The organism is Actinomycetes bacterium, from assembly GCA_035506535.1.
GTDB lineage: Bacteria > Actinomycetota > Actinomycetes > DATJPE01 > DATJPE01 > DATJPE01.
The window spans coordinates 1-57671 of record DATJPE010000073.1 but is presented as its reverse complement, the minus strand read 5'-3'; the positions used below and the strand labels follow the sequence as shown (position 1 = coordinate 57671).

Sequence of the window (57671 nt, the reverse complement as noted above, 5' to 3'; positions counted from 1 at the left end):
ATCTGTGGAGGCACGGCTGTGGGCGAAGCCGCTGGGTCCGCCGGGAGCATCACCGGCCTCCTGACCGACACCGCGAGGCGCCGACATGCCCGCGCCCGAGTTGGGCAGTTCGTCCGGGGTGCGTGGTTTGCACGCCGGATCCAGCGAAGCGACGGCCGGCTCAAAGTGGGACGACGGGTACGGGTGAACCGGCCCTTCCCTGACGGCAGAGTGGAGCTCGGGGCCGGCGTTCGCCTCCACGACGACGTGCGGCTGTTCCTCGACGCCCCGGGAGCGTCGATCACCATCGGGGCCGACACCTACCTCAACCGACGTACCGAGATCATGGCCAAGCGCAGCGTCCAGATCGGCCGCGGGTGCGCGATCTCGTGGGACGTTCGCATCCTCGACACCGACTACCACAGCCTCGACGGCCAGTCGACGACCAGCCCGGTCCGAATCGGAGACCACGTCTGGATCGGGAGCGGAGCCACTGTGCTCAAGGGCGTGACGATCGGCGACGGCGCGGTGATCGCGGCCGGGGCCCTGGTCATCGACGACGTCCCGCCCGCCGCCCTCGCGGCGGGCGTCCCGGCCCGCGTGGTCCGTAGAGACGTCACCTGGGAGTGAGGCTGCGGGGGCCCCGGGCAGGCGTGGGAGATCCGCCGGACGCGCAGACGCAGCTCGAGGGGCCGTCGACGCCTTGCCGACGGCCCCTCGACGTGCGAAGCGCTAGTTGAGCGAAGCCGGTTCAGGGACCTCGGGGCGACCCACGGCGTGGCGGTCGAAGACCAGGTCGTCCGCCCAGTCCGAGCGTCGGACCCCGTGCGGGAGGCCCAGCATGCGGTTCGGGTGAGCCGCGCGCGAGGAGTACAGGACGTGGAAGAGCAGACGGCCCTTCTCCTGCACCCACCCGCCCTTGTGATAGCCGACGGTGTCGGCGAAGACGACCGAGCCGGCCTTGCCGGTGCAGACCCGCATCCGGTCCAGGACCCCCGCCTGCGCCAGCGCGTCGTCGGTGCTGCGCATGGTCTGGCCGTCGTCCTGCGCCGGGAGCTGCAGGCGGCGGTCGCCCTTGCCGTGCGTCCCGACCAGGTAGGTGAAGGGACCGTTCCCCTCGTAGCAGTCCTCGAGGTAGACGAACAGCTTGAGGATGAAGTAGTCCTCGGGCAGGTCACGGTGCCACAGCTGCGAGGACCGCGGGGGAAGTGGCGTCGGGAGGTTGCGCCAGAAGTTGATGTCCGACACGCGGGTGCGCATGCCGAAGTAGGCGTCCGCGACACCCCGCAGCTGGTCGTTGAGGGCGGTCTGGGCGAGCAGGCCCTTCGGGTCGATGACCGGACGACGTGAGTCGAGGAGCTCGATGACGAACTCCTTGTCCTTGGGCCCCCCGACGTCCGCGGTGGCGATGCGCTGCCGGCGCCGCTCCAGGTCGACGGCCCTCGCCTCCTCGAGGCGGGCCGCCTCCGCCTGCAGGCGACCCAGCAGGTCAGGGTCGCCCGTCAGGTCCGCCAGGGTGCTCAGCGCCAGCCCGTCGCGATCCAGGTCGGCGAGCACTCGGCGCGCCTCGTCCCCCAGCGCCGGTGGGTGTCGGCGGAAGTCGCGCGTCGGGCCGGCGTTGAACCCATAGCGCCACACCGGTTCCGACGTGCGCTTGACCAGGCGCTCCCCCGTGCGCAGCGTCTTCTTGAACGACGACACGGTCGTCGTGACGTCCATCTGCCCCATCCCCTCGTTCGTCTGGTTCTCGCCGCGACGGTCGAACCCGCCCGGCCGACGCCCCCGAGCTGTCTCTTCCTCAGCCCCGGATGGGCTCGGCCGTGCGCTCGCCATCCGTCGGTACGTCGTAGCCGACCGGCGGCACCTGGGTGGGCGCACCCGTGCGTGAACCACGCTGCTGACGCGGACCCTTCGGCGTGTCCCCGGCGAGCAGGGCCGCCGCGGACGCGAGGACGACCGCGAGCACGAGACCCGCGCCGAGGAGCAGCTTCTTGTTCGGTGAGACCGGCGCGGTCGGCGTCCGTGCCACGTCGTACTGCACGACGCTCACACCGGGGGGAGCCGTGGTCGTGTTGGTGAACTGCCGCACGTAGGCGTTGGCGACGGAGGCGACGACCGAGGAGTCCTGGCTGGACACCTGGACGCGCAGAACCAGCGTGCCCGGGTCGTTGACGCCGGTCGCCGTCCAGGCGACGGTCTTCTCCGGTCCGGTGATCAGGGCCCGGATCTTGGTCTCGGTCGTCTTGCTGTCGATCTGCGCCAGGTAGTTGCCCACCAGCGACTGCGCCAGCGACGCCTGCGGTGCGACGGTCGGGCTGCTCGTCGGCTGCTGCGGCACCAGTCCGAAGGTGGCCGTCGCCTGATATGTCGGCTTCGGCAGGAAGGCAGCCGCGACGGCCGCGCCGAGGACGAGCACGAAGACGACGATCCACAGCAGCCAGTGCCGGGAGATCGACGCCCACAACCGGCCCGACTCCACCCTGTCACTTCCCCTCGGTGGTCGAAGGCGACGACCATCAGATCGCGGCCACGACAGGGGCGAATGCGGCCTCCCCCGCCGTGGCTTCACTCTACGACGTGCCTCCAGGGGCTTCGCGAGAGCGACTCGGTCCGAACGCCCGGATGGACCACCAGGTTCGTCCGTTGGGAGGAGGTCGGCTGGTCCCATCGGGTCGAGGTGGTGCGGCCGGGGGCGCGGAGCGGGTCGCGCGACGCTACGGTGTGACCGCGGTGCGCGGAGAGCCCCGCACGGGGAGGGAACCACGCGATGTCCGCTGCAGTCCGGGACTGGTCCGACGACGAGAGGTCCGCCGAGGACGGCGCACCCGAGCCGATCCGCCGGGTCTGGGCCTTGCGGCCGGCCTGGCCGGCGACGGGCGAGGTGAGCGACGCGGAGGAGCTGGTCAGCGTCGTCGTCCCGGCGCGCAACGAGGAGAACGCCATCGGCGCCTGCCTCGACTCGATCCTCGCCCAGGACTGGACCGCGATCGAGGTGCTGGTCGTGGACGGCGACTCGACCGACCGCACCCCCGACATCGTTGCGGAGTACGCCGACCGCGACCCTCGGGTACGGCTGCTCCACAACCCTCGTCGCATCATCCCGGTCTCGCTCAACGTGGCCCTGGCGGAGGCCCGGTCGCGCTGGCTGGTGCGCGTCGACGCGCACGCGGAGGTGCCGCCCGAGTACGTCCGCCTGGCCGTCGCCCACCTGCGCACCGGCCGCTACGGCGGTGTCGGGGGCCGCAAGGACGGCGTCGGGCACACGCCGGCCGGGCGGGCGGTCGCCGCCGCGATGGCCTCTCGCTTCGGAGTCGGTGGCTCGACCTACCACTGGGGCGAGGAGGTCGCGGACGTCGAGCACGTCCCCTTCGGCGCCTATCCGGTGGACCTCCTGCGGTCGATGGGCGGCTGGGACGAGGAGCTGGTGGTCAACCAGGACTTCGAGCTCGACTACCGGCTCCGTGCTGCGGGGCACCGGATCCTCTTCGACCCCGCGATGCGCATCGACTGGGAGTGCCGGCAGTCGATCGGCGCCCTGTACAAGCAGTACCGGCGCTACGGCGGCGGCAAGGTCATGGTCGCGCTCAAGCACCCCGCGTCGCTGCGACCGCGGCACCTGGCCGCGCCCGCCCTCGTCCTGATGCTGGGTGCCGCGGCGGCGGTGTCCCTTCGCCGGCCGGCCGCCGGAGCGGCGCTGGCGGCCCCGTACGTCCTCGGGCTCGGTGTCGCCACCGCCCAGACGGCCAAGCAGGTCGACCCGAAGGCTCGTCGATACGTGGCTCCCGCCTTCGTCGCAATGCATGTCGGATGGGGCGTCGGCTTCTGGCAGCGGGTGGCCCAGGTCGCCCGCCAGCGGCTGCGCGGCCGCTGACGCCGCCTCAGCCGCGGGTGATCTCCGCCTGAGGCAGCGGCTCGGTTGCGAGCGCTCCCTCGGCGCGAGGCCGTCGCGCGTGCCGGCCGCCGCGGGTCGCGCGGATCCTCGCCTCGTCCTCGGCGGAGTCGGCGGCCGATCGGTCGGCGGGCCGGATCGGTGCCTGGCCGGTGCCGTGGCCCGTGATGCGGCGGCCGACACGCAGGAACGGCAGCTCGATCGCCCGGTGCATCGCGTAGGCCATCAGCACCCCGAGGGAGAGCCCGACGAACGTAGTGACGAGGGACCGGGAGAAGCCGCCGAAAGGCGTGTGGGGGAAGTGCGCCTCGGAGAAGTTCAGGCCGAAGTTGTGGGTCAGGTAGAGGGCGTAGGAGATCCGGCCGAGGAACAGCATCGGGCCCAGCGTGAGGGCCGCCGCCACCCTGGTGTTGGTGACGACGCAGCCGACGAAGGCCGGGAGGATCAGCAGCCCGAAAACGCTGTAGAGGTACCCGCCGTTCTCGACGGCGTTCGTGGAGAACTGCGCGACGACCACGACGACGATGGCCAGCGCCAGCGGCAGGGGCTCGCCGAGGCGTCTCAGGGCGTCGTAGGTCCGTCGGTTGTGGAGGAGCAGCGCGACGATGCAGCCCAGCGCGATGTGCACGTAGGACTCGAGCGCGAGGCCCCACTGCCCGTGGATGGTCCAGGGCACGACGAAGAAGAGCGCCGCCACGATCGAGAGGAAGAGCAGACGTCCGCGGAAGCGGTGCGCCAGCAGGACGAAGCCGAGCAGCGGCCAGAAGAAGTAGAACTTCTCCTCGATCCCCAGCGACCAGGAGCCGTCGAAGGGCGCGGTGTGACCGTGGTAGGGGAAGAAGACCGCGTGCTCGGGCAGGAAGAGCAGGTACTCGGGGATGTTCGACACGAAGGCTGCTCGGCGGTCGGGCTGCTGGTGCAGCCCGAGGATGAGGATCGCGTACAGCGCCAGGATCGCCAGGTAGAGCGGGTAGATGCGAAACACCCGTCGGACGTAGAACCCGGCGAGGTCCAGACGGCCGGAGGTCTGCTCCTCACGCAGGGCGAGAGTGGTGATCAGGTAGCCGCTGAGGACGAAGAAGATCGTCACCCCGGTCTTGCCGTGGAAGGCCGGCCACACGTGCCGGTAGGCGGGGTGCGCCGTCATCACCAGGACGATCGAGATGGCGCGCAGGCCGTCGAGGACGTCGATGCGCCGGCGGGCGCGGTACTCGTCGTAGGTCAGCGTCGTCACGATGCTCCACCGGGCCTCAGCGGGCCACGGGCTCGACGTCCGGCTCGGCGCGCTCCTCCTCACGGTCCGGCCAGGTGGCCGGGCCGAGCGAGCTGCGCGCAGAGAGGATGAGGCCGATGAGGACGCCCATGCCGACGGCGAGGCGGTACTTCTCGAAGACCGACTCGACGAGCCCACGGGCGATGAGGCCAACCAGAGCGGCGGTGGCGCCGAGGGCCAGCGCGGCGACGTACGGCCGCAGGTGGCGGCGCCAGACGAGCACGCCGGCGTTGATGACGGATGCGACCGCGCCGACGAACATGACCAGGCCGACGATCCCGCCCCGGTAGAGCATGTCGAGGAAGATGTCGTGCGTGATGTCCATCGTGACGTCCTGGCGCAGACCCTCCTCGTAGTGCACGAACGTGTCCCCGAGGCCGTACCCGATGATCGGCCGCTGCTCGATCAACGGGATGACGACGTCCCACTGGTTGTACCGGGACTGGACAGACCCGACCCGGTGGCTCGGGTTCAGCGCGGTGAGCGTCTGTTGGGCCAGCGGCACCTTGACGACCGCGGCCTGCCCCGCCGTGGCGCCTTGCACTCCCGCGAGGAACATCGGCACCGCGAGGACGAGGGTCGCCGCACCCACCAGGGTGGCGCCCACCGCGAACCGGCTCAGCCGAAGGTTGCGGCGCGCTGGGTACAGGCAGAGCAGGAGGACCACCAGGATCGTCACGTAGAGGTCCAGCCGTTCTGCGCGCTGCGTGGACGCGAGATGGGTCAGGATCAGCACCACGCAGGCGGCCAGGAACCACGGACGCCGGCGACGCGGGCGGGACAGCTCGACGAGGAAGCCGATCACCCCGATGGCGGGGAACAGCGAAGCCGCGTCCGGCCCGAGCTGGCCGAACTGGAACAGGGGCAGGCCCGGGATCGCGTTCGTCGTGTGACTGACCCCCGCCTCGGTCAGCACGAGCATCGTGCCGCCGATGGCCGCCGCCCAGCCCACGAAACGGGTGAAGCGCTTCTCATCGAGATACTGCTCGACCGGCACGGCCGCCGTCAGGGCGAGCATCATGATCACGTAGATGAGGATCGACGCCTGCCGGAAGATCAGGGCTCCGGCGTGATGCTGCACGATGCCGCTGAACAGGCAGTAGACCGTCCATACGGCGAACGCCCACCACCATGGCGCCGAGACCGCCCATCGGCGCGGCCAGCCGGCCCAGGCGACGTGCGCGGCGAACGCGACGGGGATGAGCAGCTGCACCAGTCGGACGTTCTGCCCGAGCACGGCCGGATGGAAGAACCCGTTGAGGAAGCTCGCGTCGGTGTCGGCGTAGAAGACGGTGTCGAGCAGCGCCACCCACCACAGGGTGAGGACGACGTGCACGCCTCGGCCGGCCCGCTCGCGGTAGTACGCCCAGACGCCGAAGATGACCAGCTCGAAGAGGAACACCAGGCTCCCGCCGCGCATCGCCGGATCACCCGATCCGCTCGAGCCAGGGGGCGAGCACGCGGTCCCAGGAGTAGCGCTCCGCGACCAGTCGGTGCCCCACGTCGCCGGCCTTGGCCGCGCGGTCGGGGTCCGACAGCATCTCGACGACACGCTCGGCGAAGGCGTCCGGCTCGTCGGCCACGAGAGCAGCGTCCCCGACGAGGTCCTCCAGGCCCTCGATGCCGATGGTGGTCGACACGATCGGCCGGCCGGCGTCCAGCGCCTCGAGCACCTTCAGCCGGGTCCCGCCGCCGGAGAGGAGCGGCGCCACGGCGACCCTGGCCCGGGCGAGGTACGGCCGGACGTCGGGAACGGTCCCGGTGACCTCCACGTCCGGCGCGGCCAGGGCACGCACCTCGGCGGCGGGCTCACGTCCGACGAGGGCCAGCCGTGCCTCCGGCATGCGCTCACGCACCCGGGGCCAGACCTCACGGCCGAGCCAGAGTGCGGCGTCGATGTTCGGCTTCCACCCCATGAGCGCGACGAAGATCGCGAGGGGCTCGTCCGACGCGGGCAGCGGCTCGGTCGGCTCCCACCCGTTGGGGCAGATGATCAGTTCTCGGGGACGGCCGGGCATGCGCTCGGCGTCGATCCGGCTCACGACCGACACGAGGTCGGCCTGCTCGGCTCCGATCCGCTCCCTGCGGCGCAGCATCGGCGCCTCGGCGTAGGCGAGGCGGCCCTTCAGGGTCTTGCTGCTTCGCGCGAAGCTCAGGGCGAGCGAGGACTCGATGTTGTGGAAGTCCAGCACCTTGCGCCGCGCCGCGCCGACCGGCAGATAGGACGCGAGCTGGGAGTACTCGACCTGCAGGAGGTCCGTGGGCTTCTCCCGCGTCGCGTCGTGCACCAGCGCCGCGAGGTCCTTGTCCCAGAACCGTCCCGCGGAGCCGGTGTGGGTCCGCGCGATACCCCGCACGACGTGCGGGAGGTCGGGTCGCCAGGGAACCGTCCGCACGTCGATGCCGAGCTCGCGCAGCGCCACCGGGTCGCCCGTCGCGTCGGAGAAGCAGCACAGGACCAGCTCGTCGCTGATCGCGGCCAGGCGACGCGCGATCGCGAGCGAGCGGAGCTTGCCCCCCGAGTTCGCCGGCGACGGGACGAACTTGGTCACCATGACGCTTCTCAGGAGTGGCTCCTCCCCCTCACGACCGCGGCGCAGCCGGCCCCCCGACGTACGGTCACCGACGGTCACTATAGGTCGGCACAGGGTCCGATCGCTTCGCCCGGGACCCAACCCGGACCCAACGGCTGAGCCCCGGACACCCGTTCGGACCACGGCATCGGGCTCAGCGCACGACGCGGAACCGCACGAGGTGGGTGGTGACGGTGCCGTCCTTCCAGTGGATGACGCACATCAGTGAGTGCCAGCCGGTCCGCATCAGGCCGGTGTCGAGGCCCAGCGCCTTGCCGCCGGAGGAGCCGACCAGGTCGAAGGGGCGCCGCGAGTCGCGACGCACCGCCGGCGAGCGGCGGTGGGGGTCGTCGAGGTAGAAGCTCACCGAGGCGACCGACGAGGGGCGCCGCGCCGACAGGTAGACGTACTCCTCACCGCTCACCACCGTGCCGGCGAGCCGGTGCGCGTGGGTGCGCGTGTCGAAGCGCGTCACGGCGAGCACGGTCCGGTACGCCGGGGCGACCCGGCCGATGACGTGGAAGCGGGCCGTGCGGACCACCGTCGACCCGTCGCGCAGCCACACCACCGCAGTCAGCGTGTGGGTCCCAGTGGTCAGTCGCCAGGTGCGCCACGGCCGGCCCAGGCCTTCGCTGGTCCCCTGGAGGTCGAACGGCGCGCTGCTCACCAGCCGCATCGGTCGGTGGCGCCGATGGACGTCGTCGAGGTAGAAGGCCACCTCACGGGCCGAGGGCGCCGTGGCGAACACGTAGCTGTTGCCGTGGAGGGTCCGGCCCCACAGCGGTCGGGCGCCGGCCCGGTCGGCCTTGCCGCTGACCCGCAGGAGGACCCGGTGGCTCACAGGGGCGGATGCGGTCGTCGCGCCGACGCTCGACGGGGCAGGGCTCGGGGCTCCCGCTGACGTCGAGTCGGCAGGCGTCGAGCCAGCGGGCGTGGGGTCGGTCGATGAGCCGCTCGCGGCTGGGTCGCTCGCGGGGTCACTGGAGGCCGGGTCACTGGAGACCGGGTCACTGGAGACCGGGTCACTCGACGCGGCCGAGCCGGACGCTGCGGCCGAGGAAGATGACCCAGCCGACGATGAGACAGCCGACGATGACGAACTGGGCAGGCTCACCGTCGACGAGCTGGAGAACAGCTGGCGGTACACGGTGGCCGACTGCGGGAACTTGCCGCCGTTGAGCACGTGGTCGCCGTCGGTGGCCGTCCGGTCGAAGTAGATCTCGAAGGCCGTGGGGTGGGTGACGAACCAGGTGTGCATCTGCTGGATGAAGTACGGATCGTCCTTGCCCTCACCCCCGTTGGCCATCGACGCGCCTGCCGCGACGAGCGCCCACTCGGCGAAGGAGATCGGCTTGCCGTGGGCCGCCGCGAAGTTGGCCCAGAACTGCAGGCCCTCGTGGAACTTCCCGCCGTTCAGCAGGGCGTTCCACCTCGTCTGGGGGCTCGCTGATGAGTCGCCCCACTTCACGTCGTAGACGTCCTGACCGACCGTGTCGACGTAGGCGTCGCCGGGCCAGGCCGCCGTGGCGTCCCAGGAGTCGCCTCCGACCGCGACGTTCCAGTCGAAGGAGAAGTTCGCACCGGGCACGCTGCGCATGGTGGTGACGATCTGCCGGAAGTAGCCGGCGTAGGCCGCGGGGTCCTTCTGGGCGGCCCATCGGTACCAGCTGCCGTTGAGCTCGTGGCCGGGCCGGATCGTCACGCCCGCCATGTCGTTGGCGACCAGCCGCTGCGCCACCACCTTCCAGTAGGCGTCGTAGTCCCCGGCAGCTCCCTCCTCCAGGGTGGGCGTCGGGTCGGCGCTGGTGCCCTTGGCCGGGAGCATGGGGATGGTGACGACGGCGACGCTGCGATAGGGGTTGCTGAGCCAACCCTGGTACCACCAGTCCGGGCCCTCGATGTCAGACCACGTGGAGTCCGGGAAGAAGGTCAGCGTCGAGCGGACCGGCTGGCCGCGCCAGGTCGCGAAGGTGTCCGTGCAGGCCGCTTTGAGGCCGTCGCAGTAGACACCGGAGCGCAGGGTCACCGATGCCTGAGCGCGCCCCTGGCCGCCGAGCGTCAGCGGGGTCAGCAAGCCCAGCAGGACGAGCGCGGCGAGGGTGAGGGAGATCCCCCACTGCAGGGGAGTGACCCGGCGGGCGTGGCCGGTGGCCGCCCGCAGCCGCGCGAGCGAGAGGGTGCTGAGGGGAGATGGGGGCGCGAGGTGCCCAGAGCTCATGGCGCAGAGGTCCCGTTCTCCAGGACCAGGTCCCCGCGCCGAGGGCGCCCGCTCCCCAACGGGACCACCGTCGATGCTTTCTCGCCCGCGGACCACCGGTCTGGCCCGCACCCTGGCCGATTGCGTTGTGGCTAACGGATCGGCCCCAGGTCAGGACCTTTTCTCGCCCGATCGGGTGAGGCGGCGTGGTCCGGCGTACGACATCACCCGGATGCCGTAAGGCGGTCAGCCCCAGAAGCACTCAGCGTGCCCAGGAGCACTCAACGTGCACAGGAGCACTCACTGTGCACAGGAGCACTCACTGTGCACAGGAATACTCAGCGTGCACAGGAGCACTCAGCGTGCGCAGCAGTCGCGCACCGGGACGTCAGAACAGGGCGGACGCCAGCGCCGTACGTGCCCGCGCGACCCGGGCGTCATCGGGCGGGAGCATCTCGAAGAACTCGACCAGCCGCCCGCGGTAGGCCTCGCGCTCCTCCCCCGAGCTTCGCCGGACACCGGCCACGAGCCGGTCGAAGGCGGCGTCGAGGTTGCCGGTCGCGAACTCGATGTCCGCCGCGGCCAGCTGCGGCCCCACCGCCTGGTCTCGCCCCGCCTCCGCGAGGACCACCTCGGGCGCTCGTCCAGCCACCCGGCGCAGCAGTCCCACCGTGGCCAGCCCCGCACGGGCATCGGCGTCGCCGGGCCGCTCGGCGAGCAGGGCCTGGTACGCCGCCTCGGCGGCGTCGAGGTCCCCCGCGTCGAGGGCGTCGGCCGCGGCGTCGAGGTGCGGGTCGACGCCCTGGACGGGCTCCCCCGCACCGGCCGACGCGAGCTGCTTGACCTGGTCCAGGAAGGCCCGCACGTCGGGCTCGGGGAGCGCCCCGGTGAAGCCGGGCACGAGCTGGCCCTGCCAGACCACGTGCACGGTCGGGATCGACTGCACCTGGGCGGCGGCGGCCAGTCGCTGGTTGGCGTCGACGTCGATCCGAGCGAGGACCCAGGCGCCGTCGTCGGCCTCGGCCGCACGCTCGAGGATCGGGGAGAGCGTCCGGCACGGCTGGCACCAGGTGGCCCAGAAGTCCAGGACGACCGGAACGGTCATCGACCGGTCGACGACCTCCGCCTGGAAACTGCCCTCGGTGACGTCCACCACGACGGGCGCCGGGGAACCGCCCTCGGCCTGCTGGTGGGCACGGGCCTGGGCGCGCTCCTCGGCGGCTCGCTGGGCGGCGAGCGCCGCCAGGTCGACGGCACCGTAGGCGGCGAAGCTCGGCTGGGTCATGGCGGCATTCTCACCCAGCGGCGGCCGACCCGTCGCGCCCGGTGTCCGCGCGGGCGTCGAGACGAAGCGGACCCGGTGCGGCTGGTGGCCGGTGCCGCGCTCAGTCGGCTCGGGCCGCGAGGAGCAGGTCCGCGGCGGTCCACGGGTCCAGCTCCCCGGCAACGACGCGGCGGGCCAGCTCGGTGAGCGGCTGCTGCCCGTCGAGCTCGGGTACCGCGGAGCGGGTCAGGTGGGCGAGGGCTAGCGCGGCGATCTCCCTGGCCGCGCGGGCTTCGCGCCGGCGGGCCAGCTCGCCGCTGCGACCGGCCCAGGCGGCGTGGGCGTCGAGGGCGGCCAGGAGGTCGGGGATCCCCTCGTCCGTCGTGGCGACGGTGCGCACGACTGGGCGCGCCCAGTCGGCGGCCGCGCGTGGTACCACGCCGAGCACCTGGCGCAGCTCCTTGACCACCGCCTCCGCCCCGTCACGGTCGGCCTTGTTCACCGCGTACACGTCCCCGACCTCGAGGAGCCCGGCCTTGGCCACCTGGACCGCGTCGCCGGAGCCAGGCGCCAGCAGGACGAGGACGGTGTCGGCGGTGCCGGCCACCTCCACTTCGGACTGCCCCACGCCGACGGTCTCGATGAGAACGGTGTCGAACCCTGCGGCGTCGAGCAGGCGGAGCACCGCCGGTGTGGCCACGGCGAGGCCGCCGAGATGGCCTCGAGCCGCCATCGAGCGGACGTAGACGGCCGGGTCGGTCGCGTGCTCCTGCATGCGGATCCGGTCGCCCAGCAGCGCGCCCCCGCTAAACGGCGAGGACGGGTCGACGGCGATGACACCCACCCGCTCACCGCGTCTGCGCAGGTGGCGCACCAGGGCCGAGGTCGTCGTGGACTTGCCGACGCCGGGTGCGCCCGTGACACCGATGACACGCGCGCGCTCGCCGTAGGGTGCCAGCGCGACGGCGATCTCCCGGTGGGGGCCGTCGGGGCGCTCGAGCAGGCTCACCAGGCGGGCGAGGGCCCGTGCCTGCCCCGCACGCGCCTGCTGCAGGAGTGCGGCGACCTCGGGCGCCGCGGGCTCGTTCAGGACGAGGGCACCCGCAGCAGCAGGGCGTCGCCCTGGCCCCCGCCGCCGCACAGGGCCGCAGCGCCGAGCCCGCCGCCACGACGACGCAGCTCGAGGGCGAGGTGCAGGGCGATGCGGGCCCCCGACATGCCGATCGGGTGACCGATGGCGATGGCACCCCCATTGACGTTGACCTGCTCGTCGCCCAGGCCGAGCCTGCGCTGCGACACCAGGCCGACCGCCGCGAAGGCCTCGTTGATCTCGACCAGGTCGAGGTCGGCGGGCGTCAAGCCCTCTCGGGCGAGCGCCTTCTCGATCGCGTTCGCGGGTTGCTCGTGCAGGCTGGCGTCCGGTCCGGCCACGACTCCGTGGGCACCGATCTCCGCGATCCAGCCCAGTCCCAGCTCCTCGGCCTTGGCCCGACTCGTGACGACGACGGCGCACGCTCCGTCGGAGATCTGGGACGCCGATCCGGCGGTGATCGTCCCGTCCTTGGCGAAGGCCGGGCGCAGCCGGCCGAGCGACTCGACGGTGGTGTCGGCGCGCACCCCTTCGTCCTCGGCGAATGCGAGCGGCTCCCCGCCGCGCTGGGGGATCTGCACCGGGACGATCTCCTCGTCGAAGAGGCCGTTCTTCGCGGCCTGCGCGGCCCGTTGGTGCGAGCGCGCGCTGAACGCGTCCTGCTCCTCGCGCGTCAGCGCGTACCTGGCGTTGTAGCGCTCCGTGGACAGCCCCATCGGCACCTGGTCGAAGGCGCAGAACAACCCGTCGTAGGCCATCGAGTCGACGACGGTCGAGTCGCCGTACTTCACACCCTCGCGCATGCCGGTGAGCAGGTGGGGCGCGCGCGTCATCGACTCCATGCCGCCGGCGACGACGATCTCGAACTCACCCGCGCGGATGAGCTGGTCGGCCAGCGCGATCGAGTCCAGCCCGGACAGGCAGACCTTGTTCACCAGCATCGAGGGCACGTCCATGGGAATGCCCCCCTTGACCGCCGCCTGGCGGGCGGGCAGCTGGCCGACGCCCGCCTGCAGGACCTCGCCGAGGATCACGTAGTCGACCTGGTCGCCGCGGACGCCGGCACGGTCGAGAGCCGCCGTGATGGCGATGCCCCCCAGCTCGGGAGCCGAGAAGCCCTTGAGCGAGCCGAGCAGCCGGCCGACGGGCGTACGGGCGCCGGCGAGGATGACCGAGGGGTTCGAGCTGGCGGAGCTGGTGACAGACATAGGGACAGAAGCCTCCTGACCGCACGGGGTCCTCCTGCCACGATACCGAGCCAAGGGCCGCCGGCCGCCGGAGGAGGAGCTCGTGATCACACGAATCGACCACGTGGGGGTGGCGGTGGCCGACCTCGAGGCCGCCAAGGCGTTCTACGCCGAGACCTTCGGTCTGGTCACCGTCCACGAGGAGGACAACGAGCAGCAGGGCGTCCGCGAGGCCATGCTCGCCGCGGCGCCCGACGTCGACGGGCCCGGTGCCCGCCTGCAGCTGCTGGCGCCGATGACCGCCGAGTCGGTGATCGCCCGCTTCCTCGACAGGAGCGGCCCGGGGCTGCACCACCAGGCCTGGACCGTGGACGACATCGACGCCACCAGCGCTGACCTCCGCGCCCGCGGCCTGCGCCTGCTCTACGACGAGCCGAGGCGCGGGACATCGGGGTCTCGGATCAACTTCGTGCACCCCAAGGACGCCGGGGGTGTCCTCGTCGAGCTCGTCGAGCCGGCTCGCTAGACCCCTCGCGGGCCGGGCGTCGAGGGTGCCCTGGACGGGTCGCTACGTGGGGCCGCGCAGGTCGTCGTGGCGCTGCATGGGGCCGTGCCAGGTGTGCGGCAGCGGTACGGCCTGCGGGCCCACCACGACCGCGACCACCTCGTCGAGGACCCGGCGGACGTACGGCTCGCCGACCCACAGGTGCTTGGCCCCCTCGACCCCCACGACCTGGGCCTGGGGGACGCGCGCGAAGTGCTCGCGTGCCGCATCCGGTCGCAGGTAGTCGTCCAGCTCCGGGACCAGGGCGACGAGCGGCCGGCCGTCTGCCGCCCACCGGTCGAGGTCGGCGTCGCTCGCCCTGCGCAACGGCGGGGAGAGCAGGATGGCCCCGACGACGCGCGGGTCGAGGCCGTGACACAGGGCCACCTCGGTGCCGAAGGACCAGCCCAGCAGCCAGGCACGGGGAAGCCCGCGGGCGGCCACGGTGTCAAGAGCGGCGAGCAGGTCGAGCCCCTCGGCGTTCCCGCCGTCGAAGTGCCCCTCGCTCGTGCCCGCCGCGCTCGTCGTGCCTCGCGTGTTGAACCGCAGCACCGCGAGCCCGGCCAGGGCGGGCAGGCGCCACGCGGCCTTGCGCAGGACGTGGCTGTCCATCATCCCGCCGTGCGTCGGGAGGGGATGCAGGCAGACGAGGGTGGCCACCGGCGGCCGGTCCTCGGGGGTGGCCAGCTCGCCGACCAGGCGCAAGCCGTCGGAGGTGAGCAGGGTGAGCGGCTCCCGCTGCGCAGGCAGCACGGTGGTGGCCCGGATCTCGTCCATGGTCGGGCGAGGTTACCGACGTGGCGCCCGGCGTCCTCGGGCCGACCAGCAGGGCGTGTGCCAGTGCCGACGCTCCGAGGATCTGTCGGACCCCTCGTCCAGCGGCCAGGCCACCACGTGCGGGGTGGCCGGCCGGATCTCCTGGTCGCAGCCGGGACAGCGGTAGGTCTTCGTCGACGACGAGCCGGTGATGCGCCGTACCACCCACTCCCCGTCGGGATGGGTCTCCACCGCCTGCGCTGCGCCCCCGGGCTGCGGGCCGGCGGGCTCGCGGCGCCGTGAGTGGCGTCGAGGCATGGGTCCAGTCTGCGCGCCGGGTCACCGGCGCGCGCACGGACGTGCCAGGGTGTCGAGGCGTGGCAGCTGCCGACCCCTCCTCACGGCGCGGCTTCGCGTCGGACAACGCCGCCGGCGTCCACCCGCGGGTGCTCGAGGCACTCGCCTCGGCCAACGTCGGGCACGCCGTGGCCTACGGCGACGACGACTGGACCGAGCGGGCGGTCGCGCAGATCCGCGAGGTGCTCGCCGCCCCCGACGCCGAGGTCCTGCTGACGGTCAACGGCACGGGGGCCAACGTCGTCGGACTCGCCTCCCTGCTGCGCCCGTACGAGTCGGTGCTGTGCACTCACCTGGCCCACATCGCGGTCGACGAATGCGGGGCCCCGACACGGTTCAGCGGTTCGACGCTGGTGCCCCTCGCCTCCGACGACGGCCTGCTGGACCCGGTCCTGGTCGAAGCCGCGATGCACGGGGTGGGTGACCAGCACCACACGCAGCCGCGTGTGGTGAGCGTGAGCCAGTCGACCGAGGTCGGCACGCTCTGGCGACCGGATCGGCTGCGGGAGCTGGCGGACGTCGTCCACGAGCACGGCCTGCTGCTGCACATGGACGGCGCCCGGCTGGCCAACGCCGTCGCCGGACTCGGTGGCGACGTCGCCGGAGCCGTGAGTGGCGTCGACGTGCTGAGCTTCGGGTTCACGAAGAACGGCGCGATGATGGGTGAGGCGGTGGTCTGGCTCGATCCCAGGCTCGCCGAGCACGCGAGGTACGTCCGCAAGCAGGCGACGCAGCTCGCGAGCAAGCACCGCTTCGTCGCGGCCCAGGTGACGGCGCTGCTGAGCGACGGCCTGTGGCTCGACCTGGCCGGGCACGCCAACGCCATGGCCCGACTCCTCGCCGACGGGGTGCGTGACGTGGTCGAGCTCAGCCGAGAGCCGGAGGCCAACGCCGTCTTCGCCCGCCTGCCCGACGACGCCATCGAGGCGCTGCGGGCACGCTGGCCGTTCTACGTGTGGGACCCCTCTGTCGGCGAGGTCCGGTGGGTCGCCGCCTGGGACGTCACCGAGGCCGACGTGGACGCCTTCGCGGCCGACGTACGCGCATCCGTCGGGGCCTGACGGGGTGTCGATGAGCGAGGACGGCGGCTGCCTGCTCGCCCGCGTGCACTGCCCTCGAGCGGGCAACCGTGGTGCAGATCCGGGACCCTCGTCGCCGGGCTCGCCACCGACGCCGAGATCGACCGGCACCTCGCCGACATCGCCTCGGGCACCATGGACCTCGCGACCGCTCCGCTGGTCAGCGCCTGGGGCCGGCGCCCCGGCTAGGCGGGTCGCACCGTGCGGCGGCCGGCGGCGACGTAGTCCGCCAGCATGGTGACGGGCTCCACGCCCAGCTGTCGAAGGCCCGCCACGACAGCGGGAAGCCCCCGGTCGTCGGCCTCCTCGACCGGTCCGCGCGGGAAACCGCAGCCCTCGCGCATGGCCGTGTCGACGTCATCGGCGCTCGCGTAGCCGTCCTGCACCATGCGCAGCGCCTCGTTGAGGTACGGCAGCACGAGCGCGTCGGCCACCCCGGGCACCGGCGCCGCCTCGCCACCCGAGTCGACGACGGTCCCGCTGCCGGGACGCTCGTAGGTCCAGTACCCGCGTCCGCTCTTGCGCCCCAGCCGGCCCTCGGCCACCAAGGCCGCGAGCCCCGGCGGAACGACGTAGCGCGGCGACGCCGCGGCCAGGACCCCGAAGATGGCGAGGGCGACGTCCAGACCGATCAGGTCGAGCAGGGCGAGTGGTCCCATCGGCATCCCGGCCGCTACCAGCGAGGCGTCGAGCTCGTCGCGAGCCACCTGGCCGGCGTCGAGCAGCGCGACGGCGTCGCCGAGGTAGCCGAGCAGGAGCGCGTTGGCGACGAAGCCGGGACGGTCGCCCACGACGATCGGGCTCTTGCCCACCGCGACTGCGAGGTCACGCACGCACGCCACCGCCTCAGGGTCGCTGTGCACCGTCGTCACCACCTCGACGAGACGGAGCACGGGTGCCGGGTTGAAGAAGTGCATCCCCACCACTCGATCGGGCCGCCCGGTCGACTCCGCCAGGTCGGTCACCGGCAGGGAGGAGGTGTTCGTCGCGATGACGGCACCGGGCGCGAGGACCCGGTCCAGGGCGGCCAGCACCTCTCGCTTGAGGTCCAGGACCTCGGGCACGGCCTCGACGGCGAGGTCGACCGAGGCCAGGTCTCCGACATCACTGCTCCAGGTCACCCGGGCGAGCAACGCGGCCCGGTCCTCCTCCGAGAGCCGGCCCCGGGCGAGCGCCCGGCCCGTGGACGCCTCGAGGATCCCGCGTCCCCGCTCGAGGAACTCTGGCGTCGCCTCGACCCCGACCACGGGCAGGCCCGCGCGGGCGAAGACCTCCACGATGCCGGCGCCCATGGTCCCGAGCCCGACGACCCCGACCCGATCGACCCGCATGCCACCCTCCCGTGACGACGTCGCTGGAGTGTCGCAGACTGTCCTTCCGAGGTGAGGAGCGCCATGACGAGCGTGCTGACGACCTACGACCCCGCGACCGAGCAGGCCATCGAGGTCTTCCCTGTCCACGACGCGGCCTCCGTGGCGGAGGTCGTCGACCGGGCAAGGGTCGCGGCCCGGTGGTGGGAGGACATCGGCGCCGAGGAGCGCCGGGCGCGCCTGCTCGCCTGGAAGGGCGTCGTGGTGCGCCGACTGGACGAGCTGGCCCAGCTGGTGCACCGGGAGAACGGCAAGCCGCTGGCGGACGCGCAGCTGGAGATCCTCGCCTGCGTCGACCACATGGACTGGGCCGCCCGCAACGCGGCCCGGGTGCTTCGCCGACGCCACGTGCGCCGTTCGCTGCTCATGATCAACCAAGCCGCGACGCTGGAGTACCTCCCGCTCGGCGTCATCGGCGTGATCGGGCCGTGGAACTTCCCGGTGTTCACGCCGATGGGGTCGATCGTCTACGCCCTCGCAGCCGGGAACGCGGTGGTGTTCAAGCCCTCGGAGCTCACCCCCGCCGTCGGGTCGTGGCTGGTTCGGACCTTCGGCGAGGTCGTGCCCGAGCAGCCCGTGCTGCAGCTGGTCACCGGTGACGGGTCTACCGGCACCGCACTGTGCCGCTCAGGGGTCGACAAGATCGCTTTCACCGGGTCGACGGCGACCGCGAAGACGGTCATGGCCACCTGCGCCGAGACGCTCACCCCCGTCCTGCTGGAGTGCGGCGGCAAGGACGCGCTCATCGTCGACGCCGACGCCGACCTCGACGCTGCGGCCGACCAGGCGGCATGGGGTGCCTTCGCCAACGCCGGCCAGGCCTGCATCGGCATCGAGCGCGCCTACGTCCACCAGTCGGTGTACGACGCCTTCGTCGAGCGTCTGCTGGCCAGGGTCACCGCCCTGCGACCGGGGTCGGACCCGCAGGCGGCGTACGGGCCACTGACCTTGGCCCGGCAGGCGTCGGTCGTCCGCGAGCACGTCGCGGACGCGCTCGGGCGGGGCGGCCGGCTCCGGATCGGCTCCCTCGAGGGGGTGCGCGACCGCCTCGCCGGGCCGATCGTGATCGAGGACGCGCCCGAGGACTGCCTCGCGGTGACCGACGAGACCTTCGGCCCGACCCTGACCATCACCCGGGTCCGCGACGCCGAGGAGGCGGTCGACCGCGCCAACGCCTCGCGCTACGGCCTGGGCGGCGCCGTCTTCTCGCGCACCCGTGGCGTCGAGCTCGCCCGACGGATGCGCTCGGGGATGACCGCGGTCAACTCGGTGTGGAGCTTCGCCTTCGTGCCTGGCCTGCCCTTCGGCGGCGTCGGTGACTCCGGGTTCGGCCGCGTGCACGGCGAGGACGGGCTGCGCGAGTTCACCCGCCCCAAGGCGATCACCCGTCAGCTGTTCTCGGTCCCGGTCCCGTTGACCACCTTCGACCGCAAGCCTGAGCACCTCGCCCTGGTGCTCAAGGCGACGACGCTGCTGCACGGGCGGCGGCCACGTCGGCGAGGGTGATCACGGTCGCCGTGCGGCCCGGCTCGCTCGCGAGCGGCTCGCGGCCCCTGATGAGATCGGCCGCCCGCTCGGCCACGGCGATCGTCGGCGCGTTCGTGTTCCCGCGCGGCACGGTCGGCATCACCGACGCGTCGACCACCCGAAGGCCGTCGAGCCCGCGGACCCGGCACGACGGGTCGACCACGGCGTCTCGCCCGGCGCCCATCGCGCACGTCCCCACCGGGTGGTAGAGGGTCTGCGCGAACTGGCGGACCGCCGCCGCGACGGCCCCCTCGTCCTCGGCCTCCCCGCCCGGCAGCACCTCCTCGGCGAGCATCTCCCGCAGCGGCGACTTCGCCGCGATGCGCTGCGCGAGCTGCACACCGGCGAGCAGGGTGTCGAGGTCGGCCCGCTCGCTCAGGTACGCCGGGTCGATCAGCGGCGCCCACCGCGGGTCGGGACCGGCCAGGCGCAGGGAGCCCCGCGCCGCCACGCTCACGAGCGTGGCCCCGATGGTGAAGCCGCGGTAGCGCGGTTCCCCGCGCGCGTTGTCGACGAAGCCGACCGGCGCGACGTGCAGCTGCAGGTCCGGAGCCGGGAGCCCTGCCCTCGTGCGCACGAAGGCCGCACCCTCGGCCACCGGCGAGGTCAGCGGGCCACGGCCGAAGAGCTGCCACTGCGCGAGACGCAGCGCGTTCTCGTGGTCGTAGAGGTCGCTCGTCCCGGTGGTCCGCCAGATCGCGCCCGCCGCCAGGTGGTCCTGCAGGTTGGCGCCGACTCCCGGCAGGTCGGCGACCACGCCGATGCCGTGCTCCCGCAGGTGCTCGGCCGGCCCCACGCCGGAGAGCATGAGCAGCTGAGGGCTGTTGACCGCCCCTCCGGCCAGCACGATCTCGTCGGCGTAGACGTGGTGCGACTGCCCCTCGCGGACGTACTCGACGCCCACCGCCTGCACGTGGTTGAACAGCACCCGGGTCACCAGCGCGCCGGTCACGAGGTCGAGGCCGGGGGGCGTGGGGCGCAGGTACGCGCTCGCCGCGGACCAGCGCCGCCCGCGCCGCTGCGTCACCTGGTAGAGGCCGACCCCGTCCTGCTCGGGGCCGTTGACGTCGTCGTTGAGCGGCAGCCCCTCGGCGATGGCGGCGCGCAGGAACGCGCGGGTGAGCGGGTGCGGAGAGCGTTGGTCCTCGACCCGCAGCGGACCCCCGACCCCGTGGTAGTCCGAGGGGCCACGGGCGTTGTCCTCGGCCTTGCGGAAGTACGGCAGGAGATCGGCGTAGCCCCACCCGGTGCAGCCGTGGACGTCACGCCAGGTGTCGTAGTCCAGCGGGTTGCCACGCACGTACAGCATGGCGTTGATCGACGACGACCCGCCGACGACCCGACCACGCGGCCATTCGAGCCGACGCCCGTCCAGGTGCGCCTGCGGGGTCGTCGAGTACGACCAGTCGTAGGTGGTCCGGAACAGCTGGGAGAACGCGGCCGGGATGGTGATGCGCTGGTCGTCGTCCGGCCCGCCCGCCTCGAGCAGGAGCACCTTCGCGCCGGCGTCCTCGGTGAGGCGCCCGGCGAGGACGCAGCCGGCGCTGCCCGCCCCCACCACGATGACGTCGTACATGGCCGCAACCTAGCGCGCGTGGCCCCGGCATGGCTGCGCCCACCCGATCCCTTCCGAATGAACGCGGCATTCCTCCAATAGGTCCGCAACAACGCCGCGTTCATCCGGAAGGGGGTGGGTCGGTTAGCGTGCCGGAGTGCGTCTGGTCGTGGCCCGCTGCAGCGTGGAGTACGCCGGACGCCTGCAGGCGCACCTGCCGAGCGCCGTACGGCTGCTCATGGTGAAGGCCGACGGCTCGGTCCTCGTGCACGCCGACGGCGGTTCGTACAAGCCGCTGAACTGGATGAGCCCGCCCTGCACGCTGCGTCAGGAGGTCGACGCTGCCGGGACAGGCACCTGGACGGTCACCAACCGCGCGGACGAGCGGCTGGTCGTCACGGTGGAGGAAGTCCTGCACGACGCCACCCACGACCTCGGGACGGACCCGGGCCTGACCAAGGACGGTGTGGAGGCACACCTGCAGGAGCTGCTGGCCGAGCACGTGGAGACCTTCGGCACCGGCTGGCGCCTGGTCCGTCGCGAGTACCCCACGCCGATCGGGCCGGTCGACCTCCTCTGCCGAGACGCCGCGGGAGGAGCGGTCGCCGTCGAGGTCAAGCGTCGGGGCGAGATCGACGGTGTGGAGCAGCTGACCCGCTACCTCGAGCTGCTCAACCGCGACCCGTTGCTCGCCCCCGTCCGCGGCGTCCTCGCGGCCCAGGAGATCAAGCCGCAGGCCCGGGTCCTCGCGACCGATCGTGGCATCGGCTGCGTCAGCATCGACTACGACGCGCTCCGCGGGCTCGACGACCCGAGCGCGCGGTTGTTCTGACGCCTCCGGGGCGGATCGAACCGTCGACGAGGTGTGAGAGGGTCGAGAGCCGTGGACGATGAGCTCGCGATCAGCGTCCGCGGCCTGGTCCGTAGCTACGGCGACTTCCGCGCCGTCGACGGGGTGGACCTCGACGTGCGCCGCGGTGAGATCTTCGCCCTCCTGGGGCCGAACGGCGCGGGCAAGACCACGACGGTGGAGATCCTCGAGGGCTACCGCCACCGGGACGAGGGCACCGTCTCGGTACTGGGCCACGACCCCGCGGCGCCGACGCGGGCCTGGCGGGCGCGGCTGGGCATCGTGCTGCAAGGCAACGGCGACCTCCAGCAGCTCACGGTCACCGAGATCGTGCACCACTTCGCGAGCTTCTACGCCAACCCGCGCAACCCCGAGGAGGTGATCGACGCCGTGGGGCTCGCCGACAAGCGGGCCAGCCGTACCGCGAACCTCTCCGGGGGTCAGCGGCGCAGGGTCGACGTCGCCCTGGGCATCCTGGGCCGTCCCGAGCTCATCTTCATGGACGAGCCGACGACCGGCTTCGACCCCCAGGCACGACGGCAGTTCTGGGACCTCATCGACAGCCTGCGCGCCGAGGGCACCACGATCCTGCTGACCACGCACTACCTCGACGAGGCGGAGCACCTGGCCGACCGGGTGGCGGTCATCGCGGCCGGCCGCATCCTCGAGGTCGCGACTCCGGAGACCCTCGGCGGGCGGGCCGAGGCCGAGGCCAGGGTGAGCTGGCTGGAGGACGGCGCGCCGCGGACGGTGGACACCGAGGAGCCGACCAAGCTGGTCGCGGAGCTGGCCGCACGCTACGGCGGGGAGATCCCCGGGCTGACCGTGTCCCGCCCGAGCCTCGAGGACACCTACCTCACGATGATCCGGCCCTTCCACGGGGAGGAGGCGTCGTGAGCGCACCCACCGCGGCATCGATGCCGACCGCCGCCGGCATCGCCATGGGTCGCTGGGTGATCGAGACCAAGCGGTTCCTCCGGCAGCGCGAGTCGGTCGTCTTCACCATCGGGCTCCCCGTCCTGCTGCTGGTCATCTTCGGCTCGGTGTTCAACAAGGACATCGCGCCCGGGGTGACGTACAGCCAGTACTTCGCCGCCGGGATGATCGCCTCGGGCCTGGTCAACAGCGGGTTCCAGGCCCTGGCCATCGGGGTGGGCATCGAGCGCGACAACGGCGGCCTCAAACGCCTGTCCGGCTCGCCGATGCCCAAGCCGTCGTACTTCGCGGGGAAGTTCCTCCTGGTTGCCACGATCTCGGCGCTCCAGATCGCGCTGCTCATGATCATCGGCATCGCGGCCTTCGGGCTCGACGTCCCCTCCGCCAAGGGCTGGATCACCCTCGCCTGGCTGTGGGCGCTGGGCGGGTTCACCTGCGCGCTGCTGGGGATCGCCTTCTCCTCCGTGCCCCGCGACGCCGAGTCGGCGCCCGCGATCGTCACGCCGATCGTGCTCGTGCTGCAGTTCATCTCCGGGGTGTTCTTCCAGTACGACCAGCTGCCGAGCTGGATGCAGCACGTGGCGGCGATCTTCCCGCTGAAGTGGCTGACCCAGGGGATGCGCTCGGTGTTCCTGCCCTCGAGCTTCCAGAGCCAGGAGGTGTCCGGCTCCTGGCAGCTGCCGCTGGTCTTCCTCGTGCTGGTGATCTGGGGTGTGATCGGCGCGGTGCTGTGCGTCCGCACCTTCCGCTGGCAGCGCCGCGGAGAGGACTGACGCGGGACCAGCCTCGCCGACTCCGCGCAGTCGGTGGGGGCCGTCAGGCCATGGAGGCGACATCGGCGGCGAGCAGCGAGCTCGCGCCGATGGACCCGCGCTTGACGTGCAGCACCCGGTGCAGGCGCGTCACGGCCAGCAGGCGCAGCACCGGCGGACGTACGCCGAGCAGGACCAGCCGGCGATCCCGGGACACCGCGCGGCGGTGGGTGGCGACGATGACCCCGAGCCCGACGGCGTCGAGCACCTCCAGCTCGCTGCAGTCGACGACGACGTCGTCGAGCGCGGCATCGAGGGCGATGGACAGTGCCTCGCGAACGTGCGCGCCGGTGGTCACGTCGAGGCGGGCGGGCATCACGTAGTCGGCGCGCAGGGGCATGGGGACCTCCTCGGCCGGGCGCCGCCACAGGGCCGTGACGGGGGAAGGCGCCGTGGACCGTGACGTGGGACGGTACGGCGTCCCGGTCGCCAGGCCCTCGCGACACGCGGTCGACGGGCCCACCATCCCCGCCGGGTGGTGGCCGGAGCCGCCGGCGGCCAGACTTGTGCCGTGGGCTCCTGGGGTGATCTGACGTACGCCCTCGGGCCGGCGGTGATCGTGCTGGTGATCGTCGCGCTGGCCCTCGTCCTGCGCTGGGCCTTCAGCCCGGGCGGCTCGCTGATCGCCCGCCCCAGCCGGCCGGGGCGGCCCGACGACTACGGCTTGCTCGTGCCGGTCGCCGCGCCCGGCAGCTACATCGAGGGCGAAATCATCCGGCGCCGCCTGGAGGAGGCCGGCCTGCGCGCCACGCTCGCGATGACCGAGGACGGACCCCGCGTCCTGGTCTTCCCCGCCGACCAGGCCCGCGCGGAGCGGGTGCTCGCCCGCAACAGCTGAAGCCGGCCGGGTCAGGCGAAGGGGTCGGGTTCGCGGGAGACCTCGGCCCCGAGCGCGCGCAGGGCCTCCACGAACCCCGGGTAGCCGCGGTCGACGTGGAAGGCGTCGCTCACCGTCGTCTCCCCCTCGGCGCACAGCGCCGCCACCACCAGCCCGGCGCCCGCGCGGATGTCGGTCGCGCGCACCGGCGCCGCCGACAGCCGCTCCTTGCCGCGCACGACCGCGTGGTGGCCGTCGGTCCGTACGTCGGCACCGAGGCGGACCAGCTCGTCCACGAACATGAACCGCGCCTCGAAGACGTTCTCCGTCACCATCGCCGCGCCCTCGGCGACGGCGTTGAGGGCGAGCACGATCGGCTGGAGGTCGGTCGGGAACCCCGGATAGGGCAGCGTCACCACGTCGATGGCCCGCGGCCGGCGGTCCATGGCGACGCGGAACCCGTCCGCGAGCCGCTCGACGTGCGCCCCGGTCTGGGTCAGCTTCTCCAGGGGCAGCTCGAGGTGCTCCGCCCTGGCGGCGCGCACGGTTACGTCACCACGGGTCATCGCGGCCGCGAAGGCATAGGTACCGGCGAGCATGCGGTCAGGGACCACTTCGTGGGCGACCGGGGTGAGGGCGTCGACTCCTTGGACCTCCAGGGTCGAGGTGCCAACCCCGTCGATCTGGGCGCCCATCTGCTGGAGCATCCGCGCCAGGTCGACGATCTCCGGTTCCCGCGCGGCGTTGTCGATGACGGTCGTGCCGTGGGCGAGCGTCGCCGCCATGAGCAGGTTCTCGGTCGCCCCCACACTGGGGAAGTCGAGGTAGATCGGCGCGCCGACGAGGCCGTCCGGTGCCCGGGCCACGATGAAGCCGTGCTCGCTGTCGACCACCGCTCCCATGCGCGCCAGCCCAGCGACGTGGAAGTCCAGGGGGCGCGAGCCGATGGCGTCCCCACCCGGGAGGGCCACCTCCGCGGCCCCGCTGCGCGTCACGAGCGGGCCGAGCACGTTGATCGAGGCGCGCATCCGGCGGACCAGGTCGTAGTCGGCCCGGTGGTCGATCTTCTCCGGCACGTCGACACGTACCGTCCCCGTCGCCGGGTCGTGGCCGACGGTGCAACCCAGGCGCCGGAGGAGCTCGGCCATGATCTCGACGTCGAGGATGTCGGGTACCCGAGTCAGGACCGTGGTGCCCGGGGCGAGAAGCGCGGCCGCCATGAGCTTCAGGGCGCTGTTCTTGGCCCCGGTCACGGCCACCTCACCGGCCAGACGCGCTCCCCCGACGACCCGGAACCGATCCACGCCGGAATCGTAAGGGTCACTCGGTCGCCCCCTACGCTGGCGACATGGTGAATCTGACCCGCATCTACACACGGACTGGCGACGACGGGACGACCTCTCTCGGCGACATGAGCCGCACCGACAAGAACGACCTGCGGCTGCGGGCCTACGCCGATGTCGATGAGGCGAACAGCGCGATCGGCTACGCACTCTCGCTCGGGCGAGCCCCGACGTCGATCGCCGAGGTGCTCCACCAGGTGCAGAACGACCTGTTCGACGTCGGGGCGGACCTGTGCACGCCCGTCGTGGCCGACCCGGCCGTCCCACCCCTGCGGGTCACCCAGGAGTACGTCGACGCGCTCGAGACGGCCTGCGACGAGCACAACGAGCGGCTGGAGAAGCTGCGGTCCTTCGTGCTGCCGGGGGGTACGCCGACCGCGGCCGCGCTGCACGTCGCCCGAACGGTGGTCCGTCGCGCAGAACGCGCCACGTGGGCTGCGCTGGCGCAGCACGAAGCGTCGATGAACCCCCTCACGGCGCGCTACCTCAACCGTCTTTCGGACCTGCTGTTCATCCTGGCGCGTGAGGCCAACAGCGCCACCGTCGGCGGTCCGGGTGACGTCCTGTGGCGCCCCGGGGCGAGGGGAGCCACGGCCCAGCCCGCCGGTTAGCCGGAGACCGCCTGGGCGCGGATCAGCAGCAGGTCCTCCGCGGCGAGCAGCGGCGACTGGATGCCGACCGTGCCGAGCACGCTGCCGGGCAGGGTGACGCCCTCGACCAGCCACCCCGGCGCGTGCTCGGGTGGCGAGCCGCTCGTCCCCGGCGGCTGCTGGGTGACCCGGTAGAGCCGCCGCGGGTCCAGCCCCGGAAGCGTGATCCGGCCGGGTGGCCAGGTGAGCCCGAGGTCGATGGCGACGAGGCGGTACAGGGCATCCGAACCGTCCTGGGCCACGACGCCCTCGAGGAGCAGCGCCGGGTCGAGCTGGTCGGCGTGGACGACCTCGCCGCTGTGCAGCAGTGGGCGCAGCTGCTTGTGCAGCTCCACCCACCGGGCGAGGGCCGCCAGCTCATCCTGCGGCACGCGGGTGAGGTCCCACTCGATGCCTAGGTGGCCGAAGATGGCGGTGCCCGCGCGCAGCCGAAGGGTGTGGGTGCGCCCCGTGCTGTGGTCGGGCGCGGAGCCCACGTGGGTCCCGACGAGCTCCGGCGGGAGAATCAGGGAACCCCAGCGCATCATCCGTTGCCGCTCGAGGGAGTCGATGCTGTCCGACGGCCAGATCCGGTCGGCGTAGTCCATGATCCCGAGGTCGATACGCCCGCCGCCGCCTGCGCACGACTCGATCTCGAGGCCCGGGTGCCGCGCCTTCAGCGCGGCCATGAGCGCATAGACGGCGCCGACCTGTCGCCGGACCCCGGGCGTCCCGTCCGGCTGGTGGCCCGCGTCGATGAGGCTTCGGTTGTGGTCCCACTTGATGTAGGCGATGTCGTACTGCTCCACAAGGGCCGCCATCCGCTCGAGCACGAACGCGTACGCGTCCGGGTGGCCGAGGTCGAGAACGTGCTGGTAGCGCGAGGGCAGGCCGGGACCGTGGTTCGTCGCGAAGATCCAGTCCGGGTGCGCTCGCGCCAGGTCGGAGTCCAGGTTGACCATCTCCGGCTCGAACCAGAGCCCGAACTCCATGCCCAGCTCGTGCACGCGGTCGGCAACCGGCCCGAGGCCGTTCGGGTACACGTGCTCGTCGACCACCCAGTCGCCCAGACCGGCGTGGTCGCTGCGGCGGTGGCGGAACCACCCGTCGTCCAGGACGAAGCGCTCGACGCCGATCCCGGCGGCGACCTCGGCGAGGGCGAGGAGCCGGGACACGTCGTGCTTGAAGTAGACCGCCTCCCACGTGTTGATGAGGACCGGGCGCGGCCGCCGGGGGTGTTGCGGACGGGCACGGAGGTGGCGATGGACTCGGCCGGCGAGGGCGTCCAGGCCCTCGCCCCACGATGCGACCAGCCACGGCCCCTGGTAGGTCTCGCCAGGGGCCAGGCGGACCTCTCCTGGCAGCAGCAGCTCGCCGCCACGCAGCAGCCGCCACCCGGTGGCCGACCGCTCGGCACTGAGCACCTGGTTGCCGCTGTAGGCGAGATGGACCCCCCACACCCGGCCGGAGCGGAAGCCGAATCCGGGTCGCCCCGCGCAGAGCATGGTGGCCGAGTCCAGGCCAGGCCGGCCTCCCCACGACTCGCGCACCCAGGCGCCGTAGCCGAACGGCCGTCGTTGCGGCGTCCGCTCGTGGGTGTGCCGCCCCGCCATGTCGAGCAGCTCCTCCGCCTCGGCGGGCACCGGCAGCGCGACGTCGACGCTGGTGACCTCGTACGGCTGCCCGCCGTCATTGCGTACGGCCGCCCGGACGCGCAGGAGCCCGCTGGCGAGCAGCTCCAGCTCGGTGGTGACGGTCAGTGCGCCGGGTCGGTCGGTCCCGACGCTGCGCAGGCGCACGGCCGCGGCGGGCCCGTCGGTCCACTCGGCGCTCCCCGCTTCGTGGACCTCGTGGGTCACGGCGTCGAAGGCCACCGACCAGTCACGGCCCGCGCGGCTGCCAAGGAGACCGGGGCGCCCGATCCAGCCCGAAGAGTGCTGCGGCAAGAGGGCAAGGGCGGCCTGCGAGCTCACCGCGCTGTCGAGGTAGGGCGGTCGCAGGGCCTGGGCCACGGCGCCGAGGTCCGTCGCGCTCAGCTCACCGAGATCCGGTCCCCAGTGCAGGACGCACGGCAACTCGGTCGGGCCGAGCCGCAGCACCACACTCGTCCCCGCTCGCCGCAGGTGCACGGTGTCGGGCTGGACATCCTCGTTCATGGAGCCGGCCACCACCCTGGGTCAAGGTCACGGGATGCCAGAGGCTAACCGACCCCGCACGGCGGGAGGGCCGCGCGCATGCTGGACGGGTGCTCGAGGAGATCGGCTCACCGGCACCCGCCCCCGGCCGCGGCCGGTGGCTCGCCCTGGCGTTGCTCGGCGTCACGGTCGCCGGCGTCATCGCCTGGCGAGTCGTGGACGCACACTCCCCGGCGCGGTCGAGCCAGTCGACCCCGACCCCATCTGCCTCGGCCGGAACCGTGATCGCGACCGGGTGTGAGAACCGCGTGACCACGCCCGCCATGAGCAGGCATCGCGGCGACTGGCCGAGTTTCGCCGCTCCCACCTCAGGTTCACCGGTGGGCCTCGACGTCCTCGCCGTCGGCCACAGCCCACTGTTGAGCATCGACCTGGCCACCGGCGTGGTCGACCGGCCCGTCGAGTGCGCCGGGGCCGTCGACTCGCTCGTCCCGGTCGGCGTCTCGTGGGCGCGCGTGATGGATGTGGTCGACCACGGCGTCCCCCGCGTCTGGTGGGTCGACCCCGGCCAGCGGCTGCGCCAGCTGGGCGGGACCGCGGGGGTGGCCTACGCCGTGGCTGGCACGGACAGCACCCTGCTCGTGGTCAGCCAGGGGGAGCTGGTTCGCTATCGCGAAGGCATGATCCAGGTCTCGTCGCGGCCGTGGCCGGGTCGCTACCGAGTCCTCGGTGAGGACGCGGACGGCTTGGTGGCTCTGGACCGTTCGGCTCAGCCGAACCGGCTGCTCGTGCTCGACCCGGCGGATGCGACCCCGCGCCGGGACCTCGGTCCGGTCCCGGGCGGGTCGCCGGTCCTGGTCGGACGGGCCCTGCTGTGGATCCAGTGGCGGTCCGACCGCCGCGGGATGGTGCTCCGGCGGGTCGAGACCAACGGTCGCGTGCTGTCGCCGCTCCCGGTCCCGGGGACGGCGACAGGGATCGACCCTCGCCGCATCGGTCTCAGCGTGTCGGCCGATCCCGCCAAGGTGGCTCTCGTCTATCCGAGCAGGGTCGGTCCGGTACGTGCGTACGTCGTCGATGGAACGCACGTGACTCCGATCACAGGCACCCCGACGACCGCCGCCGGCCTGGGGGCCGCCTGGACACCGGACACGCGCTGGCTCGTGCTCTCTGCGTCGAACGGCACCTTCGCGACCCTCGCGGTCCTGGACACCCGGGTTGACCGGCTCCAGACGATGCCCTGGGCCATCGCCCAGGAGGCTCCCCTCGACGACCTGGATGTGGCGACGGACGCGCTCGCCCGCTGGCGGACCGACCCGTCAGACCGATGAGTGCGCCCCAGGCGGCACGGCCTCCAGCCAGACCAGCAGTCCGGTCGCGGCCGCCTGGGGCATGGCCAGGTCGACCGGCCCGTCGCCGTCGCCGCAGGCGAGGACGATCGAGTCGTGCGGGAGGGCGTACGCCTCCATGCCGTGGGGGGTGCGTCGGTGCTCGATCGACAGCCGCCTGCGGTCCAACCGCTGTCGAGGCCTCGGGGACAGGCTGAACACCCGAAACCACTCGATGCTCTCGTCCGCGAACCGGGCGACGCCGAGGGTCCAGCCGCGCGGTGAGAGGTCGCGGGCGTGCCCCCGGCGAAGCGCGCAGGTGAAGGCACCCCCCGCACGCGTGAGCAACCGGCGCCGCAGGGCGAGGGCGCCCAGTCCCGTCCCGATGACGACGGCGACCACGATGGCGATCACGGCGACAGAGTCCAGCGCGACGGACAGGACCTCCTTGCCCATCGCACCCCCTGCCCAACGGCGCCTGAACGGCGCGTCCGGGCGGCCTATGCTAGCGTTCCGGCCTCGGCCCACCTGGGTCGGGGGCCGGCCATCTCACGGGTGGCCGTGCAGCAGGGATGGGCGTCGAGGACGTGCCATGGGGAAAGACTCGAATCCCTTTGTCCTGGCTGGGATCGGCGCGTTCAACGCGACGTGTTGGTTGTTGGGGATCGCTCTGGGATGGCTGCTCGACAGCCACCTCCACACGGTCCCTCTTTTCATGTTGTTGGGCTTGGTGGCCGGCGCCGCTCTCGGCGTGGTTGCCACACGCAAGGAAGTGCGCAGGTATCTGAACCAGTGACCCCAGACCGTCCCGACCCGGACGCGCCGGCCGCCCCCCAGCATCCGGCGGGTGAGGCCGACGTGGACCCTGTCGAGGCGATGAGCGAGGTCGCGCTGCAGACGCGGCGAGCCGTACTGCCCGCCGTCGTGATCGGCGTGGTGGCCCTGATCATCGGTTTCGTCATCGGCCAGCCGCTCGGCGGCATCGGGGTCTGCATCGGGCTCGGCCTGGGCATGCTGAACGCGCGGATGCTCCAGGACTCCGTCCAGCGGCGCTTCGAGATCCTCGTGGACAGCCCGGGCACGAAGACGCACTTCCTGTCCAGCGGCGCGGTGCGGCTGGCGTTGATCACGCTGGTCACCCTCGGGATCGTGATCCTGATTCGCCCCTTGGGCTTCGGCATCCTCATCGGGTTGGCTATCTTCCAGCTCACCATGATTGGGTTTGCTGCCGTGGCGATGTACAAGGCGGTGCGGGCATGACCGGACAGATGCCGGCCCTGACTCCGCCGCCCACGGCCACCATCCAGGTCGGCGACCACATCACCCGGCAGCTGTGGGGCCTGACGTTCAACGTCGACACGATGTGGGCCACCGTCATCGCCGGGGCGATCGTCGTGGTCCTCGGGCTCCTCACCGCGCGCAGCGCCAGCCACGAGGTCCCTGGGAAGCTCCAGGTGATCTTCGAGACGATCGTGACCCAGGTCGAGGACCAGGTCGGGCTGGACCTGCGCGAGCGCGCGCCGTTCGTGGTCCCCCTCGCCGTCACGATCTTCGTGTTCATCCTGTCCTGCAACTGGCTCTCGATCATCCCGAGCGGACACCATCCCGAGTTCCTGCCTCCGCCCACGGCGGACGTGAACCTCACCTACGCGCTCGGCCTGAGCGTCGGCGTGTGGTCGATCGTGACCGGCATCCGCGTGCGCGGCATGCGCCACTACCTGGCGCACCTGAAGGAGCCGTACGCCTTCCTGGCCCCGATCAACGTGCTCGAGGAGATCATCAAGCCGTTCACGCTGGCGCTGCGGCTCTTCGGCAACATCTTCGCCGGCACCGTGATGCTGCTCATCTTCACGCTGCTGCCTGCCTATGTGGTGTGGCTGCCCAACACGGTGTGGAAGCTCTTCGACCTGTTCATCGGGCTGATCCAGGCGTTCATCTTCGCCCTGCTGACCATCCTGTACTTCGGCACCGCGATCGGACCGAAGGAAGAGGCGCACTGACCTCTGGCCCTGGTGGTCCGCCACTGGGGTGCACCACGATCCGCTTTATCGGGATAATGCTCGCGCACCGCCCAAGATCCGTTTCAGAACCACCCGAGATCCAGACCCACCCAAGGGGAGACGATGGCTGCAGACCCTCAACTCGTATCGGCGATCAAGACCGCGGGCGGGTTGATCGCCGGTGGCCTCGCGCTCGGTGGCGGCGCCATCGGCGCGGCCATCGGTGACGGCGTCGCCGGCAACGCCTTGATCTCCGGCGTCGCCCGGCAGCCGGAGGCCCAGGCCAGGCTGCAGACGATCTTCTTCCTGACCGTCGGTCTGGTCGAGGCGGCGTACTTCATCAACCTCGCCTTCATGGCGCTGTTCGTCTTCGTCCTCGGCAAGTAGGTCTCCCCGTGGGCGCCGACCTGGTGGCGGAGACCAACAACTTCCTGCTGCCCAACGCGACGTTCTTCTTCGAGCTCCTCGCGTTCTTCATCATCCTGTGGCTGCTGAACCGCTACGTCCTGCCACCGGTCAGGAAGGCCATCGATGGCCGCCAGGAGATGATCCGCAAGCAGATCGAGGAGAGCCGCGAGGCCAAACAGCGCCTCGACGCGGCCGAGGCCGAGTACCGCGAGGCGCTGCTGCAGACCCGCGCCGACGCGGCGCGCATCCGCGACGAGGCCCGCGCCCAGGGCCAGTCGATCGTCGAGGAGCTGCGGGTGAAGGCCCAGGAGGAGGCCGAGCGGGTGGCGGCCCGCGAGCGGACCCGCATGGAGGCCGAGCGGGCGCAGATCGTCTCCCAGCTGCGCACGGAGGTCGGCCAGATCGCCGTCGAGCTGGCCGGCAAGCTCGTCGGGGAGTCCCTCCAGGACGAGGCGAGGCAGCGGCGCCTCGTCGAGCGGTTCGTCGCCGACCTGGAGTCGGAGGCCGATGCCGGCGACCGGCCCTCGGACGGCACCCCGGCGGTGACCGGCTAAGTGCGCGGAGCCAGCCGGCAGGCACTTGCCCAGGCGCGGGAGACCCTCGACGCCGAGCTCGTGGCGGCCACGCAGAGCACGGACGCGACCGTCGCGGACGAGCTGCTCTCCGTCGCACGCCTGCTCGCTCGCGAGACGGGCCTGGCCCGGGCCCTGTCCGACGCGGGCACGGAGCCCGCCCAGCGCGTGCGGCTGGTGGACACCCTGTTCGGCCCCCGGCTGGGCGCACCTGCCCTCGGCGTGCTCCGCACCGTCGTCGGCCTGCGCTGGTCGTCGGCGAATGACCTGGTCGACGGGATCGAGCTGCTCGGGGCGCAGGCTGCCTTCGAGGAGGCCGCGAGGGTCGGCAGCCTCGACGAGGTCGAGGACGAGCTGTTCCGCTTCGCCCGCATCGTGGAGCGGGCACCCGGCCTGTCCAGCGCCTTCGCCAACCCCACGCTGCCGGCGGAGAACAAGGTCTCGCTGGCACACAGCCTGCTCTCCGAGCGGGCCAGCCCGATCACGACGCGGCTGGTGGAGAGCGTCGTCGCCGCCCTGCGCGGACGTACCCCCAGCCGCGCGCTGGACGAGCTGGCCGACGAGGCCGCCCGCCGGCGCCAGCGCGAGATCGCCGTGGTCCGCGTCGCCGCCCCGATGGACGAGGAGCTCAAGGAGCGGCTGGTCAGCGCGATCGGCCGCTCCCTCGGCAAGGACGTACGCCTGCAGGTGGAGATCGACCCGGACGTCGTCGGCGGCGTCGTCGTGCAGATCGGTGACGAGGTCATCGACGGCAGCGTCGCCCGCCGCCTGGCCCAAGTCCGGCGCGACCTGACGAGCTGAGACCACGATGAACCACACCGACGACACGCGAAGGACACACCCGCGATGACCGAGCTGACGATCCGTCCCGAGGAGATCCGCAGCGCGATCGAGACCTACGTCGAGTCCTTCCAGACGGGCAGCGCCCGCGAAGAGGTCGGCCGGGTCACCGAGGCCGGGGACGGCATCGCGCGGGTCGAGGGCCTCCATTCGGCCATGACCAACGAGCTGCTCGAGTTCGAGGGCGGGGTGCTCGGCGTCGCCCTCAACCTCGACATCCGCGAGATCGGCGTGGTGCTCCTCGGCGAGAGCGAGGGCATCGAGGAGGGCCAGGAGGTACGCCGGACCGGTGAGGTCCTGTCAGTACCGGTGGGCGACGCCTTCCTCGGCCGCGTCGTCAACACGGTGGGGGAACCGCTGGACGGCAAGGGCGACATCGCCGCCACCGAGCGCCGGCTGCTCGAGCTGCAGGCACCCTCCGTCGTGCAGCGCCAACCGGTGAAGGAACCGCTGCAGACCGGCATCAAGGCCGTGGACTCGATGACCAACGTGGGGCGCGGGCAGCGCCAGCTGATCATCGGTGACCGCCAGACCGGCAAGACGGCCGTGGCCGTCGACGCGATCATCGCCCAGCGCGACAACTGGCACACCGGCGACCGGACCAAGCAGGTCAAGTGCGTCTACGTCGCCATCGGCCAGAAGGCGTCCACCGTCGCCGAGACCGTGGGCAAGCTCGAGGACGCCGGCGCCATGGAGTACACGACCGTCGTCGCGGCCCCCGCGTCGCACCCGGCGGGCTTCAAGTACCTGGCCCCCTACGCCGGTTCGGCCATCGGCCAGCACTGGATGTATGCAGGCGACCACGTCCTCATCGTCTTCGACGACCTGTCCAAGCAGGCCGAGGCCTACCGCACCATCTCGCTGCTGCTTCGCCGCCCGCCCGGCCGCGAGGCCTACCCCGGTGACGTCTTCTACCTGCACTCGAGGCTGCTGGAGCGCTGCGCCAAGCTCTCCGACGAGCTCGGCGGCGGCTCGATGACCGGCCTGCCGATCATCGAGACGAAGGGCAACGACGTCTCGGCGTACATCCCGACCAACGTCATCTCCATCACCGACGGGCAGATCTTCCTCGAGTCGGACCTGTTCAACCAGGGCATCCGGCCGGCGATCAACGTCGGCATCTCGGTGTCCCGGGTCGGCAACTCGGCGAAGATCAAGGCGATGCGGGACGTCTCCGGGTCGCTGCGGCTGGACCTCGCGCAGTACCGGGAGCTCGAGGCCTTCTCCGCCTTCGGCTCCGACCTGGACGCCGCGTCGCGCGCGCAACTGGAGCGGGGCGCCCGCCTCGTCGAGCTGCTCAAGCAGCCGCAGTACTCGCCGTTCCCGGTCGAGCACCAGGTGGTGTCCATCTGGGCCGGCACCACGGGCCACCTCGACAGCGTCCCCGTCGCGGACATCCGTCGGTTCGAGACCGAGTTCCTCGACTACATCGGCCGGGAGCATGCCGGGATCTTCGCGGCCATCTCGTCGACCGGTGCACTCAGCTCCGACACCGTCGAGCTGCTCACGGGTGCGATCCGCTCGTTCAAGGAGCAGTTCGTCGCGAGCGACGGCAAGCCGGTGGTCGACTGGGTGAAGGAGCACCCGAGCGAGGACTTCGAGGAGGGGCAGGAGACGGTCAAGCGCTACCAGCGCCCGCCGGACCCCGGCGCCTCGCCCGCCCAGCTCGACCGGCCGCACCACCCGCCGGCCGCGCACTGAGCCATGGCCGCTCAGATCAGGGTCCTGCGCCGGCGCATCCGCTCGGTCCAGTCGACCAAGAAGATCACTCGCGCGATGGAGCTCATCGCCGCGTCGCGGATCGCCCGCGCCCAGGCACGCGCGGCAGCGGCAGCGCCCTATGCCCGAGAGATCACCCGGGTCATCAGCGCCGTCGCGAGCCAGGGCGGGTCGCTGACCCACCCCCTCGTCGTCGACCGCCCGACTCCACGTTCGGCCGCGGTCATCATCGTCACCAGCGACCGGGGGCTCGCGGGCGGCTACAACTCCAACATCCTGCGCGCCACCGAGGACCTCAACGCCCTCCTCCGCGTGGAGGGCAAGGAACCCCGGCCCTACCTCGTCGGCCGCAAGGGCGTGGCCTTCCACCGATTCCGCCAGCGTCGGATGTGGGGCGAATGGACCGGCTTCTCCGAGCAGCCGACGTACGCCGCGGCGAAGGCGGTCGCGGACGCGGTCATCCAGGCCTTCATCAAGGGCGGCGAGGACCCCGAGGGGGTCGACGAGGTCCACATCGTCTACACGCAGTACATCAGTGGACTGGTGCAGCGGCCCGCTGCGCGTCGCCTGCTCCCCCTCGTGGTCGAGGAAACGACCGAGCCCCCGCCTGAGGGGCCGCTGCCGCTCTACGATTTCGAGCCCGACTCCGAGCAGGTGCTCGACGCCCTGCTCCCCCGCTATACCGAGAGCCGGATCTTCGCGGCCCTGCTCGAGGCGGCAGCGTCGGAGTCGGCCGCGCGACGGCGGGCGATGAAGGCCGCCACCGACAACGCGGAGGAGTTCATCAAGGCGCTGACCCGCGAGGCCAACGCCGCGCGCCAGGCCGCCATCACCCAGGAGATATCCGAGATCGTCGGGGGCGCCGACGCCCTCGTCGAGGCAGGGAGCTGACACAAGTGACCGCAGTCGCAGAAGACCGAGCCGAGGCCGGAGCCCGGGAGCCGGGCCGGGTGGTCCGTGTCATCGGTCCCGTCGTCGACGTCGAGTTCGGCCCCGAGGACCTCCCCGAGATCCACGACGCACTGACCGTCGACGTGACGATGAACGACGTCACGACGACGCTGACGCTCGAGGTCGCCCAGCACATCGGCGACAACACGGTGCGCGCGATCTCCATGCAGCCGACCGACGGCCTGGTCCGTGGTGCCGAGGTCACCGGTACCGGCGCCCCGATCAGCGTGCCCGTCGGCAACGCGACGCTGGGGCATGTGTTCAACGTGCTCGGCAAGCCGTTGGACGTGCCCGAGGAGGAGATCCAGGCCGAGACCCGCTGGCCGATCTACCGGTCCGCTCCCGCGTTCGACCACCTCGAACCGCGCACGCAGATCTTCGAGACCGGCATCAAGGTGATCGACCTGCTGGCGCCGTACGTGCAAGGCGGCAAGATCGGCCTGTTCGGCGGCGCCGGCGTGGGCAAGACGGTGCTCATCCAGGAGATGATCAACCGGGTCGCGGAGCAGTTCGGCGGCGTGTCGGTGTTCGCGGGCGTGGGCGAGCGCACGCGCGAGGGGAACGACCTGTTCCTCGAGATGCGCGAGGCCGGGGTGCTCGAGAAGACCGCACTCGTCTTCGGGCAGATGGACGAGCCGCCGGGCACCCGGCTGCGGGTGGCGCTGTCCGCCCTCACCATGGCGGAGTACTTCCGCGACGTACAGAACCAGGACGTGCTGCTGTTCATCGACAACATCTTCCGCTTCACCCAGGCCGGCTCCGAGGTGTCGACCCTGCTCGGCCGGATGCCCAGCGCGGTGGGATACCAGCCGACGCTGGCGGACGAGATGGGCGAGCTGCAGGAACGGATCACCTCGACCCGTGGCCACGCCATCACCTCGCTGCAGGCGATCTACGTGCCCGCGGACGACATCACCGACCCGGCACCCCACACGACCTTCACCCACCTCGACGCCACGACGGTGCTCTCCCGCCCCATCTCCGAGCTCGGCATCTATCCGGCGGTCGACCCGCTGGACTCCTCCTCGCGGATCCTCGACCCGCAGTACGTGGGGCAGGAGCACTACGACGTGGCCCGGCGCGTTCAGCAGATCCTCCAGCGCTACAAGGACCTCCAGGACATCATCGCGATCCTCGGCCTCGACGAGCTCTCGGAGGAGGACAAGGTCGTCGTCGGGCGCGCCCGCCGGATCCAGCGCTTCCTCGGGCAGAACTTCTTCGTCGCCAAGCAGTTCACCGGACAGGAGGGCTCCTTTGTGACCCGCGAGGAGACCGTCGACGCGTTCAAGCGGCTGTGCGACGGTGAGTTCGACTCCTATCCGGAGCAGGCGTTCTTCTCCTGCGGCGGTCTCGACGACGTCGAGGCCAAGGCGCGGGCGCTGCGGGGCTGACATGCCAGAGGACGTCGCCACGATGCACGTGGGCCTGGTGTCACCGGAGCGGATGCTCTGGTCCGGCGAGGCGCGCGAGCTGTACGCCCGGACGAAGATCGGTGAGATCGGCGTCCTGCCCGGTCACATCCCGATCCTCGGCGTGCTGGCCGAAGGTGGCGTGGTCAAGATCGTGCCCGCCGAGGGCGAGCCGTTCCGCGCCGCCGTGAGCGGAGGCTTCCTGTCGGTCAACAACAACGCCGTGAGCGTCCTCGCGGAGATCGCCGAGCTGGCCTCCGAGATCGACGTCGCCGCGGCCCGGGCCGACCTGCAGGCCGCGGAGCCCGACTCACCGGAGGCGCGGTGGGCTCAGGGGCGGCTGGACGCCGCGGGGGCCGGCCCCGGCTCCTGAGCCGCGGCCGCCGGACCGGCCACGCTCGGCTCCGGCCGTGGCCAGCGGGCGATCGCCACGACGCCGACCACCCCGGCGAGGAAGAGCACCACGGCCCAGCCGGCCGGCACGAGCGCCAGGGCCACCGCGCCGAAGGCCAGCAGCGCCGTCACGGCGTACATGAGGAACACCGCGCGGCGCTGGCTGTGGCCCAGCATGAGCAGCCGGTGGTGCAGGTGCTGCATGTCCGCCTCGAACGGGGACCGTCCCGCCCTGGTCCGCCGGATCACCGCCAGCGCGAGGTCGAGGACGGGGACGGCGATGACGGCGACCGGCAGCAGAAGCGGCAGGAAGAGCGGAACCGCGTCCAGACCGCTCGTGAGGCTGGGGTCGAAGTTGCCGGTGAGCAGCACCATGCTGGCGGCGAGGAGAAGGCCCAGCAGCATCGAGCCGGAGTCGCCCATGAAGATGCGCGCCGGGAAGATGTTGTGCGGCAGGAAGCCGAGGCAGAGGCCGGCCAGGATCGCGGTCACGAGGGCCGCAGGGACGGCGCGCTCGATGCCCGCCTGGACGGACAGGACATAGGCGTAGACGAAGGTCGCGACGGCCGCGATGGCGACGATGCCGGCGGCGAGCCCGTCGAGCCCGTCGACGACGTTCACCGCGTTGACCGTGACGACGACGATCACCACGGTGAGGAGGGTCCCGGTGAGCTGGTCGAGCACGAAGGTGCTGTGGCCAGGCCACGGGAAGTAGTAGAGCTGGACGCCCTGCAGCGCCATGACCGCCCCGGCCAGCGCCTGGCCGACGAGCTTGGTGAGGGCATCCAGTCCCCACCGGTCGTCGATGACGCCCAACCCGCAGATGATGAAGGCGCCGGTCGCGACGGCCTTCCACGTCCCGGACCCGGTATCGAAGACCTTCGACAGCAGCGGCAGGTCCCGTGCGACGAGAAGACCGGCGCCGAGCCCGACGAGCATGGCTACCCCGCCCAGGCGCGGCACCGGTGTTGCGTGGACGTCCCGGTCCCGCAGCTCGTGCACGAACCCGAAGCGGATCGCGAACGCGCGCACCGGGCCGAGGGCGAGGTAGGTCACCGCCGCCGCGACGGCGAGGGTGAGCAGGTACTCGCGCACGGGCTGCCGCGACCCGTCAGGGGTGTGGGTAGGCGGGGAACTTCGCGGTCAGGGCGGACACCGCCTCGGCGATCTCCGGCGCGGCCGTGCCGTCGACGTCTCGGACGGCACGGCCGATCAGGGCTGCCACCTCCGCCATCTGGTCGGGGCCCATGCCCTGGGTGGTGACGCTGGGGGAGCCGACGCGGACCCCGGAGGCGGTCATCGGTGGCTGGGGATCGAAGGGGATGGCGTTCTTGTTCAACGTGATGCGCGAGGCGTCGCATCGCTGCTCGGCCTCGGCTCCGGTCGCGCCGACCCCGCGCAGGTCGATGAGCGCGAGGTGGGTGTCGGTCCCACCGGAGACCGGGCGCATCCCCTCGGCCTCGAGGCCCGCCGCGAGCGCCTTGGCGTTGGCGATGACGTCGGCCGCGTAGCGCTGGTAGGCGGGCTGCAGACACTCCTTGAGGTTCACCGCCTTGGCGGCAACTGCGTGCATCAGCGGACCGCCCTGCAGGAACGGGAACACCGCCTTGTCGATCTTCGCGGCGTGCTCCTCGCGGCACAAGATCATGCCGCCGCGGGGGCCGCGCAGCACCTTGTGGGTGGTGCAGGTCACGACATCGGCGTACGGCACCGGGCTCGGGATGGCGCGGCCGGCGACCAGACCGATGAAGTGCGCCGCATCGACCACCAGGGCCGCACCGACCTCGTCGGCGATCCCGCGGAAGGCCTCGAAGTCGATCAGCCTCGGGTACGCCGTGGCACCGCAGATGATCATCTTCGGGTGGTGGGCGTGCGCCTGGTCGCGGACCTGGTCGTAGTCGATGAGCTCGGTGTCCGGGCGGACGCCGTAGGAGACGACGTCGAACCAGCGGCCCGAGAAGTTCACCTTCGAGCCGTGGGTCAGGTGCCCGCCCTGTTTGAGGTCCATCGCGAGCACCGTGTCGCCGGGGCTAAGGAACGCGGCATAGGCGGCGAGGTTGGCGCTGGCCCCGGAGTGCGGCTGCAGGTTCGCGTGATCGCAGCCGAAGAGCTCCTTGGCCCTCGCGATGCCGATCTCCTCGGCGTCGTCGACCACGCCGCACCCGCCGTAGTAGCGGCGACCGGGGTATCCCTCGGCGTACTTGTTCGACAGCGTCGACCCCAGCGCGGCCAGCACGGCCGGCGAGGTGAAGTTCTCGCTGGCGATGAGCTGCAGCCCCCCGCGCAGCCGCTCCAGCTCGCCCAGGATGACCGCCGCGATCTCGGGGTCCTGGTCCTGGAGGGCGGCGAAGTCGGGACCCCAGAACGGCACGTCAGTCATTGCTGGCTCCTCGCAAGTCCGGGTCCGGCCACTCTAGGCGATCCGGCGGCTCAGGCCCGGACCACCAGGTCGGGGACGACCGTGCGTAGCGTGGCGACGTCGAGCGCGCCCGCGCGCAGGAGCACCGGCTGCGGTCCGGTGATGTCGACGATCGAGGACGGTACGGCCTCGCGGGTGGGGCCGCCGTCGAGATAGACCGACACTGCGTCGCCGAGCTGGTCGGCCGCCTCGTCCACGGTCGTCGCGGGCGGGTGGCCGGAGCGGTTGGCGGAGGAGACCGCCATCGGGCCGACCTCGCGCAGCAGCTCGATCGCCACCGGGTGCAGCGGCATCCGGATGGCGACCGTCCCCCGACTGTCCCCCAGGTCCCAGGTCAGCGTCGGCTGAGCCCGGCACACGAGCGTCAGCGCCCCCGGCCAGAAGGCCTCGACGAGGTCCCGCACCCGCTGCGTGACCCCGGTGGCCAGCCCGTCGAGGACCCTCGGCGCGCCCACGAGGACGGGCACGGGCATGTCGCGACCCCGCCCCTTGGCGGCCAGCAGGTCGGCGACCGCCTCGTGGGAGAACGCGTCGCACCCGATGCCGTAGACGGTGTCGGTGGGCAGGACGACGAGCTCGCCGCGCTGGGCGGCGGCGGCAGCCTGGGCGAGGCCCCTGCCTCGCTCCTCGGGGTCGGCGCAGTCGAAGAATCGGCTCACCGGGTCATCCTGCCTCGTCGCGCGGTCACGAACCGGTCGCGGCCGGCCAGGTCCCGATGGTCATGGACGTCGTCCCAGCCACTCAGCATGGCCAGCGCCGCCTCCCGCTGGACGTCGGCGTGCTCCATGACGAGCAGGCCAGACTCCCGGAGCAGGACCGCAGCTCGGGCCGCCACCCGCCGGGGCACCTCGAGCCCGTCTCCTCCGCCGCCCCACAAGGCGATCGGCGGGTCGTGATCGGCCACCTCGGGGTCGCGGATGATCCCGTCCGGGGGGATGTACGGCGGATTGGACACCACCACGTCGACGCGGCCCTCCAGGTCGGGGAACGCGACGAAGGCGTCGCCCAGGCGCAGGTCGACCCCGGTGCCGGCCAGGTTGCGCAAGGCCCAGGCGTAGGCATCCGCGGAGACCTCGACCGCGTGGACGCGCGCCTGGGGGGCCTCGTCGACGACCGACAAGGCGATGACCCCCGACCCGGTGCACAGGTCGACGACGACGGGGCACTGCACGCCGAGGCCCACGAGCCGGCGTACCTCGTCGATCACCGCACCCGCGACGACCTCGGTCTCAGGCCGCGGGACGAACACTCCGGGCCCGACCGCGACCGAGACGTGGCGGAAGTAGGCGCGGCCGGTCAGGTGCTGCAGCGGGATCCGCGCCTCCCGGCGCGCCGCGAGCTCCTCGACGGCGGCCGCCTGGTCCGGACCGCACGAGCCGCACAGCGCGACCTCCGCCGGCTCGATGCCCAGCACGTACGCCGCCAGCGCGGTGGCGTCGAAGCGGGGCGAGGGGACGCCGGCGGCCGCGAGGCGCTCGGTGGTGCGGCGAAGGAGGACGGCGAGATCGACCTCACCGTTGGCCGTGGTCACGGGCCGGACAGGCGCGCGACCAGGTCGGCGTCCACCAACGCCTGCACGACGCCGTCGAGGTCGCCGTCGAGCACCTGGTCGAGGTTGTAGGCCTTGTAGCCGACCCGGTGGTCGCTGATCCGGTTCTCGGGGAAGTTGTACGTGCGGATGCGCTCGGAGCGGTCGACGGTGCGGACCTGGGAGCGGCGGACGTCGGCCGCCTGAGCGGCGGCCTCCTCCTGCGCGGCCGCCAGCAAGCGCGAACGCAGGATCCGCAGCGCCTGCTCCTTGTTCTGCAGCTGGGACTTCTCGTTCTGGCAGGACACGACGATCCCGGTGGGCAGGTGGGTGATGCGGACCGCGGAGTCGGTGGTGTTCACGCTCTGCCCACCCGGGCCCGAGGACCGGTAGACGTCGATGCGCAGGTCGGCCGGGTCGATCGTGACGTCGACCTCCTCCGCCTCGGGAAGCACCAGCACCCCCGCGGCGGAGGTGTGGATGCGGCCCTGGGACTCGGTCGCGGGGACGCGCTGCACCCGGTGGACGCCGCCCTCGTACTTCAGCCGTGCGAAGGGCGCCTCGCCCGGCTTCGCGCTGCCCCTGGCCTTGACCGCCAGGGCGATGTCCTTGTAGCCACCCAGGTCCGAGGGCTGCGCGTCGATGACCTCGGTACGCCAGCCGCGACGTTCGGCGTACCGGAGGTACATCCGGACCAGGTCGCCCGCGAACAGCGCGGACTCCTCGCCGCCCTCGCCGGCCTTGACCTCGAGGATCACGTCGCGGTCGTCGTCGGGGTCACGGGGGATCAGCAGGTGCTGGAGGCGCTCGGCGAGCTCGTCGCGTCGCGCCACGAGGCTCTCCGCCTCGACCGCGAAGCTGGGGTCCTCGGCCGTGAGCTCCAGCGCCGTGTCCAGGTCGGCGCCGGCCGCCTCCCACGAGCGGTAGGTGTCGACGATCGGCGACAGCTCCGCGAAGCGTCGCCCCAGGCGCCGGGCGGTGGCCTGGTCGGCGTGCACCGACGGGTCGGCCAGCCTGGACTGCAGCTCGTCGTGCTCGCGCACGAGCTCCTCGACGTGCTCGAACACGACAGCCCTACTTGGCCGAGCCGGCCTTCTTCCCGCCGAAACGCTGCTCGAACTTGGCGACGCGGCCGCCGGTGTCGAGGATCTTCTGCTTGCCCGTGTAGAACGGGTGGCAGGCGTTGCAGACGTCGGCGTGGATGATGCCGTTCTTCGCGGTGCTTCGGGTGGTGAACGTGTTGCCGCAGGAACAGGTGACCTGCGTCTCGACGTACTCCGGGTGGATGTCGCTCTTCACGGGATGACTCCTCCGATGGCGCCGGGTCGTGCCGTGCGCACGTGAACCGGACCTGGGTTGCGGCCCAACAGTCTGCCAGGCCGTGGCCACCCGCCCAAACGCGACAGAGCTCGGCGGGATTCCCGGGGTCAGCGCGTGAAGTCAGCGAGTGAAGTAGAGGAAGGAGATCTGGGCGGCGGTCAGTTCCGATGCGAAGACCGAGAACTCGTCCACCGACCCCAGGAACGGCATGTTGGCCGTGGTGCTCGTACTCGTGCCCGGGTTGTTCGGCCCGTTCCACGAGCCACCCCAGCCCGCCAGGTTGCCGCAGCCGACCCGCCACACGCCGGTCGAGCTCTCACCCGCGGTGTTCGCCGACGTCCCCTGGAGCACGCCGTCGATGTAGAGCTTGGTACCGGAGGGACCGACGGTGCCGACCGCCATGTGCCAGTTGCCGTCGTTGAGCGCATTGGCGGACTGGACGGTGTAGAAGCCGTTGTTGTAGACCCCGAACCAGACATGGCCGTTGCCGTCCATGTACAGGTGGCGGTCGTAGGTCCCTGTGGACGGCACTGCCACCCCGACCTGCGGCTTCTCGAACCCCGCGATCTTGCCGCCCCCCGTGTAGCCGTTCGCCACCTTGAACCACACGACGACCGACACGGGGGTCTGCCCGTTGATCAGGGTCGTCGAGGTCGTGTTGATGCATGACTGCTTGCTGACGATGGTGACCGCGTTGTTCGTGCTCGAGTCGACGAGAGCGCCTGTCACGCCCCTCGTGTAGTAGGTGGCGCCGGCGTTGGCGGTCCAGGTCGTACCGCTCGCGTTCGACGCGTTGTACGTGCCGGTCCGGCTGTTCCCGGAGCTGTCCGTCGCTACCGTGTTCGTGGTCCCGGTCTCGTCCAGCTTCCAATAGAGGTACGGCCCCAGGGCGTTGACCTGGGTCGTGTAGTCGTACTTCGGCGCCGCCCAGCTGTTCCCGGTGTTCTTGCTGGTCGCGGCGAAGGCCGCCATGGTCGTGGGGAGGACCAGCAGCAGGCTCGCCACGGCGAGGAAGGACGTGCGGAGAAGGACGGCTCTGAACGAGCCGCCGGCCAGTCGCGCGGGCCACTTCGGCAACCGGAAGGGGCGGGCGGCGGCCACCTGGGTGGGCGAGACCCAGTCGATGAGCGGACCGGGGACGCCGGCGGCCGCAGGGCCGGAGCCCTCGTCGTCGTCCTCGTCGTCGCCGTCGCCGTCCTCAGGCTCGTCCGGCTCGAAGTCCCGGGCGACCGCCCATCCTGCCAGCACCAGGGTCGCGAGGAAGGCCAGCAGCCTGAGCCACGCACCGTGCTGCATCCAGATCATCGGAAGCCCGACCCAGCGGACGAGCAGCCGTCCAATCCCGTGCACGGTGGAGATCGGCACTGGGTCACTGTCCGGCTGGGCATTGGCATCGCCCTTCGTCTTCAGCGTGCCGTCCTTGTTGATCGCGATCACGCGATGCGACTTCACCTTGCCGGGGAATCCGGGGTCATCGAACGTCGCGACGTGGCCGAGCAGCTTCTGCGGGTCCTTCTCCGGGGAGACGAGGATGACGTCCCCCACCTTGATGCGCGGGGACATCGAGCCGCTGTCGATGACGTACGGGCGCCAGCCGATGAGAATCGGCACGAGCGTGACCAGCAGGCAGCCCACGATGAACCACAACCAGGTGCGCGCAACGACCCCTAGGACCAGTCGCCATCTGCTGTAGCGCGGCTCCGGCTGGTCCGAGGTGACCAGTTCAGGCGCGGCAAGCGAAGACATCGGTCACCTCCCATCACCTGTTCGGCCTATTGGCTCGGATCCTTTAGCGCCGAACGCGCGTCGGCCCCAGTCGAGGACTGGGGCCGACGCGGATCCTGGCGACGGATCAGGTGTTGTCGACCTCCCACGTGAAGTCCGTGGCGACGTTGCTGCCCTGCAGCGTGTTGTCGGTCACGGAGCTGGGGAAGGTCCAGCCGATCCGGTAGACGACGCGCTCGGTCGGCGTTCCGGTCAGCGCCACCGCCGTGGACCCGGTTCCGAACGTGGTACCGAACGCGTTCAGCGTGCCGCTGTAGAGCGCCCCGGCAGTACCGCCGGTGTAACCCGTGCAGTTGGCCAGGACGTTGGTCGTGGCGGTGCCGGTCTGGGCGTCGACGGTGATGTTCAGGTTTGTGGCGAGGTTCGTCGCGTTCAACCCGCTGAACGTGCCGCGGTACAGGCGGAGGTTGCCCGCGAGGGTGCCGCTGCTGGAGACGGTGATGCACTTGGCGCCGGTCGACCCGGGCTTGAGCCCGGTCTCGGCGAAGATGCCGGTCGTGGAGCCGCTGAAGCTGCCGGTACCACCGTTGTTGGTCAGACCGAGGTTGCCGGTGGCCCAGGCGTTGCCGGTGTTGGTCGTCGTGGCCGAGAAGGCCGCGGTGCTGCCCTGCCAGACCAGCAGGCCGACGGCCAGGAGGCCGGCGACGGGGGCGGCAGCACGCAGCGCGCGGCGGCGACGCTGGTCGGAACGGGACATGATCGAGCCCTTCTCAGGAAGACTGCGGATGAGGCGGTTCCTGAGGAGGTTCGACCCGTTCGGCGCTGGACTTTAACAACTGTTCGTGTCAAGAGCCTCACATCTGCTGACCGATGGCTCAGTCCAGCCCGGGCCCGCTCAGTCGGCGGTGTGGCCGTTCGCCTGAGGCGTCGTCTTCTGGACCTGGAGCAGGAAATCGTAGTTGCTCTTGGTCTCCCGCAGCTTGGACAGCAGCAGCTCGATGGCCTGCTGCTGGTCGAGGGCATGGAGCACCCGCCGGAGGTTCCAGACGATCTTCAGCTCCTCGGGCGAGAGGAGGATCTCCTCCTTGCGGGTGCCCGAGGCATCGACGTCGACCGAGGGGAAGATCCGCTTGTCCGACAGCCGTCGGTCGAGCTTGAGCTCCATGTTCCCGGTGCCCTTGAACTCCTCGAAGATGACCTCGTCCATCTTCGAGCCGGTCTCCACCAACGCGGTGGCGAGCACGGTCAGGGACCCACCGTGCTCGATGTTGCGAGCCGCGCCGAAGAACCGCTTGGGCGGGTAGAGCGCCGATGAGTCGACGCCGCCGGAGAGGATGCGGCCGCTGGCGGGGGCGGCGAGGTTGTACGCCCTCCCGAGCCGGGTCATCGAGTCCAGCAGGACGACGACGTCGTGACCGAGCTCGACGAGGCGCTTCGCGCGCTCGATGGCCAGCTCGGCCACGGTCGTGTGGTCCTCCGCGGGACGGTCGAAGGTCGAGGCGATGACCTCGCCCTTCACCGTGCGCTGCATGTCGGTGACCTCTTCCGGCCGCTCGTCGACGAGGACGACCATGAGGTGGCACTCAGGGTTGTTGCGCGTGATCGCGTTGGCGATCGCCTGCAGGACCATGGTCTTGCCGGCCTTCGGCGGGCTGACGATGAGCCCGCGCTGACCCTTGCCGATCGGCGCGACCAGGTCGATGACCCGGGTCGTCAGGTTGGAGGGCTCGGTCTCGAGGCGCAGGCGCTGCTGCGGGTACAGCGGGGTCAGCTTGGCGAACTCGACCCGTTCGCGTGCGCTCTCGGGCTCGGCGCCGTTGACGCTGTCGAGGCGGACGAGGGCGTTGAACTTGTCCCGTCGCTCGCCCTCGCGCTGCTGGCGGACCGCGCCGGTGACGGCATCGCCTTTGCGCAGCCCGTAGCGGCGCACCTGGGCCAAGGAGACGTACACGTCGTTCGGTCCGGGCAGGTAGCCGCTGGTGCGCACGAACGCGTAGCTGTCCAGGACGTCGAGGATGCCGGCGACGGGGATGAGCACGTCGTCGTCGTTGATCACGGGCTCGCCGGACCCGTCGGTCCCGCCGAAGCGCTCGCGGTCACGTCCGCGGCCACGGTCGCGGTTGCGTCCACGACGTCGCCGGCCGCGGTTGCCGTCGTAGTACTCCTCGTCGCGCTGGGCGCCGGTCTGGCCCTGTCGCTCGCGCTGCTCGCCAGTACGGTCGCGCTGTCCGTCGCTGCGCGACTCGGCGCGCTCCCGGGGCGCCCGGCCGGTCTCGGCGGCCTGCTCAGGGGAGTGGTCAGGGGTGGCCGAGGGCTGCTCGGTCGGCTCCACGCCAGGCTGGCTCTCGTCGCGCTCACGGGGTGCGTGCCCGTTGCGGGCCGGCGCGGGGGGCGCAGCCGGTTCGTTGCTGCTGGGGCTGCCGCCTCGGGCAGCAGTGATGGCCTCGACGAGCTGCGCCTTGCGCAGCTTGGAGGCTCCGGGGATGCCGAGCTCGCCCGCGATCTGCTGCAACTCGGACAGGACCATGCCGTTGAGGCCGCCCGTACGGCGCTTGGGACGCTCGGTCGGGGCATCGGTGGTGATGGTGTCGCTCACTCACGTTCCTTCAATGGAGCGGAAAGGATGCAGACGCCGACGCGCACGAACGGGGCTCGGCCTCGTCAGGGAAGCGCGCTCCACCGGGGGACGATGCCGGAGGGGAAGGGCTCGCGGCGCTGTCCGGGGGTGGTGACGAAGAACACCGGCTCTACGGCGTCGGGTGCACGGGAAGGATAACACCTCGACCGAGCGGCCTTGTTCCACGCGAGGCGCGTGCGGCCGAGAGTGTCGGTCCGTGTCGTGCCCCTAGGTGATCGACGCCTCGCGACGCGGACTGAAGCCCCTCCGCTGCTAGCCCCTGAAGCCCTCGGCGCTGACCCCGGTCGACACCTCGAGCGGGAACGCCGACCACCCGGCGGGAGCGAGGGCCTCCACTGCGCCGACCGAGGAGTCCTCGGCGAGCGCGAGCACGCTCGGGCCGGCCCCGGACACCACGGCGGGCACGCCCTTGGCGCGCAGCTTCGCCACCAACCCGGCCGTTCGCGGCATCGCGGCAGCGCGCTGCGGCTGATGGAGCCGGTCCTGCGTGGCGTCGAGCAGCAGGTCCGGGCGGCGTCCGAGCGCGTGCACGAGCAGCGCCGCCCGCGCGACGTTGAAGGCGGCGTCACCGTGGGTCACGACCTCCGGCAGCAAGCGGCGCGCCTTGCTCGTCGCGAGGCGCTTCGTGGGGACGAGCACGACGGGGCGGACGGCCGAGTCGACCGAGAGGCGCACGGCACGCGACCTGCCGTCCTCGGTCCATGCCAGGGTGAAGCCGCCGAGCAGGGCCGCGGCCACGTTGTCGGCGTGCCCCTCCATCGCCGCGGCGATGTCGAGCAAGGCATCGTCGGGCAGCCGCTCCTCGCCTCCGACGGTGAGCCAGCGCGCCGCCACGAGCCCGGACACGATCGCCGCGGCGGACGAGCCGAGCCCGCGCCCGTGAGGGATCCGGTTGGCACACACGACCCCCAGCCCGCGCGGCTGGCCCCCCATGTGGCGAAACGCGCGCCGCATGGCCTTGACCACCAGGTGTCGCTCGTCGACGCGCAGCTCGCCGGCGCCCTCCCCCGCGATCTCCACCCGCAGGCCGGGCTGGTCCGAGACCTGCACGACGACGTCGTCGTAGAGCGCCAGCGCGAGGCCGAACGCGTCGAAGCCGGGACCGAGGTTGGCAGCCGTCGCGGGCACGCGGACGCGCACGGGCTGGGCCCGGAACATCGGGGCGGACACGCGCCGGCTCAGTCCACGAGCCCGAGGAGCTCGGCGGCGGCCTTGGCCTCCACCGGGACGGTGACCGGTGCCGGCGCGCCAGCGATGGCCCAGTCCGGGTCCTTCAGCCCGTGCCCGGTGACCGTGCACACCACGGTCTGGCCTGGGTCGAGGGCGCCGCGGGCGTGCTGCTGCAGCAGGCCCGCGACGGACGCCGCCGACGCCGGCTCGACGAAGACGCCCTCCCGCGAGGCGAGCAGCCGGTACGCCCGCAGGATGTCGCGGTCGGTGACGGCCGCGATGAGGCCGGCGGACTCATCGCGGGCGGCCACCGCCGAGGCCCAGGACGCGGGGTTGCCGATCCGGATCGCCGTGGCGATGGTCGAGGGCCGGGCGACGGGGGCACCGGCGACGATGGGCGCGGCACCGGCCGCCTGGAAGCCCCACATCCGCGGGCGGCGCGACGCCTGTCCGTCGGCGGCGTACTCCACATAACCGCGCCAGTAGGCCGTGATGTTGCCCGCGTTCCCGACGGGGAGCAGGTGCACGTCCGGCGCGTCGCCGAGGGCGTCCACGATCTCGAACGCCGCCGTCTTCTGGCCCTCGATCCGCGCCGGGTTGACGCTGTTGACCAGGGCCACCGGGTAGTGCTCAGACAGCTCGCGAGCCAGGTTCAGGCAGTCGTCGAAGTTGCCTTCGACCTGCAGCAGCCGGGCGCCGTGCGCCAGCGCCTGTGACATCTTGCCCAAGGCGATCTTGCCCTCCGGCACGAGGACGGCGCACACCATGCCCGCCCGAACCGCGTAGGCGGCGGCGGAGGCGCTCGTGTTGCCGGTCGAGGCGCAGATGACGGCCTGCGCGCCCGCCTCCTTGGCCTTGGAGATGGCCACCGTCATGCCGCGGTCCTTGAAAGAGCCGGTCGGGTTGGCTCCCTCCACCTTCAGCTGAACGTCGCACCCGGTCAGCTCCGAGAGGGTGATCGCGGGCACGAGGGGCGTGCCGCCCTCGCGCAGGGTGACCACGGGCGTCTGCGGGCCGACCGGCAGCCGGTCGCGGTACTCCTCGATCACCCCTCGCCACTGGTGGGTGCGCCGCGCGGCGGGCGCGGCCAGCGTGACGTCGGTCATCGGTCGTCCCCCTCCACGCGCAGCACACTCGCCACCTCGCGCACCACGTCCAGTCCGCGCAGCTCCTCGACCACCCTGGACAGGTGAGCCTCGGTGGCCCGATGCGTCACGATCACGAGGGCGGCGTCGTCGCCCCGGCCGTCCTGGCGAAGCGTCTCGATCGACACGTCGTGGCGGGCGAAGGCCTGGGCGACCACGGCGAGCACGCCCGCCTTGTCCGCGACGTCGAGGGAGATGTAGTAGCGGGTCTCGGCGGCCCCGAGCGGGCGCGGCTCGAGATCGGCGTACGCGCTCTCGCGAGGGCCGCGGCCCCCGGACAACCGGTTGCGCCCGACCGCCACGAGGTCACCGAGCACGGCGCTCGCGGTCGGCGCCCCACCGGCACCGCGCCCATAGAACATCAGCTGGCCGGCCGACTCGGACTCGACGAAGACGGCGTTGTAGGCCTCGCGCACCCCGGCGAGAGGATGCGCGCGGGACACCATCGAGGGGTGCACGCGCACGCTGATCCCGCGCAGGTCGGGGGTGCGCTCGCAGATCGCCAGCAGCTTCACCACGTGGTCCATCGCGCGCGCCGCCGCGACGTCGGCGGCCTTGACGTGGCGGATGCCCTCGCAGTGGACGTCGTCGAGGGTCACCCGGGTGTGGAAGGCGAGGCCGGCGAGGATCGCCGCCTTGGCCGCGGCGTCGTGGCCGTCCACGTCGGCGGTCGGGTCCGCCTCGGCGTACCCCAGCGACTGCGCCTCGGCGAGGGCCTCCTCGAAGCTCGCTCCGCTCTCGTCCATCTTGGTGAGGATGTAGTTCGTGGTGCCGTTGACGATCCCGAGGACGCGCCACACGTTGTCGCCGGCCAGGGACTCGCGCAGCGGGCGTAGCAACGGGATCGCGCCGGCGACGCTCGCCTCGTAGTAGAGGTCGACGCCGTGCGCGTCAGCCGTGGCGTGCAGCTCAGCGCCGTGGGTGGCGAGCAGCGCCTTGTTCGCGGTGACCACGCTGGCGCCGCGACCCATCGCCGCGAGGATCAGGGTGCGGGCCGGCTCGATACCGCCCATCACCTCGATGACGATGTCGACGTCGCGGCGGGCCACGAGGGCGTCGAGGTCGGTCGTCAGCAGCGCGGGGTCCAGTCCCGGACGCTCCCCGGGACGGCGTACGCCGATCCCGACCAGCTCGAAGGGCGCCCCGACCCGCGCCGCGAGGTCCCCGGACTGGCTGGTGAGCAGCCGGGCCACCTGGCTGCCGACGGCCCCTGCCCCCAGCAGTGCCACACGCAGCGGCCGGTCGCCCATCCGTCGCCTCCTCCCGTGCCAGCCCAGCCCGACGCTCGACCCTGTCAGCGAGATCCTCCCACGACCTCGACCGGCTCAGCCGAGGTCGGTGGCGAGCAGGTCGTCGGTCGTCTCGCGTCGGACGAGCAGCCGATGAGACCCGTCGGCGGCCACGCTCACCACCGGCGGGCGCGGCAGGAAGTTGTAGTTGCTGGCCATGCTGCGGCAGTACGCGCCCGTGGCGGCGACGGCGAGCAGGTCGCCGGGGCGTACGTCCGCAGGGAGCCAGGCGTCGCGGACCACGATGTCGCCGCTCTCGCAGTGCTTGCCGACCACCCGCGTGAGCGTGGGCGCGGCGTCGGAGGCCCGGTTGGCGAGCGTGCACGTGTAGTCCGCGTCGTAGAGCGCCGTGCGCACGTTGTCGCTCATCCCGCCGTCGACGGAGACGTACGTGCGTCGCAGCCCTCCGTCGAGGTCGAGGGGCTTCACCGTCCCCACCTCGTAGAGGGTGAGCACCGCGGGGCCGATGACGGCGCGTCCCGGTTCGACGGTCAGCCGCGGCAGCGGGAGGGAGTGCCCCGCGGCCTCGCGCTCGACGATCGACCGCAGCCGGGTCGCGATCTGTGCGGGCGTCATGGGGTCGTCGCCCGCCACGTAGGCGATCCCCAGGCCGCCGCCGAGGTCGACCTCGGGAAGCGCCAGGCCGTGCACGTCACGGATGCGGGCCAGCAGGTCGAGGACACGGTGGGCGCTGACCTCGAAGGCCGAGGTGTCGAAGATCTGCGACCCGATGTGGGAGTGGATGCCCACGAGCTCCAGGCCGGGGACGGCGAGCACCGCCGCCACGGCCTGCTCGGCCGAGCCGGAGGAGACGGAGAAGCCGAACTTCTGGTCCTCGTGGGCAGTCGCGACGAACTCGTGGGTGTGGGCCTCGACTCCGACGGTGGCGCGGACGAGGACCCGCTGCCGCCGGCCGGACCCGGCGGTCAGCATCGCGAGCCGCTCGATCTCGTCGGAGGAGTCCACGACGATGCGGCCGACCTCGAGCTCGAGCGCGCGAGCGAGCTCGGCGTCGGACTTGTTGTTCCCGTGCATCGTGATCCGGGCGGGGTCGAAGCCGGCGCGAACGGCGAGCTCCAGCTCGCCGCCGGTGCACACGTCCAGTCCGAGACCCTCCTCGGCCACCCACCGCGCCATGGCCAGGCAGAGGAACGCCTTGCCCGCGTAGTAGACGTCGGCGCCGGCGAAGGCCTCCCGCCAGGCGCTCATACGGGCGCGGACGTCGGCCTCGTCGAGGAGAAGGGCCGGCGTCCCGTACGCCCGCCCGAGCGCCGCGAGCGGCGTCCCTCTCAGCGCGAGCGAGCCGTCGGCGTCGCGGGACAGGCCGGCGGACCAGACGCCGGGCGCCAGCGCCGCGAGGTCGGACGGCACCGGTGGGGCGCCTGCCTCGTGCAGCACCTCGGCGTGCCTCGGGCCGGCGGGATGGGCGGGCATGCGTCGAGGGTAATGACGCCGAGGCAACGGACGGCCCCCGGACCTGGTCCGCCGCCCCGCCGTTGCGGGAGGGCGAGTCGGCTGGACGGGCCGACGGTCCGGGGGCCGGGTGACTGCCTGGGAGTCGCCGCCGCCGAGGCGGCATTGACAAGCAGTGTCCGAAGTACGGCGGCTAGCGGACAGCCACCTCACATGTCCGAGGACTATGCATGCGTCGGACCACCTCCCTTCCTGTGTAGGACCAGGGTAGGCGAGGTCGCCGAAAGCGCCACCTCGATTTGGCGCCGTGTCGAGCCGGCCTCACATGCGCTCGGGCGCGCTCACTCCGAGCAGCGTGAGGCCGTTGACCACCACCTGGCGGGTCGCGTCGTTCAGCCACAGCCGCGCCCGCATCAGGTCGCTGACCGGCTCGTCGCCGCGGGGCAGGATGCGGCAGGCGTCGTAGAAGCGGTGGTAGGTACCCGCCAACTCCTCCAGGTACCGGGCCACCCGGTGGGGCTCCCGCAGCTCGGCAGCCGAGGCCACCACGCGCGGGTACTCGGCGAGCACGCCGAGCAGGTCGCTCTCGCGCTCGTGGTCGAGCAGGTCCGGTCGGAACGCCTCGCGGTCCCCGCGCTCGACGCCCAGGGCGGCGGCGTTGCGGTGGACGGCCGCGGTCCGCGCGGCGACGTACTGCACGTAGTAGACCGGGTTGTCGTTGGTGTGCCGGGCGAGCAGGTCGAGGTCGATGTCGAGCGGGGAGTCGCTCGAGGCGCGGGCGAGGGCGTAGCGCCCGGCGTCCACGCCGACCGCATCGACCAGGTCCTCCATCGTGACGACGGTCCCCGCCCGCTTGCTCATCCGCAGCGGCTGGCCGTCCTTGAGCAGGTTGACCATCTGCCCGATGAGGATCTCGAGGTTGACCCCCGGGGTGTCGCCGAAGGCGGCGCACATGGCCATCATCCGGCCGACGTAGCCGTGGTGGTCGGCCCCCAGCATGATGATCACGCGCTCGAAGCCACGCTCACGCTTGTCCAGGTAGTAGGCCAGGTCCCCGGAGATGTACGCCGGCTCGCCGTTGCTGCGGATCACCACCCGGTCGCGGTCGTCGCCGAGGTCGGTGGTGCGCAGCCAGACCGCGCCCTCCTTCTCGTAGATGCGGCCGAGCTCGCGAAGCCTCGCGATGGCGCGCTCGACGGCACCCGACGCGTGCAGGTCGTTCTCGTGGAAGTAGACGTCGAAGTCCACGCCGAAGTCGTGCAGCGAGGACTTGATCTCGGCGAACATGAGCTCCACACCGACCTCGCGGAAGACCTCCTGCGGGTCCGCCGCCGACAGCGCGTCCGGCCTGAGCAGCAGGACCTGTGCCGCGATCTCGTCGATGTAGGACCCGCCATAGCCGTCCTCGGGCACCGGCTCGCCCTTGGCACGGGCGAGGAGGGAACGGGCGAAGCGGTCGATCTGCGCCCCGTGGTCGTTGAAGTAGTACTCGCGCTCGACCAGGGCGCCCTGCGCCGCGAGCACCCGCGCGAGGGAGTCCCCTACGGCGGCCCAGCGCACCCCGCCCATGTGGATCGGGCCGGTCGGGTTGGCGGACACGAACTCGAGGTTGATCCGCTGGCCGGCGAGGGCGTCGCTCGTGCCGTACGCCGTGCCGGCGAGGACGATGGCGCGGGCCAGCTCGCCCTGCGCGGCCGGTTCGAGGACGACGTTGAGGAAGCCCGGGCCTGCGACGTCGACCGACTTCACCCCCGGCGTCGCGGCCAGGCGGCGGGCGAGCACCTCGGCCACCGTCCGAGGCGGCGCGCCGGCGGCCTTGGCGAGGACGAGCGCCACGTTGGTGGCGTAGTCCCCGTGCTCCTTGACCTTCGGGCGCTCGACATGCACCTCGGCCGGAACCGCATCGTCGGGCAGGGTGAGCTCGCCGGCGGCGACGGCGGCGAGGACCGCGGAGCGAACGGCGGCGGCCAGGTCGGCTGGGGTCACGAGGGGAGGGTACCCAGCGCGCCGATGCGCTTGGCCGCCCCGAGGACGTAGTCGAGGAAGGCCTGTGCCACCGGAAGGCGGCGAGCCCGCGTCGACCAGGCGATCCCCACCGCGCGGGACGCGCCAGGGTCGTCGAGCTCGACAGCGCGCACACCGGGGGCGGCGTGCACGACGGGGCCGCGGGCGGGGACGATGGCGACGCCCAGGCCGGCGGCCACGAAGCCCTCGACGGTGGGCAGGTCGTCGCCCTCGAAGGCGACCTTGGGCTCGAAGCCAGCTGCTCGGCACAGCTGGTCGCAGGTCTCGCGCAGGGCGTAGGTCCGCCGCAGCATGACGAACCAATCGTCGCGCAGAGCAGCCACGCCGACGCGCCGGCGCCCGCTGAGGGGATGGCCGTCCGGCACCACGAGCTGCAGCGGCTCCACGAGGAGCGGACGCCACCGCAGGTCCGGTCCGGTCGCCGGTACCGTCGTCAGCTCCACGTCCACCGACTCGTCGAGCAGTCGTGGCGCGCCCACCTCGTCCCGGATCTGGTGCAGCTCGAAGGAGACGCCGGGGTGCGCCGCGCGGAAGCCGGCAAGCAGTCGCGGGATCAACCACGTGCCCAGCGAGAGCTGGTAGGCGAGGGAGACCGTCCCGGTGTCCGGGGACGCCAGCGCCGCCACCGCGGCCAGACCGTCGTCGAGCTCGGTCAGCGCCCGGTCGACGTAGCCCTTGAACGCCGCGCCGGCCCGGGTCATCCGCAACGTGCGGCCGTGGCGGGCCAGCAGGGGCGCGCCGACCTCACGGTCGAGGCGGGACAGGGCGCGGGACAGCCCGGACTGGGTGATCGCCTCGAGGTCGCTGACCTCGGTCAGCGTCGTCCCGTCGGCGACGGAGGAGAACCAGCGCAGCACCGACGTCTCCACATTCATGATGATAGAGCATGGATTATGACGGACTCAGTCATTGGACGCATGGGTTGTTCGGCGGGACCCTGGAGGCGAGCTGGAAGGAGGCTCCCATGACGATCACTCGAACCCTCCGTGGTCCGGTCGACGGCCTGCTGCGCCGAGCGGTGGGCCGGCGCGAGGACGCATCAGGGGAGGCGGCCGAGCGCCGGCGAGAGCTCGCCGGGCTGGAGTCGTTCACCACGCACGCCGATCTGCTCGAGCTGGCCGCGATCCTCGACCGCTACCCGGACGAGGTCAGCGAGCCGATCCGCCGCAGCCTCACCTGGCAGGCGCTCGCCTGAGGGTGCTTTGGGCGAGCCGGGCGCGGGTGAACGCGTTCGGATCTTCGCCTGCGGGCTGGTACCGTCGCTGAGCTACGGCCCCCGTAGCTCAGGGGATAGAGCATCGGCCTCCGGAGCCGGGTGCGCAGGTTCGAATCCTGCCGGGGGCACGGACCGCGTCCGTGCACCTCGAAGAGGGCGGACCGCTGCGGGACACTGCTCGGGTGACGGGCGAGGAGGTCGGCGGGCCGGACGTGGGCGTCCGGCGGGCCGAGCTCGTCGCGCTGCTGTCGCTCGGAACGGACCTGGGACTCGGCCAGCCCATGGAGCACATGATCCGGGCGTGCCTGATCGCCCTGCGGCTCGGCGAGCACGTGGGGATCAGCGACCAGCAGCGCACCGTTGTCTACTACTCAGGCCTGCTGGCCTGGGTGGGCTGCCATACCGATGCCTACGAGCAGGCCAAGTGGTTCGGCGACGACATCTGCTCGAGAGGCGACGCGCACTACGCCTTCGACATGGGCCGGGCCGGCCCCACTCTCGCGTTCCTGGCGCGACACGTCGGTGGCCAGGGCCAGTCACTCGCCGCACGGACGCGAACCGGAGTGGCCTTCGTCGCAGACGGTCGACGGGACCTGCTCGCCATGGCCGAGAACCACTACCGCGCGGCCGATCTGCTGGCCTCGCGGCTGGGCCTCGGCGACGACGTGAGGGAGTCACTGCGCGAGACCTACGAGCGTTGGGACGGCAAGGGAGCCTTCCAGCTCCGGGGCGAGGAGATCGCGACGGCCTCACGCCTGATCAACCTCGCCGACGTCGTCGAGGTCTTCGGGCGGGCCGGCGGGGTCGAGGCTGCCGTCGCGGTGGCCCGAGACCGACGGGGCGGCCAGTTCGACCCGGAGCTCGTCGACACTTTCTGCGACCTGGCGCCGATCCTGCTGAGTGAGGTGGACGTCACCCCGAGCTGGGACGCGGTCATCGCGTCGGAACCGGCCCTCGAGAGCTGGATCGCCGGGGACGCCCTCGACTCGGCGCTGGCCGCGGTGGGGGAGTTCGCCGAGCTCAAGTCGCCGTGGACGATGGGCCACGCCCCCTCGGTTGCGGAGCTGAGCGAACAGGCCGCGGTCGGGCTCGGGCTCCCGGAAGCGGACGTGACGCTGGTGCGTCGCGCCGGCCTGGTGCAGGACCTCGGCCGGCTCGGCGTGCCCAACCAGATCTGGGACAAGCCCGGACCGCTGTCCCATGCCGAGGTCGAGCGTGTCCGGCTGCACCCGCACCTGACCGAGCGGATGCTCGCCTTCTCGTCCGGTCTGTCGGAGCTCGGCAGCCTCGCGGTTCAGCATCACGAGCGCCTCGACGGGTCGGGCTACCCGCGCGGGCTCGCGGGCGACCAGATCAGCACCGGTGGGCGGCTGCTCGCGGTCGCCGACGCCTATCAGGCGATGACCCAGCCGCGGCCGCATCGGATGGCGATGACGCCCGATGCGGCGGCCGCAGAGCTTCGCGGTGAGGTGAAGGCGGGTCGACTCGATGGAGACGCCGTCGACGGAGTGCTGCGTGCGGCGGGGCACCGGGTGCGACGGCAGCGCGAGTGGCCGGCCGGGCTCACGAAGCGCGAGGTGGAGGTGCTGCGGCTGGTCACCCGGGGGCTCTCCAACAAGCAGATCGCCGCGACGCTGGGCGTCACCCCCAAGACCGCCAGCAGCCATGTCGAGCACATCTACGCCAAGACGGCTACGACCAACCGTGCCCAGGCCAGCGTCTTCGCCATGCGGCACGGGCTCATGGCCGACACCGTGGCGACTGACGTCACATAGCGCCCCGACAGGAACTTCGGGTGAATGCCCGATGACCGGCCGTGCCACCACACCTAACGTCCCCGGCATGACCACACAGACGACGGCCGAGGCCCGTACCGTCCAGGCGAACGGCATCGGCATCCACTACATCGAACAGGGTGGGGGCGACCCCCTCGTGCTCCTGCACGGCGGAGTGGTCTCGACCAACCCGCTGTGGGCCGGCATCCCGATCGCCTATGCCTCG

Annotated in this window: 54 protein-coding genes, 1 tRNA gene and 1 pseudogene; 24 read left to right on the top strand and 32 right to left on the bottom strand. The window is 71.9% G+C overall.

The window, feature by feature from the left end:
- Positions 1-183: 183 nt before the first annotated feature.
- A complete protein-coding gene (locus VMI11_11675) occupies positions 184-609 on the top strand; it encodes an acyltransferase (protein HTY73067.1) in 426 nt (141 codons plus the stop codon).
- A 102-nt stretch (positions 610-711) separates the two neighbouring features.
- Here VMI11_11675 and VMI11_11670 read toward each other — a convergent pair whose 3' ends face one another.
- Together VMI11_11670 and VMI11_11665 are read right to left on the bottom strand one after the other, a co-directional pair.
- A complete protein-coding gene (locus VMI11_11670) occupies positions 712-1698 on the bottom strand; it encodes a phytanoyl-CoA dioxygenase family protein (protein HTY73066.1) in 987 nt (328 codons plus the stop codon).
- 79 nt (positions 1699-1777) lie between these two features.
- Positions 1778-2458, bottom strand: a complete 681-nt coding sequence (locus tag VMI11_11665) for a Wzz/FepE/Etk N-terminal domain-containing protein (GenBank protein HTY73065.1) — start codon at positions 2456-2458, stop codon at positions 1778-1780.
- 288 nt (positions 2459-2746) lie between these two features.
- Here VMI11_11665 and VMI11_11660 point away from each other — a divergent pair, with 288 nt between their 5' ends.
- Positions 2747-3850, top strand: coding sequence for a glycosyltransferase family 2 protein (locus VMI11_11660; GenBank protein HTY73064.1), 1104 nt, complete (start codon positions 2747-2749; stop codon positions 3848-3850).
- A 7-nt stretch (positions 3851-3857) separates the two neighbouring features.
- Here the strand turns inward: VMI11_11660 and VMI11_11655 are convergent, their stop codons facing one another.
- The 7 genes from VMI11_11655 to VMI11_11625 form a co-directional block, all read right to left on the bottom strand.
- Positions 3858-5102 (bottom strand): acyltransferase, encoded by a 1245-nt coding sequence (locus VMI11_11655; protein ID HTY73063.1) that lies wholly within the window; start codon positions 5100-5102, stop codon positions 3858-3860.
- A gap of 16 nt (positions 5103-5118) precedes the next feature.
- Positions 5119-6561, bottom strand: a complete 1443-nt coding sequence (locus VMI11_11650; protein ID HTY73062.1) for an O-antigen ligase family protein — start codon at positions 6559-6561, stop codon at positions 5119-5121.
- Between the two features lie 7 nt (positions 6562-6568).
- Positions 6569-7693, bottom strand: a complete 1125-nt coding sequence (locus tag VMI11_11645) for a glycosyltransferase family 4 protein (protein ID HTY73061.1) — start codon at positions 7691-7693, stop codon at positions 6569-6571.
- A gap of 175 nt (positions 7694-7868) precedes the next feature.
- On the bottom strand, positions 7869-9932 hold the full coding sequence (locus VMI11_11640) for a glycosyl hydrolase (GenBank protein HTY73060.1): 2064 nt from the start codon (positions 9930-9932) through the stop codon (positions 7869-7871).
- 367 nt (positions 9933-10299) lie between these two features.
- On the bottom strand, positions 10300-11196 hold the full coding sequence (locus VMI11_11635) for a tetratricopeptide repeat protein (protein ID HTY73059.1): 897 nt from the start codon (positions 11194-11196) through the stop codon (positions 10300-10302).
- Between the two features lie 100 nt (positions 11197-11296).
- The gene (meaB, locus tag VMI11_11630) at positions 11297-12265 is read right to left on the bottom strand and encodes a methylmalonyl Co-A mutase-associated GTPase MeaB (protein ID HTY73058.1); all 969 of its coding nucleotides are present in this window, start codon (positions 12263-12265) and stop codon (positions 11297-11299) included.
- On the bottom strand, positions 12262-13473 hold the full coding sequence (locus VMI11_11625; GenBank protein HTY73057.1) for an acetyl-CoA C-acetyltransferase: 1212 nt from the start codon (positions 13471-13473) through the stop codon (positions 12262-12264). Before VMI11_11625 ends, meaB begins: the two co-directional genes overlap by 4 nt.
- An 82-nt stretch (positions 13474-13555) precedes the next feature.
- On the opposite strand from VMI11_11625, the gene mce reads away from it, so the two are divergent.
- A complete protein-coding gene (mce, locus tag VMI11_11620) occupies positions 13556-13978 on the top strand; it encodes a methylmalonyl-CoA epimerase (protein ID HTY73056.1) in 423 nt (140 codons plus the stop codon).
- Positions 13979-14020: 42 nt separating this feature from the next.
- Here the strand turns inward: mce and VMI11_11615 are convergent, their stop codons facing one another.
- Entirely contained in the window at positions 14021-14773 is a 753-nt protein-coding gene (locus VMI11_11615; GenBank protein HTY73055.1) for an alpha/beta hydrolase, read from the bottom strand.
- 12 nt (positions 14774-14785) lie between these two features.
- Positions 14786-15070, bottom strand: coding sequence for a hypothetical protein (locus VMI11_11610; protein HTY73054.1), 285 nt, complete (start codon positions 15068-15070; stop codon positions 14786-14788).
- Positions 15071-15129: 59 nt separating this feature from the next.
- On the opposite strand from VMI11_11610, the gene VMI11_11605 reads away from it, so the two are divergent.
- Both VMI11_11605 and VMI11_11600 read left to right on the top strand, forming a co-directional pair.
- A complete protein-coding gene (locus VMI11_11605; GenBank protein HTY73053.1) occupies positions 15130-16170 on the top strand; it encodes an aminotransferase class V-fold PLP-dependent enzyme in 1041 nt (346 codons plus the stop codon).
- 35 nt (positions 16171-16205) lie between these two features.
- Positions 16206-16377 (top strand): annotated as a pseudogene (locus VMI11_11600) (SAM-dependent methyltransferase).
- Here VMI11_11600 and VMI11_11595 read toward each other — a convergent pair.
- On the bottom strand, positions 16374-17519 hold the full coding sequence (locus tag VMI11_11595; GenBank protein ID HTY73052.1) for a 3-hydroxyacyl-CoA dehydrogenase NAD-binding domain-containing protein: 1146 nt from the start codon (positions 17517-17519) through the stop codon (positions 16374-16376). The pseudogene VMI11_11600 and the gene VMI11_11595 overlap by 4 nt on opposite strands.
- 63 nt (positions 17520-17582) lie before the next feature.
- Between VMI11_11595 and VMI11_11590 the strand changes: the two genes are divergently transcribed.
- On the top strand, positions 17583-19064 hold the full coding sequence (locus VMI11_11590) for an aldehyde dehydrogenase family protein (GenBank protein ID HTY73051.1): 1482 nt from the start codon (positions 17583-17585) through the stop codon (positions 19062-19064).
- Here VMI11_11590 and VMI11_11585 read toward each other — a convergent pair.
- Positions 19015-20661: a GMC family oxidoreductase N-terminal domain-containing protein gene (locus tag VMI11_11585; protein HTY73050.1), complete on the bottom strand. Its 1647-nt coding sequence runs from the start codon at positions 20659-20661 to the stop codon at positions 19015-19017. The genes VMI11_11590 and VMI11_11585 overlap by 50 nt on opposite strands.
- 136 nt (positions 20662-20797) lie before the next feature.
- Here VMI11_11585 and nucS point away from each other — a divergent pair, with 136 nt between their 5' ends.
- From nucS to VMI11_11570, 3 genes are read left to right on the top strand one after another with little or no spacing between them, the layout of a single operon-like run.
- Positions 20798-21472, top strand: coding sequence for an endonuclease NucS (gene nucS / locus VMI11_11580; GenBank protein ID HTY73049.1), 675 nt, complete (start codon positions 20798-20800; stop codon positions 21470-21472).
- Between the two features lie 51 nt (positions 21473-21523).
- Positions 21524-22387, top strand: coding sequence for an ABC transporter ATP-binding protein (locus tag VMI11_11575; protein ID HTY73048.1), 864 nt, complete (start codon positions 21524-21526; stop codon positions 22385-22387).
- Complete coding sequence (locus tag VMI11_11570) at positions 22384-23199, top strand: ABC transporter permease (GenBank protein ID HTY73047.1); 816 nt, start codon at positions 22384-22386, stop codon at positions 23197-23199. The genes VMI11_11575 and VMI11_11570 overlap by 4 nt, the downstream gene beginning before the upstream one ends.
- 43 nt (positions 23200-23242) lie before the next feature.
- Here the strand turns inward: VMI11_11570 and VMI11_11565 are convergent, their stop codons facing one another.
- Entirely contained in the window at positions 23243-23578 is a 336-nt protein-coding gene (locus tag VMI11_11565) for an STAS domain-containing protein (GenBank protein ID HTY73046.1), read from the bottom strand.
- A gap of 171 nt (positions 23579-23749) precedes the next feature.
- On the opposite strand from VMI11_11565, the gene VMI11_11560 reads away from it, so the two are divergent.
- Positions 23750-24076: a hypothetical protein gene (locus VMI11_11560; GenBank protein ID HTY73045.1), complete on the top strand. Its 327-nt coding sequence runs from the start codon at positions 23750-23752 to the stop codon at positions 24074-24076.
- 11 nt (positions 24077-24087) lie between these two features.
- On the opposite strand, the gene murA is transcribed toward VMI11_11560, so the two are convergent.
- Positions 24088-25359: a UDP-N-acetylglucosamine 1-carboxyvinyltransferase gene (gene murA, locus VMI11_11555; protein ID HTY73044.1), complete on the bottom strand. Its 1272-nt coding sequence runs from the start codon at positions 25357-25359 to the stop codon at positions 24088-24090.
- A gap of 44 nt (positions 25360-25403) precedes the next feature.
- On the opposite strand from murA, the gene VMI11_11550 reads away from it, so the two are divergent.
- On the top strand, positions 25404-26009 hold the full coding sequence (locus VMI11_11550; GenBank protein ID HTY73043.1) for a cob(I)yrinic acid a,c-diamide adenosyltransferase: 606 nt from the start codon (positions 25404-25406) through the stop codon (positions 26007-26009).
- Here VMI11_11550 and VMI11_11545 read toward each other — a convergent pair.
- On the bottom strand, positions 26006-28183 hold the full coding sequence (locus tag VMI11_11545; protein ID HTY73042.1) for an alpha-galactosidase: 2178 nt from the start codon (positions 28181-28183) through the stop codon (positions 26006-26008). The two genes, VMI11_11550 and VMI11_11545, sit on opposite strands and share 4 nt — an antisense overlap.
- A gap of 89 nt (positions 28184-28272) precedes the next feature.
- Between VMI11_11545 and VMI11_11540 the strand changes: the two genes are divergently transcribed.
- Entirely contained in the window at positions 28273-29493 is a 1221-nt protein-coding gene (locus tag VMI11_11540; protein ID HTY73041.1) for a hypothetical protein, read from the top strand.
- On the opposite strand, the gene VMI11_11535 is transcribed toward VMI11_11540, so the two are convergent.
- Positions 29482-29946: a DUF2550 domain-containing protein gene (locus tag VMI11_11535; protein ID HTY73040.1), complete on the bottom strand. Its 465-nt coding sequence runs from the start codon at positions 29944-29946 to the stop codon at positions 29482-29484. The two genes, VMI11_11540 and VMI11_11535, sit on opposite strands and share 12 nt — an antisense overlap.
- Positions 29947-30366: 420 nt before the next feature.
- Here VMI11_11535 and VMI11_11530 point away from each other — a divergent pair, with 420 nt between their 5' ends.
- The 9 genes from VMI11_11530 to VMI11_11490 all read left to right on the top strand — a co-directional run bounded on the left by VMI11_11530 (position 30367) and on the right by VMI11_11490 (position 37762).
- On the top strand, positions 30367-30750 hold the full coding sequence (locus VMI11_11530; GenBank protein HTY73039.1) for a hypothetical protein: 384 nt from the start codon (positions 30367-30369) through the stop codon (positions 30748-30750).
- Positions 30747-31490: a F0F1 ATP synthase subunit A gene (gene atpB / locus VMI11_11525; protein HTY73038.1), complete on the top strand. Its 744-nt coding sequence runs from the start codon at positions 30747-30749 to the stop codon at positions 31488-31490. Before VMI11_11530 ends, atpB begins: the two co-directional genes overlap by 4 nt.
- A 123-nt stretch (positions 31491-31613) precedes the next feature.
- Positions 31614-31877, top strand: a complete 264-nt coding sequence (locus tag VMI11_11520) for a F0F1 ATP synthase subunit C (protein HTY73037.1) — start codon at positions 31614-31616, stop codon at positions 31875-31877.
- Between the two features lie 8 nt (positions 31878-31885).
- Positions 31886-32452 (top strand): F0F1 ATP synthase subunit B, encoded by a 567-nt coding sequence (locus VMI11_11515; GenBank protein HTY73036.1) that lies wholly within the window; start codon positions 31886-31888, stop codon positions 32450-32452.
- Positions 32453-33271: a F0F1 ATP synthase subunit delta gene (locus tag VMI11_11510; GenBank protein ID HTY73035.1), complete on the top strand. Its 819-nt coding sequence runs from the start codon at positions 32453-32455 to the stop codon at positions 33269-33271.
- A 45-nt stretch (positions 33272-33316) separates the two neighbouring features.
- Positions 33317-35011, top strand: coding sequence for a F0F1 ATP synthase subunit alpha (atpA, locus tag VMI11_11505; GenBank protein HTY73034.1), 1695 nt, complete (start codon positions 33317-33319; stop codon positions 35009-35011).
- Positions 35012-35014: 3 nt separating this feature from the next.
- A complete protein-coding gene (locus VMI11_11500; protein ID HTY73033.1) occupies positions 35015-35920 on the top strand; it encodes a F0F1 ATP synthase subunit gamma in 906 nt (301 codons plus the stop codon).
- Between the two features lie 5 nt (positions 35921-35925).
- Positions 35926-37371 carry a F0F1 ATP synthase subunit beta gene (gene atpD / locus VMI11_11495; protein ID HTY73032.1) on the top strand — a complete coding sequence of 482 codons (1446 nt, stop codon included), beginning with the start codon at positions 35926-35928 and terminating at the stop codon, positions 37369-37371.
- Position 37372: 1 nt separating this feature from the next.
- Positions 37373-37762 carry a F0F1 ATP synthase subunit epsilon gene (locus tag VMI11_11490; protein ID HTY73031.1) on the top strand — a complete coding sequence of 130 codons (390 nt, stop codon included), beginning with the start codon at positions 37373-37375 and terminating at the stop codon, positions 37760-37762.
- Here VMI11_11490 and VMI11_11485 read toward each other — a convergent pair.
- The 15 genes from VMI11_11485 to VMI11_11415 all read right to left on the bottom strand — a co-directional run bounded on the left by VMI11_11485 (position 37720) and on the right by VMI11_11415 (position 55329).
- Entirely contained in the window at positions 37720-38877 is a 1158-nt protein-coding gene (locus VMI11_11485) for an MraY family glycosyltransferase (GenBank protein ID HTY73030.1), read from the bottom strand. The genes VMI11_11490 and VMI11_11485 overlap by 43 nt on opposite strands.
- A gap of 16 nt (positions 38878-38893) precedes the next feature.
- The gene (glyA, locus tag VMI11_11480; protein HTY73029.1) at positions 38894-40162 is read right to left on the bottom strand and encodes a serine hydroxymethyltransferase; all 1269 of its coding nucleotides are present in this window, start codon (positions 40160-40162) and stop codon (positions 38894-38896) included.
- Positions 40163-40212: 50 nt separating this feature from the next.
- Positions 40213-40860, bottom strand: a complete 648-nt coding sequence (locus VMI11_11475) for an L-threonylcarbamoyladenylate synthase (protein HTY73028.1) — start codon at positions 40858-40860, stop codon at positions 40213-40215.
- On the bottom strand, positions 40857-41732 hold the full coding sequence (prmC, locus tag VMI11_11470) for a peptide chain release factor N(5)-glutamine methyltransferase (protein ID HTY73027.1): 876 nt from the start codon (positions 41730-41732) through the stop codon (positions 40857-40859). The genes VMI11_11475 and prmC overlap by 4 nt, the downstream gene beginning before the upstream one ends.
- Positions 41729-42796, bottom strand: a complete 1068-nt coding sequence (prfA, locus tag VMI11_11465; GenBank protein ID HTY73026.1) for a peptide chain release factor 1 — start codon at positions 42794-42796, stop codon at positions 41729-41731. Before prfA ends, prmC begins: the two co-directional genes overlap by 4 nt.
- A 7-nt stretch (positions 42797-42803) precedes the next feature.
- A complete protein-coding gene (rpmE, locus tag VMI11_11460) occupies positions 42804-43028 on the bottom strand; it encodes a 50S ribosomal protein L31 (GenBank protein HTY73025.1) in 225 nt (74 codons plus the stop codon).
- Positions 43029-43169: 141 nt separating this feature from the next.
- The gene (locus VMI11_11455; GenBank protein ID HTY73024.1) at positions 43170-44795 is read right to left on the bottom strand and encodes a signal peptidase I; all 1626 of its coding nucleotides are present in this window, start codon (positions 44793-44795) and stop codon (positions 43170-43172) included.
- A gap of 106 nt (positions 44796-44901) precedes the next feature.
- Positions 44902-45531: a hypothetical protein gene (locus VMI11_11450; GenBank protein HTY73023.1), complete on the bottom strand. Its 630-nt coding sequence runs from the start codon at positions 45529-45531 to the stop codon at positions 44902-44904.
- Positions 45532-45669: 138 nt separating this feature from the next.
- Entirely contained in the window at positions 45670-47370 is a 1701-nt protein-coding gene (rho, locus tag VMI11_11445; GenBank protein HTY73022.1) for a transcription termination factor Rho, read from the bottom strand.
- A 294-nt stretch (positions 47371-47664) separates the two neighbouring features.
- A complete protein-coding gene (thrB, locus tag VMI11_11440; GenBank protein HTY73021.1) occupies positions 47665-48582 on the bottom strand; it encodes a homoserine kinase in 918 nt (305 codons plus the stop codon).
- 8 nt (positions 48583-48590) lie between these two features.
- Entirely contained in the window at positions 48591-49688 is a 1098-nt protein-coding gene (thrC, locus tag VMI11_11435; protein HTY73020.1) for a threonine synthase, read from the bottom strand.
- On the bottom strand, positions 49685-50977 hold the full coding sequence (locus tag VMI11_11430) for a homoserine dehydrogenase (GenBank protein ID HTY73019.1): 1293 nt from the start codon (positions 50975-50977) through the stop codon (positions 49685-49687). The genes thrC and VMI11_11430 overlap by 4 nt, the downstream gene beginning before the upstream one ends.
- 75 nt (positions 50978-51052) lie before the next feature.
- On the bottom strand, positions 51053-52450 hold the full coding sequence (lysA, locus tag VMI11_11425) for a diaminopimelate decarboxylase (protein ID HTY73018.1): 1398 nt from the start codon (positions 52448-52450) through the stop codon (positions 51053-51055).
- Positions 52451-52750: 300 nt separating this feature from the next.
- Positions 52751-54415, bottom strand: a complete 1665-nt coding sequence (gene argS / locus VMI11_11420; GenBank protein HTY73017.1) for an arginine--tRNA ligase — start codon at positions 54413-54415, stop codon at positions 52751-52753.
- Positions 54412-55329, bottom strand: coding sequence for a LysR family transcriptional regulator (locus VMI11_11415; protein HTY73016.1), 918 nt, complete (start codon positions 55327-55329; stop codon positions 54412-54414). Before VMI11_11415 ends, argS begins: the two co-directional genes overlap by 4 nt.
- Positions 55330-55418: 89 nt before the next feature.
- Here VMI11_11415 and VMI11_11410 point away from each other — a divergent pair, with 89 nt between their 5' ends.
- The 3 genes from VMI11_11410 to VMI11_11400 all read left to right on the top strand — a co-directional run bounded on the left by VMI11_11410 (position 55419) and on the right by VMI11_11400 (position 57445).
- Positions 55419-55649, top strand: a complete 231-nt coding sequence (locus VMI11_11410; GenBank protein HTY73015.1) for a hypothetical protein — start codon at positions 55419-55421, stop codon at positions 55647-55649.
- A gap of 77 nt (positions 55650-55726) precedes the next feature.
- A tRNA-Arg gene (locus VMI11_11405) sits at positions 55727-55798 on the top strand.
- 54 nt (positions 55799-55852) lie between these two features.
- Positions 55853-57445 (top strand): HD domain-containing phosphohydrolase, encoded by a 1593-nt coding sequence (locus tag VMI11_11400; GenBank protein HTY73014.1) that lies wholly within the window; start codon positions 55853-55855, stop codon positions 57443-57445.
- The last annotated feature ends 226 nt before the right edge of the window (positions 57446-57671 follow it).

Excerpts from the sequence above, each read along its gene's own strand:
- VMI11_11670 (HTY73066.1), bottom strand. The coding sequence starts at position 1,698 with ATGGACGTCACGACGACCGTGTCGTCGTTCAAGAAGACGCTGCGCACG.
- VMI11_11660 (HTY73064.1), top strand. The coding sequence starts at position 2,747 with ATGTCCGCTGCAGTCCGGGACTGGTCCGACGACGAGAGGTCCGCCGAG.
- VMI11_11650 (HTY73062.1), bottom strand. The coding sequence starts at position 6,561 with ATGCGCGGCGGGAGCCTGGTGTTCCTCTTCGAGCTGGTCATCTTCGGC.
- VMI11_11640 (HTY73060.1), bottom strand. The coding sequence starts at position 9,932 with ATGAGCTCTGGGCACCTCGCGCCCCCATCTCCCCTCAGCACCCTCTCG.
- VMI11_11635 (HTY73059.1), bottom strand. The coding sequence starts at position 11,196 with ATGACCCAGCCGAGCTTCGCCGCCTACGGTGCCGTCGACCTGGCGGCG.
- VMI11_11625 (HTY73057.1), bottom strand. The coding sequence starts at position 13,473 with ATGTCTGTCACCAGCTCCGCCAGCTCGAACCCCTCGGTCATCCTCGCC.
- VMI11_11615 (HTY73055.1), bottom strand. The coding sequence starts at position 14,773 with ATGGACGAGATCCGGGCCACCACCGTGCTGCCTGCGCAGCGGGAGCCG.
- VMI11_11610 (HTY73054.1), bottom strand. The coding sequence starts at position 15,070 with ATGCCTCGACGCCACTCACGGCGCCGCGAGCCCGCCGGCCCGCAGCCC.
- VMI11_11595 (HTY73052.1), bottom strand. The coding sequence starts at position 17,519 with ATGCGGGTCGATCGGGTCGGGGTCGTCGGGCTCGGGACCATGGGCGCC.
- VMI11_11590 (HTY73051.1), top strand. The coding sequence starts at position 17,583 with ATGACGAGCGTGCTGACGACCTACGACCCCGCGACCGAGCAGGCCATC.
- VMI11_11585 (HTY73050.1), bottom strand. The coding sequence starts at position 20,661 with ATGTACGACGTCATCGTGGTGGGGGCGGGCAGCGCCGGCTGCGTCCTC.
- VMI11_11565 (HTY73046.1), bottom strand. The coding sequence starts at position 23,578 with ATGCCCCTGCGCGCCGACTACGTGATGCCCGCCCGCCTCGACGTGACC.
- VMI11_11550 (HTY73043.1), top strand. The coding sequence starts at position 25,404 with ATGGTGAATCTGACCCGCATCTACACACGGACTGGCGACGACGGGACG.
- VMI11_11545 (HTY73042.1), bottom strand. The coding sequence starts at position 28,183 with ATGAACGAGGATGTCCAGCCCGACACCGTGCACCTGCGGCGAGCGGGG.
- VMI11_11535 (HTY73040.1), bottom strand. The coding sequence starts at position 29,946 with ATGGGCAAGGAGGTCCTGTCCGTCGCGCTGGACTCTGTCGCCGTGATC.
- VMI11_11530 (HTY73039.1), top strand. The coding sequence starts at position 30,367 with ATGAGCGAGGTCGCGCTGCAGACGCGGCGAGCCGTACTGCCCGCCGTC.
- atpB (HTY73038.1), top strand. The coding sequence starts at position 30,747 with ATGACCGGACAGATGCCGGCCCTGACTCCGCCGCCCACGGCCACCATC.
- VMI11_11520 (HTY73037.1), top strand. The coding sequence starts at position 31,614 with ATGGCTGCAGACCCTCAACTCGTATCGGCGATCAAGACCGCGGGCGGG.
- atpA (HTY73034.1), top strand. The coding sequence starts at position 33,317 with ATGACCGAGCTGACGATCCGTCCCGAGGAGATCCGCAGCGCGATCGAG.
- VMI11_11500 (HTY73033.1), top strand. The coding sequence starts at position 35,015 with ATGGCCGCTCAGATCAGGGTCCTGCGCCGGCGCATCCGCTCGGTCCAG.
- VMI11_11490 (HTY73031.1), top strand. The coding sequence starts at position 37,373 with ATGCCAGAGGACGTCGCCACGATGCACGTGGGCCTGGTGTCACCGGAG.
- glyA (HTY73029.1), bottom strand. The coding sequence starts at position 40,162 with ATGACTGACGTGCCGTTCTGGGGTCCCGACTTCGCCGCCCTCCAGGAC.
- VMI11_11455 (HTY73024.1), bottom strand. The coding sequence starts at position 44,795 with ATGTCTTCGCTTGCCGCGCCTGAACTGGTCACCTCGGACCAGCCGGAG.
- VMI11_11450 (HTY73023.1), bottom strand. The coding sequence starts at position 45,531 with ATGTCCCGTTCCGACCAGCGTCGCCGCCGCGCGCTGCGTGCTGCCGCC.
- thrC (HTY73020.1), bottom strand. The coding sequence starts at position 49,688 with ATGACCGACGTCACGCTGGCCGCGCCCGCCGCGCGGCGCACCCACCAG.
- VMI11_11430 (HTY73019.1), bottom strand. The coding sequence starts at position 50,977 with ATGGGCGACCGGCCGCTGCGTGTGGCACTGCTGGGGGCAGGGGCCGTC.
- lysA (HTY73018.1), bottom strand. The coding sequence starts at position 52,450 with ATGCCCGCCCATCCCGCCGGCCCGAGGCACGCCGAGGTGCTGCACGAG.
- VMI11_11415 (HTY73016.1), bottom strand. The coding sequence starts at position 55,329 with ATGAATGTGGAGACGTCGGTGCTGCGCTGGTTCTCCTCCGTCGCCGAC.
- VMI11_11410 (HTY73015.1), top strand. The coding sequence starts at position 55,419 with ATGACGATCACTCGAACCCTCCGTGGTCCGGTCGACGGCCTGCTGCGC.